This is a genomic window from Shewanella sp. SM29 (genome assembly GCF_025654245.1).
In the GTDB taxonomy this organism is placed as follows: Bacteria; Pseudomonadota; Gammaproteobacteria; order Enterobacterales; family Shewanellaceae; genus Shewanella; species Shewanella oncorhynchi.
Map to the genome: position 1 here is coordinate 57,672 of NZ_JAKKRN010000008.1, position 57,671 is coordinate 115,342.

General features: G+C 46.6%; 53 protein-coding genes, 1 tRNA gene and 3 pseudogenes (2 of these 57 cut by a window edge). 22 read left to right on the plus strand and 35 right to left on the minus strand.

The features are described 5' to 3' along the window. A protein-coding gene (locus L5L77_RS07495; protein WP_263222495.1) for an EAL domain-containing protein crosses the window boundary here: on the plus strand, positions 1-2,640 show its 3' portion. 585 nt of this gene lie to the left of the window's left edge; the window shows 2,640 of its 3,225 coding nt (coding positions 586-3,225); its start codon lies beyond the left edge, outside the window; the stop codon is at positions 2,638-2,640. Positions 2,641-2,712: 72 nt separating this feature from the next. Here L5L77_RS07495 and ftnA read toward each other — a convergent pair whose 3' ends face one another. After that, a complete protein-coding gene (gene ftnA / locus L5L77_RS07500; protein WP_105250975.1) occupies positions 2,713-3,249 on the minus strand; it encodes a non-heme ferritin in 537 nt (178 codons plus the stop codon). Between the two features lie 349 nt (positions 3,250-3,598). On the opposite strand from ftnA, the gene glp reads away from it, so the two are divergent. The 4 genes from glp (at position 3,599) to L5L77_RS07520 (ending at position 6,687) form a co-directional block, all read left to right on the plus strand. Continuing rightward, positions 3,599-4,852 (plus strand): gephyrin-like molybdotransferase Glp, encoded by a 1,254-nt coding sequence (gene glp / locus L5L77_RS07505; protein WP_263222496.1) that lies wholly within the window; start codon positions 3,599-3,601, stop codon positions 4,850-4,852. A gap of 10 nt (positions 4,853-4,862) precedes the next feature. Further along, a complete protein-coding gene (gene moeB, locus L5L77_RS07510) occupies positions 4,863-5,633 on the plus strand; it encodes a molybdopterin-synthase adenylyltransferase MoeB (RefSeq protein WP_263222498.1) in 771 nt (256 codons plus the stop codon). Positions 5,634-5,761: 128 nt separating this feature from the next. After that, positions 5,762-6,424: a Bax inhibitor-1 family protein gene (locus L5L77_RS07515; RefSeq protein ID WP_168826929.1), complete on the plus strand. Its 663-nt coding sequence runs from the start codon at positions 5,762-5,764 to the stop codon at positions 6,422-6,424. Between the two features lie 17 nt (positions 6,425-6,441). After that, positions 6,442-6,687 (plus strand): DUF333 domain-containing protein, encoded by a 246-nt coding sequence (locus L5L77_RS07520; protein ID WP_105250971.1) that lies wholly within the window; start codon positions 6,442-6,444, stop codon positions 6,685-6,687. Between the two features lie 86 nt (positions 6,688-6,773). On the opposite strand, the gene rlmF is transcribed toward L5L77_RS07520, so the two are convergent. Both rlmF and L5L77_RS07530 read right to left on the minus strand, forming a co-directional pair. Next, entirely contained in the window at positions 6,774-7,874 is a 1,101-nt protein-coding gene (gene rlmF, locus L5L77_RS07525; RefSeq protein WP_263185034.1) for a 23S rRNA (adenine(1618)-N(6))-methyltransferase RlmF, read from the minus strand. 58 nt (positions 7,875-7,932) lie between these two features. Continuing rightward, on the minus strand, positions 7,933-8,361 hold the full coding sequence (locus L5L77_RS07530; RefSeq protein ID WP_105250969.1) for a flagellar basal body-associated protein FliL: 429 nt from the start codon (positions 8,359-8,361) through the stop codon (positions 7,933-7,935). Between the two features lie 115 nt (positions 8,362-8,476). On the opposite strand from L5L77_RS07530, the gene L5L77_RS07535 reads away from it, so the two are divergent. Beyond that, on the plus strand, positions 8,477-9,040 hold the full coding sequence (locus L5L77_RS07535) for a chorismate--pyruvate lyase family protein (RefSeq protein ID WP_263185035.1): 564 nt from the start codon (positions 8,477-8,479) through the stop codon (positions 9,038-9,040). Between the two features lie 101 nt (positions 9,041-9,141). On the opposite strand, the gene L5L77_RS07540 is transcribed toward L5L77_RS07535, so the two are convergent. Together L5L77_RS07540 and L5L77_RS07545 are read right to left on the minus strand one after the other, a co-directional pair. Beyond that, positions 9,142-11,733, minus strand: coding sequence for an immune inhibitor A domain-containing protein (locus L5L77_RS07540; RefSeq protein WP_263185036.1), 2,592 nt, complete (start codon positions 11,731-11,733; stop codon positions 9,142-9,144). Between the two features lie 327 nt (positions 11,734-12,060). Further along, positions 12,061-12,654 carry a YhgN family NAAT transporter gene (locus tag L5L77_RS07545; RefSeq protein ID WP_011848195.1) on the minus strand — a complete coding sequence of 198 codons (594 nt, stop codon included), beginning with the start codon at positions 12,652-12,654 and terminating at the stop codon, positions 12,061-12,063. 483 nt (positions 12,655-13,137) lie between these two features. On the opposite strand from L5L77_RS07545, the gene L5L77_RS07550 reads away from it, so the two are divergent. Beyond that, entirely contained in the window at positions 13,138-14,790 is a 1,653-nt protein-coding gene (locus tag L5L77_RS07550; RefSeq protein ID WP_173497909.1) for a metal transporter, read from the plus strand. Positions 14,791-14,851: 61 nt separating this feature from the next. Further along, a complete protein-coding gene (locus tag L5L77_RS07555; protein WP_263185037.1) occupies positions 14,852-15,655 on the plus strand; it encodes an NRDE family protein in 804 nt (267 codons plus the stop codon). Between the two features lie 39 nt (positions 15,656-15,694). Here the strand turns inward: L5L77_RS07555 and L5L77_RS07560 are convergent, their stop codons facing one another. Further along, positions 15,695-16,147, minus strand: coding sequence for a YybH family protein (locus L5L77_RS07560; RefSeq protein ID WP_105250965.1), 453 nt, complete (start codon positions 16,145-16,147; stop codon positions 15,695-15,697). A 133-nt stretch (positions 16,148-16,280) separates the two neighbouring features. Between L5L77_RS07560 and L5L77_RS07565 the strand changes: the two genes are divergently transcribed. Both L5L77_RS07565 and L5L77_RS07570 read left to right on the plus strand, forming a co-directional pair. Further along, positions 16,281-16,844 carry a lysophospholipid acyltransferase family protein gene (locus L5L77_RS07565; RefSeq protein WP_113941259.1) on the plus strand — a complete coding sequence of 188 codons (564 nt, stop codon included), beginning with the start codon at positions 16,281-16,283 and terminating at the stop codon, positions 16,842-16,844. Between the two features lie 26 nt (positions 16,845-16,870). Next, positions 16,871-17,494 (plus strand): LysE family translocator, encoded by a 624-nt coding sequence (locus tag L5L77_RS07570; protein WP_263185038.1) that lies wholly within the window; start codon positions 16,871-16,873, stop codon positions 17,492-17,494. Here the strand turns inward: L5L77_RS07570 and L5L77_RS07575 are convergent. Beyond that, positions 17,491-18,759 (minus strand): mechanosensitive ion channel family protein, encoded by a 1,269-nt coding sequence (locus L5L77_RS07575; protein ID WP_263185039.1) that lies wholly within the window; start codon positions 18,757-18,759, stop codon positions 17,491-17,493. The genes L5L77_RS07570 and L5L77_RS07575 overlap by 4 nt on opposite strands. A gap of 209 nt (positions 18,760-18,968) precedes the next feature. Here L5L77_RS07575 and L5L77_RS07580 point away from each other — a divergent pair, with 209 nt between their 5' ends. Beyond that, the gene (locus tag L5L77_RS07580) at positions 18,969-19,547 is read left to right on the plus strand and encodes a porin family protein (RefSeq protein ID WP_219235484.1); all 579 of its coding nucleotides are present in this window, start codon (positions 18,969-18,971) and stop codon (positions 19,545-19,547) included. Between the two features lie 26 nt (positions 19,548-19,573). Here the strand turns inward: L5L77_RS07580 and L5L77_RS07585 are convergent, their stop codons facing one another. Next, positions 19,574-19,966: a DUF1090 domain-containing protein gene (locus L5L77_RS07585; RefSeq protein ID WP_105250960.1), complete on the minus strand. Its 393-nt coding sequence runs from the start codon at positions 19,964-19,966 to the stop codon at positions 19,574-19,576. A gap of 215 nt (positions 19,967-20,181) precedes the next feature. Here L5L77_RS07585 and L5L77_RS07590 point away from each other — a divergent pair, with 215 nt between their 5' ends. Both L5L77_RS07590 and L5L77_RS07595 read left to right on the plus strand, forming a co-directional pair. Further along, positions 20,182-20,805, plus strand: coding sequence for a DUF3157 family protein (locus L5L77_RS07590; RefSeq protein WP_263185040.1), 624 nt, complete (start codon positions 20,182-20,184; stop codon positions 20,803-20,805). A gap of 138 nt (positions 20,806-20,943) precedes the next feature. Further along, positions 20,944-21,939 carry a DUF481 domain-containing protein gene (locus tag L5L77_RS07595; RefSeq protein ID WP_263185041.1) on the plus strand — a complete coding sequence of 332 codons (996 nt, stop codon included), beginning with the start codon at positions 20,944-20,946 and terminating at the stop codon, positions 21,937-21,939. On the opposite strand, the pseudogene L5L77_RS07600 reads toward L5L77_RS07595, so the two are convergent. The 4 genes and pseudogenes from L5L77_RS07600 to L5L77_RS07615 form a co-directional block, all read right to left on the minus strand. Then, positions 21,922-22,133: pseudogene (locus L5L77_RS07600) on the minus strand (VOC family protein); the annotation flags it as partial. The gene L5L77_RS07595 and the pseudogene L5L77_RS07600 overlap by 18 nt on opposite strands. Positions 22,134-22,239: 106 nt before the next feature. Beyond that, entirely contained in the window at positions 22,240-23,538 is a 1,299-nt protein-coding gene (locus tag L5L77_RS07605; RefSeq protein WP_263185042.1) for a M23 family metallopeptidase, read from the minus strand. A 484-nt stretch (positions 23,539-24,022) separates the two neighbouring features. Then, positions 24,023-24,445 (minus strand): VOC family protein, encoded by a 423-nt coding sequence (locus L5L77_RS07610; RefSeq protein WP_263185043.1) that lies wholly within the window; start codon positions 24,443-24,445, stop codon positions 24,023-24,025. Between the two features lie 18 nt (positions 24,446-24,463). Beyond that, positions 24,464-25,102, minus strand: a pseudogene (locus L5L77_RS07615) (MliC family protein). Positions 25,103-25,553: 451 nt separating this feature from the next. On the opposite strand from L5L77_RS07615, the gene L5L77_RS07620 reads away from it, so the two are divergent. Beyond that, on the plus strand, positions 25,554-26,882 hold the full coding sequence (locus tag L5L77_RS07620; protein ID WP_168826895.1) for a M48 family metallopeptidase: 1,329 nt from the start codon (positions 25,554-25,556) through the stop codon (positions 26,880-26,882). A gap of 128 nt (positions 26,883-27,010) precedes the next feature. On the opposite strand, the gene yedF is transcribed toward L5L77_RS07620, so the two are convergent. From yedF to fdhD, 3 genes are all read right to left on the minus strand, one after another. Beyond that, positions 27,011-27,244 carry a sulfurtransferase-like selenium metabolism protein YedF gene (yedF, locus tag L5L77_RS07625; protein WP_263169343.1) on the minus strand — a complete coding sequence of 78 codons (234 nt, stop codon included), beginning with the start codon at positions 27,242-27,244 and terminating at the stop codon, positions 27,011-27,013. Next, positions 27,244-28,458, minus strand: a complete 1,215-nt coding sequence (gene yedE, locus L5L77_RS07630; RefSeq protein ID WP_107946195.1) for a selenium metabolism membrane protein YedE/FdhT — start codon at positions 28,456-28,458, stop codon at positions 27,244-27,246. The genes yedF and yedE overlap by 1 nt, the downstream gene beginning before the upstream one ends. 110 nt (positions 28,459-28,568) lie before the next feature. Then, positions 28,569-29,405, minus strand: a complete 837-nt coding sequence (gene fdhD / locus L5L77_RS07635) for a formate dehydrogenase accessory sulfurtransferase FdhD (RefSeq protein ID WP_219254663.1) — start codon at positions 29,403-29,405, stop codon at positions 28,569-28,571. 141 nt (positions 29,406-29,546) lie between these two features. Here fdhD and L5L77_RS07640 point away from each other — a divergent pair. Next, positions 29,547-29,641: transfer RNA gene (locus tag L5L77_RS07640), tRNA-Sec, on the plus strand. Positions 29,642-29,710: 69 nt separating this feature from the next. Here L5L77_RS07640 and selB read toward each other — a convergent pair. From selB to hutC, 9 genes and pseudogenes are all read right to left on the minus strand, one after another. Continuing rightward, a pseudogene (selB, locus tag L5L77_RS22780) lies at positions 29,711-31,558 on the minus strand (selenocysteine-specific translation elongation factor); the annotation flags it as partial. Next, on the minus strand, positions 31,555-32,976 hold the full coding sequence (gene selA, locus L5L77_RS07645) for an L-seryl-tRNA(Sec) selenium transferase (protein WP_263185065.1): 1,422 nt from the start codon (positions 32,974-32,976) through the stop codon (positions 31,555-31,557). The gene selA and the pseudogene selB, both read right to left, overlap by 4 nt. Before the next feature lie 96 nt (positions 32,977-33,072). Next, the gene (gene fdhE, locus L5L77_RS07650; protein ID WP_219254664.1) at positions 33,073-33,978 is read right to left on the minus strand and encodes a formate dehydrogenase accessory protein FdhE; all 906 of its coding nucleotides are present in this window, start codon (positions 33,976-33,978) and stop codon (positions 33,073-33,075) included. Then, on the minus strand, positions 33,978-34,619 hold the full coding sequence (locus tag L5L77_RS07655; protein ID WP_105250947.1) for a formate dehydrogenase subunit gamma: 642 nt from the start codon (positions 34,617-34,619) through the stop codon (positions 33,978-33,980). Before L5L77_RS07655 ends, fdhE begins: the two co-directional genes overlap by 1 nt. Then, the gene (gene fdxH, locus L5L77_RS07660; protein ID WP_317629705.1) at positions 34,616-35,527 is read right to left on the minus strand and encodes a formate dehydrogenase subunit beta; all 912 of its coding nucleotides are present in this window, start codon (positions 35,525-35,527) and stop codon (positions 34,616-34,618) included. The genes L5L77_RS07655 and fdxH overlap by 4 nt, the downstream gene beginning before the upstream one ends. A 2-nt stretch (positions 35,528-35,529) precedes the next feature. Further along, positions 35,530-38,544 (minus strand): formate dehydrogenase-N subunit alpha, encoded by a 3,015-nt coding sequence (fdnG, locus tag L5L77_RS07665; RefSeq protein ID WP_173496974.1) that lies wholly within the window; start codon positions 38,542-38,544, stop codon positions 35,530-35,532. Between the two features lie 675 nt (positions 38,545-39,219). Continuing rightward, entirely contained in the window at positions 39,220-40,761 is a 1,542-nt protein-coding gene (gene hutH / locus L5L77_RS07670; protein WP_212600828.1) for a histidine ammonia-lyase, read from the minus strand. A gap of 54 nt (positions 40,762-40,815) precedes the next feature. Continuing rightward, positions 40,816-42,483 (minus strand): urocanate hydratase, encoded by a 1,668-nt coding sequence (gene hutU / locus L5L77_RS07675; protein ID WP_263183228.1) that lies wholly within the window; start codon positions 42,481-42,483, stop codon positions 40,816-40,818. A 147-nt stretch (positions 42,484-42,630) separates the two neighbouring features. Continuing rightward, positions 42,631-43,338 carry a histidine utilization repressor gene (hutC, locus tag L5L77_RS07680; protein ID WP_263185046.1) on the minus strand — a complete coding sequence of 236 codons (708 nt, stop codon included), beginning with the start codon at positions 43,336-43,338 and terminating at the stop codon, positions 42,631-42,633. A gap of 173 nt (positions 43,339-43,511) precedes the next feature. Here hutC and hutI point away from each other — a divergent pair, with 173 nt between their 5' ends. Beyond that, entirely contained in the window at positions 43,512-44,738 is a 1,227-nt protein-coding gene (gene hutI / locus L5L77_RS07685) for an imidazolonepropionase (protein WP_263185047.1), read from the plus strand. Between the two features lie 96 nt (positions 44,739-44,834). Here hutI and L5L77_RS07690 read toward each other — a convergent pair whose 3' ends face one another. The 4 genes from L5L77_RS07690 to L5L77_RS07705 all read right to left on the minus strand — a co-directional run bounded on the left by L5L77_RS07690 (position 44,835) and on the right by L5L77_RS07705 (position 47,609). Continuing rightward, entirely contained in the window at positions 44,835-45,587 is a 753-nt protein-coding gene (locus tag L5L77_RS07690) for a siderophore-interacting protein (protein WP_263185048.1), read from the minus strand. Further along, positions 45,580-46,140 (minus strand): MarR family winged helix-turn-helix transcriptional regulator, encoded by a 561-nt coding sequence (locus L5L77_RS07695; RefSeq protein WP_263183235.1) that lies wholly within the window; start codon positions 46,138-46,140, stop codon positions 45,580-45,582. The genes L5L77_RS07690 and L5L77_RS07695 overlap by 8 nt, the downstream gene beginning before the upstream one ends. 434 nt (positions 46,141-46,574) lie before the next feature. Next, positions 46,575-47,027, minus strand: a complete 453-nt coding sequence (locus L5L77_RS07700) for a hypothetical protein (protein WP_212600832.1) — start codon at positions 47,025-47,027, stop codon at positions 46,575-46,577. A 132-nt stretch (positions 47,028-47,159) separates the two neighbouring features. Beyond that, entirely contained in the window at positions 47,160-47,609 is a 450-nt protein-coding gene (locus L5L77_RS07705; RefSeq protein ID WP_212600833.1) for a hypothetical protein, read from the minus strand. A gap of 680 nt (positions 47,610-48,289) precedes the next feature. Between L5L77_RS07705 and L5L77_RS07710 the strand changes: the two genes are divergently transcribed. After that, complete coding sequence (locus tag L5L77_RS07710) at positions 48,290-48,907, plus strand: FMN-binding negative transcriptional regulator (protein ID WP_263183237.1); 618 nt, start codon at positions 48,290-48,292, stop codon at positions 48,905-48,907. Between the two features lie 172 nt (positions 48,908-49,079). Further along, on the plus strand, positions 49,080-50,903 hold the full coding sequence (locus tag L5L77_RS07715; protein WP_263185049.1) for a glycerophosphodiester phosphodiesterase: 1,824 nt from the start codon (positions 49,080-49,082) through the stop codon (positions 50,901-50,903). 7 nt (positions 50,904-50,910) lie between these two features. Here the strand turns inward: L5L77_RS07715 and L5L77_RS07720 are convergent, their stop codons facing one another. Beyond that, positions 50,911-51,342: a hypothetical protein gene (locus tag L5L77_RS07720; RefSeq protein WP_113941233.1), complete on the minus strand. Its 432-nt coding sequence runs from the start codon at positions 51,340-51,342 to the stop codon at positions 50,911-50,913. A gap of 380 nt (positions 51,343-51,722) precedes the next feature. Here L5L77_RS07720 and mtnC point away from each other — a divergent pair, with 380 nt between their 5' ends. After that, a complete protein-coding gene (gene mtnC, locus L5L77_RS07725; protein ID WP_105253037.1) occupies positions 51,723-52,403 on the plus strand; it encodes an acireductone synthase in 681 nt (226 codons plus the stop codon). 114 nt (positions 52,404-52,517) lie between these two features. Here mtnC and L5L77_RS07730 read toward each other — a convergent pair whose 3' ends face one another. From L5L77_RS07730 to L5L77_RS07755, 6 genes are all read right to left on the minus strand, one after another. Then, positions 52,518-53,609, minus strand: coding sequence for a hypothetical protein (locus L5L77_RS07730; RefSeq protein WP_212601144.1), 1,092 nt, complete (start codon positions 53,607-53,609; stop codon positions 52,518-52,520). Positions 53,610-53,878: 269 nt separating this feature from the next. Further along, positions 53,879-54,265: a carboxymuconolactone decarboxylase family protein gene (locus L5L77_RS07735; RefSeq protein ID WP_263185050.1), complete on the minus strand. Its 387-nt coding sequence runs from the start codon at positions 54,263-54,265 to the stop codon at positions 53,879-53,881. Between the two features lie 212 nt (positions 54,266-54,477). Then, positions 54,478-54,828: a MerR family transcriptional regulator gene (locus L5L77_RS07740; RefSeq protein ID WP_105250933.1), complete on the minus strand. Its 351-nt coding sequence runs from the start codon at positions 54,826-54,828 to the stop codon at positions 54,478-54,480. Positions 54,829-54,831: 3 nt separating this feature from the next. Next, positions 54,832-55,227 carry a GFA family protein gene (locus L5L77_RS07745; RefSeq protein ID WP_105250932.1) on the minus strand — a complete coding sequence of 132 codons (396 nt, stop codon included), beginning with the start codon at positions 55,225-55,227 and terminating at the stop codon, positions 54,832-54,834. 25 nt (positions 55,228-55,252) lie between these two features. After that, positions 55,253-55,831 (minus strand): NAD(P)H-dependent oxidoreductase, encoded by a 579-nt coding sequence (locus L5L77_RS07750; protein ID WP_105250931.1) that lies wholly within the window; start codon positions 55,829-55,831, stop codon positions 55,253-55,255. A gap of 67 nt (positions 55,832-55,898) precedes the next feature. Continuing rightward, positions 55,899-56,258 carry a MerR family transcriptional regulator gene (locus L5L77_RS07755; RefSeq protein ID WP_263185051.1) on the minus strand — a complete coding sequence of 120 codons (360 nt, stop codon included), beginning with the start codon at positions 56,256-56,258 and terminating at the stop codon, positions 55,899-55,901. Positions 56,259-56,455: 197 nt separating this feature from the next. Here L5L77_RS07755 and L5L77_RS07760 point away from each other — a divergent pair, with 197 nt between their 5' ends. From L5L77_RS07760 to L5L77_RS07770, 3 genes are all read left to right on the plus strand, one after another. Beyond that, the gene (locus L5L77_RS07760; protein ID WP_263179454.1) at positions 56,456-56,884 is read left to right on the plus strand and encodes an acyl-CoA thioesterase; all 429 of its coding nucleotides are present in this window, start codon (positions 56,456-56,458) and stop codon (positions 56,882-56,884) included. Positions 56,885-56,945: 61 nt separating this feature from the next. Beyond that, positions 56,946-57,212 (plus strand): GNAT family N-acetyltransferase, encoded by a 267-nt coding sequence (locus L5L77_RS07765; RefSeq protein WP_006084845.1) that lies wholly within the window; start codon positions 56,946-56,948, stop codon positions 57,210-57,212. A 45-nt stretch (positions 57,213-57,257) separates the two neighbouring features. Continuing rightward, a protein-coding gene (locus tag L5L77_RS07770) for a hypothetical protein (RefSeq protein ID WP_263147194.1) crosses the window boundary here: on the plus strand, positions 57,258-57,671 show its 5' portion. 279 nt of this gene lie beyond the right edge of the window; 414 of the gene's 693 nt are visible here — the first part of the coding sequence; it begins with the start codon at positions 57,258-57,260; its stop codon lies beyond the right edge, outside the window.

The window sequence follows — 57,671 nt, forward strand, 5'->3', positions numbered from 1 at the left end:
GCCATCAATCAATTACTGCTCAGCAAGTCACTCAATATTAATGATTACCGCACCATAATCTCCTTTATGTATGAATATGAGCGAGCCGTGATGCACGCGAGTAATGCATCAATTTCCAATAGAAGGTCCTTACTGCAAAACCTACAAGATTCGCCAGAAAATCAACGCATTCTGCAAATCAGCAAGCAAATTGAACAACAAACTCGCATTAGCGCTCTGGCACAAAATATTAATGCCTACTTAGGTTACGGTGGCTTAATGGGCAGTTTTCAGGACTATTTGCTTAAGGGCGATGAGATTTCACTGCAAAAATTTAATGCAGCACTTGCGACGATTCAGCTTAATTTGGATGAACTCAGTCACGAGACTCGTTCTCTACCCGAATTTAAGGCAGCGCTGAAAACCATTGAGGACAGCATAAATCAATACCAATTCAGCATGGTCAAGTTGCAGCAACTGCAGCAGCAAGGTTTGCCGATGACGGAGATCAAAGCCATCGCGCAAGTCCCTGCCAGCGAGGACAAATTAAGCCAAGCGATGAGCCAACTATTAATGCCGCCACATCCAATTGATAGCCAGGAGTGGTGGGATCTCACCACTCAGCGTATCAATCAACTACATTTGCTAGCGCAAAATATCACCAAGAACATGGCGCAGCAGAGCGAATATCAACAAAACCACACCTTAATCTTACTCGGCTTATACTTGTTCTCGGCTTTGTTCACCGCGACCATCACACTTTGGCTTGGACAAAAGATCATCCGCAATTTTATGGATAAGATCACTAAGATTGCCAATGACATGCAGCAAATGGCAGCAGATCCACAGCTCAATATTAATATCCAAGTCTCAGGCACAGATGAACTCGCTCGCATGGCCCGTGCCATGAACCGTATGATTAGCGAACGGCAAAAAGCAAACCATGCCCTAAGCCGTGCCGCAGCTGTGTTTGACTATTCTGCCGAAGGCATAGTGGTGACAGATGCCGACAACCATATTGAACTGGTCAACCCCGCTTTTTGCCACATTACGGGCTATTCATTGGAAGAAGTGAAAGGCCGCAGTCCCTCCCTACTCAGCTCTAGCCGTCATCCTAAGCACTTTTACACCGCCATGTGGGAGTCACTACAAAAAGAAGGGAAATGGGAGGGTGAAGTTTGGAATAAACGCAAAGATGGCCAAGTGTATCCCGAGTATCTAGCGATTACTGTGGTGCGAAATGAGCAAGGTAAAATAATCCAACATATTGGTTTATTTATGGATATCAGTAAGCGTAAGCAATATGAGCAGGATCTTTGGTATCAGGCCAACTTCGATGGGTTAACTGGGCTGCCTAATCGTAAGCTGTTCAATGAACGACTACAGCACGAAATCCATGTGGCGCAGCATGACTCTCGCAAGCTGGCTATCTTGCTGATTGATTTGGATCAATTCAAATATATCAACGATGTACAAGGCCATGCCACTGGCGACTTATTACTTAAAGATGTCGCAAAGCGCTTAGAAGGCATTGCGGGGAAAACCGATTTTATCGCACGTATCGGTGGCGACGAGTTTGTGCTTATCTTGCCACGGCTGACTAACGAACTCGCCATCGAACACATGGCAACCCGAATCATTGAAACCTTAGGTATGCCATTTAACTTAAATGACCGCGAGATCCAGATTTCGGCCAGCTTTGGTATTGGCGTCTATCCCGAAGATGGGTTAGATACAGGCTCACTCACCCGCAATACCGAAACCGCCATGTATCAAGCCAAAGACGCAGGGCGGAACAATTTTAAATACTTCACCGCGGGTATGAATCAAGCCATGTTCGCCCGGATGGAGTTAGAACAACGCCTACGCCGTGCCGTGGCACAAAATGAATTTGCCCTGCATTATCAACCTATCGTGGATATGCAAACCGGAAGTGTCTGCAGCGTCGAGGCCCTTATCCGCTGGCAAGATCCCGAGCTTGGGTTGATCCCGCCGGATCAATTTATCCCATTAGCCGAAGAAACCGGGCTGATAGAGCCTATGGGCGAATGGGTGCTCAACCAAGCCATGCATGATCTGAGGCAATGGCAGAAAAGTGGCTTAAATATCAATGTCGCGATTAATGTTTCCAGCCGCCAATGTATCAATACACGCGGTATGGGATTCGACCAAGTGTTGCAGGAGTGCTTCAACCGCCACCACGTCAACCCACGAAATGTGCATATTGAGATCACTGAAAGCATGCTGATGGGCGATGCCAGCCATTGCTTGAGCACGCTCGAGTCTATTCGTCATTTAGGCTCGCAAATCTATATCGATGACTTTGGTACGGGTTATTCTTCCCTGAGTTATCTGAAAAAATTCCCGATTTCAGTGATTAAAATCGACCGCAGCTTTGTGGAAAATGCCCTCGAAAATAACTCGAACGCCAACTTAGTCAAAGCGATTGTCATGATGGGGCAAAGCCTAGAAATGGAGTTAGTTGCTGAAGGCATAGAAACCGAAGCACAGTGGCACTTCCTACGAGATTTAGGTTGTCACTTCGCTCAAGGGTATTTGATCTCCAAACCGCTCCCCTTTAACGAGATCACTCCCTTGCTACGCATCAAGCACACAGCGCTGTTGAATGATGGCTATCAAGATAAATGCGTGAATATCTAAGCTTATAAAAAATAAAACAATAAAGAGCAAAAAAGCAGCCTAGGCTGCTTTTTTGTGGCAAATAAAACGAACTTAAGCCTGTGGTTGGCCTTGACCGTTCATTATGCTTTCGCCACCCTTAGAGGCTAGCTTAGCTAAATCTTTATCAATAAAGAACAGTGCCTTACCATCTTCGCCCACTAAACGTATCTTATCGACAATCGACTTAAACAGCTTTTCTTCTTCATGCTGCTCAGCGACATACCATTGTAAGAAGTTAAAGGTTGAGTAATCTTGATTCGAAAATGCGGCATGGGCCAAGGCATTGATCTGACGGGTAATCAGCTGCTCATGCTCATAGGTTAATTCAAACAACGCCAGTAAAGAATCAAACTGTGACTGTGGCGCCGCAATCGCACCTAACAAAGGTAAGCCACCGGTTTCACTCACATACGTGAACAGACGACGCATATGGCCCATTTCTTCATCCGCGTGCTCACGCATAAACTTAGCTGCGCCTTCAAATCCCTGATCTTCACACCACGCACTCATTTGCAGGTATAAATTTGAGGAGAAGAACTCCATATTAATTTGTTCATTCAACTTTTCGATCATAGTTGCAGACAGCATAGTAAATCCTCTTTTGCATTCGAACTGAATCATGGGGGACATTGTCATCAAGGGGGTCGACAAAAGCAACAAAATTTACCTTTGGATTTCTTGCTAAGTTAATGATTCATTGATAAAAATGATTTTCATTTGTTCATCGACTCGCGTTCAACCCTCGAATTAGCGCAGTAAATTGTGTGACTTCTAGCGAGGTTATCGCCCAAAGTGGCAGAAAAAACTGACTGGCCTATCACAGAAACTCACATGCAAATCATAGCCATCCCAGATCACCGTGGCATAATAGCCAGTCATAATCAGGTGGAAATTCATTCAGCGTCATTACGACCCATTGCATATAAGGCAGACCCTAATGTCCGTAACAGCCGATCCTTGTTCGCAACCTAGCTTAATGCATCCAGATCAAGCTATTCCCCTTTTGCTCGAGCAAGTTAGCCCAGTGTCAGACACCGAAGTCGTATTGCTTCCCCATGCCCTTGGCCGCGTCCTAGCAGAAGATTTAGCTTCCTGCATCGACCTGCCGCCCTTTAACAACTCCTCTATGGACGGCTACGCCTTTCGTTTTGTCGACTTAAATACGCAAACCAATCAGACCGCATTGCGCCTTATCGGCAGTTCCTTCGCCGGCCATGGTTTTAAAGGTGAAGCCAAACCTAATACCTGCGTGCGGATCATGACAGGCGCGCCTGTGCCTACAGGTTATGACACAGTGCAAATGCAGGAAGAAGCCGAGGTTGAAGGTGAGATTATTCATATCCGCCATCCTAGGGCGCAAGGCGCCAATGTGCGTTGCCGCGGTGAAGAACTCACCCAAGGCACTAAAGTACTCAGTGCAGGCATTCAAATTGGTGCTGCCGAACTCGGGGTGTTGGCCACGATTGGTGTTAGCCAAGTGCGAGTTTATCGTCAGCTTAAAGTGGCCTTTTTCTCCACAGGCGATGAACTGCGTCCCGTTGGCAGCGAATTAGCCCTAGGACAAATTTACGATTCAAACCGTTACTCGATCCAAGGCTTACTCAGCCGCGCTAACGTGGAATGGCTCGATTTAGGCGTAATAGCCGATGATCCTGAAGCCATACGTCAGGCATTTCACCATGCTGCCAGCCAAGCCGACATGGTATTAACCTCGGGTGGCGTGTCGGTCGGTGAAGCGGATTTCACTAAACAAATTCTTGATGAGGAAGGCAAAATTACCTTCTGGAAACTCGCCATCAAACCAGGCAAGCCCTTCGCCATGGGCCGTATCGGCAAAGCGATATTCTGTGGTTTACCGGGGAATCCCGTGTCTTCTATGGTGACGTTTTACAAACTCGTTTGGCCAATACTGAACAAGATGCAGGGCTTAACCCCAGTTGCACCTTTGATGTTAGACGCTGCGCTCACCACGCCTGTGCGTAAACAACCGGGCCGCGTCGAATATCAACGGGGCGTCTTAAGCCGTAATGCACAAGGTAAACTTGAAGTTGCCATTACAGGTAGCCAAGGTTCCGGCATGTTGACTTCGATGAGCTTAGCAAACTGTTTCGTTTTATTGGAGCAATTCCAAGGTGATACTCCCGCTGGCACCCAAGTGACTGTCGAGCCATTTAACAGCGTGCTTTGCTAGGAAAATCCCAATGAATGTGCCAAAAGATATTCTCAGCGACAGCGAACTCTTAAGATACAGCCGCCAAATATCCATCAAGGCTATGGATATCGACGGTCAAGAACGCTTAAAACAGGCCAAAGTGCTGATGATAGGTGCTGGCGGTTTAGGCTGTGCCGCCAGCCAGTACCTGACAGTTGCGGGTATTGGTGAGCTGACACTGGTCGATTTTGATACAGTTGAATTATCCAACCTGCAGCGCCAAGTGCTGCATCAAGATGCCAATGTCGGCCAGCCTAAAGTCGAATCAGCTAAACAGAGCCTCATGCAGCTCAATCCCTTTATTAAGATCAACATTATCAATGCAGTATTAGATGATCATGAGATTGACGCCCTAGTCGCCGATCACGGACTAGTGCTCGACTGTACCGATAATGTCAGTGTGCGCGAGCAACTTAATCTCAGCTGTTTTAAGTATAAAGTGCCCTTAGTGTCTGCCGCGGCAATTCGGATGGAAGGCATGGTCACTGTGTTCGATTATCACAACGAAACGCCTTGTTATCATTGCTTTAGCGCCCTATTTGGCGAGCAACAACTGAGCTGCGTTGAATCGGGCATCCTAGCCCCCGTGGTCGGTATGATAGGTTGTTTGCAGGCGGTTGAAGCCATCAAAGTGATTACTGGCATGGGTAAAACCTTAGCAGGACGCATTTTGATGATCGATGCAATGACGATGGAGTTTCGCGAGATGAAGTTACCGAAACAAGCCCGCTGCAATGTTTGTGGCACTGAAGAGGCTTAGGTTGTTCTCGCTTGAAAAACGGCTTTATTTACACTAGCTTAATTGCCACCGCTTAATTTGCCGTCATATAGCTCAACACTGATGACGCTTAATGGCCCGTTAAAATAAGGAAATCACAAGGAAAACATATGGATTCGGAAAACAGTGTATTTGACCGCATGACCACAGACGACCCCATAGTTGGCGCAGGTATTTACAACCTCGTTATCGGCCTCACGCTGATTTGGGGTTTTGCCGTTAACTATTGGATGGTCACCAATATCGACCCAGAGGCGATTGCCAGTGTTAATCCTTGGATTTTCTTTATCGGCTATTTTGCCTCCTGTTTCTTTGGGATTTATCTGTTCCAAAAATCGACTAATCCCGTTGTCAGTTTTATTGGCTACAACTTTGTAGTCGTGCCCTTCGGCTTAATTATCAATATGGTGGTCAGTCAATACGATCCCGAATTGGTGACCGAAGCCATTCGTATCACAGGGCTAGTGACCATAGCCATGATGTGTTTAGGCACACTCTTCCCCGCCTTTTTCCAAAAAATTTCCGGCGCCCTCACGATTGCTTTATTGCTCGTTATCGTCGTAGAACTGATTGAAGTGTTTATCTTTAATACTCACCACGGCATTTTAGATTGGATCGTCGTGCTGATTTTCTGCGGTTATATTGGTTATGACTGGGGACGGGCGAATCAAATCCCTAAAACCATAGATAATGCCATCGATAGCGCCGCCGCTTTGTATATGGATATCATCAACTTGTTCCTACGGATCCTGCGGATTTTAGGGCGAAAATAACTCACCAAGGAGTGTCTATGAAAATCCAATTCCTGCTTGTTACTGCTCCACTTCTGGCGAGTCTGGTATTAGTCGGATGCAGTGATACTGAACAAGTAAAAATAGCCAATCCCGCCTCTGAGTATTGTGTCTCCATTGGTGGCAAATTAACAATTGAGAAAACCGCCGAAGGTGAACATGGGATCTGCACCTTACCCAGCGGTGAAGCAATTGAAGAGTGGGCGTTATTCCGTCGCGATCATAAGGAAGAAAAGCCGCAGTAACAGTGGCTATTTTTACTTTTAATAAAAACAGGCGCCGTTAGCGCCTGTTTTGTTAGCAGTACTTAATTGGGTCATACTCAAAAGTCTTAACGGGCTAAGTGTTCACCGCGCCAGATTTTGCGCTTAGCTGCTGACTGGAAGCTCCACGCTAAAACCCGCGTAATTTTATTACCCTGCTGCATCTCAATCGTTTTCACAGTATCGACTTTCAACTGCGCTAAGGCTTGATAACAAGGTTTCAGGTTTTCCTTCTTCGACACTAGACTGCTAAACCATAAGCATTGATCTGCAAATATTTGGCTCTCACGGATCATAGTCGCTAAAAACTGTCGTTCACCGCCTTGGCACCAAAGTTCAGCTCCTTGACCACCGAAATTCAGCTTAGGCGCAGCCTTTACCAAGCCACCCCGATTGAGCTGCAGATTATTCACCTTACGCTTTGTACCTTCGCTCGCCTCAGCCATAGAGGCATGAAATGGCGGATTGCACAGGGTTAACGCAAAACGTTCTCCGGCTTGAATGATTCCCTTGAAGACCGCCTTATCATTTGGCTGTAATCGTAAACTTATCTGCCCTTGCAGCACTGGGTTTTGCTCAATAATACTCTGCACATTACTGAGTGAACCGGCATTAATATCCGAGGCGACAAATTGCCAACCGTATACTTGGCAACCCAATATGGGATAAATACCGTTCGCGCCAGTACCGATATCTAATACCCTAGTCTTATCCAAAGCAAATACATCATCGCCTTCGGCTAGAAGGTCTGCTAAATAATGTAAATAATCGACTCGACCGGGAATAGGAGGACATAACGCTCCATCAGGAATATCCCAAGATTCAATCCCATAATGATGTTTCAGTAGCGCCGCATTAAGGATTTTAACCGCTAACGGATCGGCAAAATCGACCGATAAAGCCCCATAAGGCGTGGGTCGAACAAAGGCTTTTAGCTTAGGGAATGAACTCATCAGCGCCGGAAAATCATAGCCGTTCAAGTGTACATTTCGAGGATGCAAAGCTTTTTTGATCTCAGCACTAGGCCTGTTTTTGACCGACTTGGCTTTGCCTTTCACCTCCGTTCTAGCCTGCTTTGGTGCTTTAGTTTTTGCATGACCAATGTTGGCTGTACTCGTTAGGCGTTTCGCAGTCACTAATTGGACGGGTTTCACGGCAGGTTTTGACATAATAGCTCTTGTAACGCAATGGGCCGACCTGAGTCAGCCCATGGAATGGGGCAGTAAATTAATCGTACAGATAAGAGGTAAACAATAAGTTTACGATCAAGGGTTTGCCAGCTTCTTTGGTGATCAAGTTGTTGACCATTTCAAAGCACTCACGACGAATCTCTTCACGACCCGTGAGCGACTTAATCTTCTCTTCCGATTGATTGCCTAACACTTCAACAATTGCGGCTCGCAATAATGGATTATGGAGCTCAATTGTCACTAGATCATCTGGACTCTTTACCATTAACTCAACGCTAATCTTCACAAAACCCAATTTCTTGCGATTAGAAATGTAGTTAGTGACAATTTCGGGTTCGAAACCATAGTAGGCATACTCACCCGTAGGTGGGGTTGCTGCTGCAGGTGCAGCTTCTTTTTCATCGGCCGCATAAACACTGAAAACACTTGTAAACAGGATAAGACAGACTGAGAGTAATTTTTTCATAGCGACTTACGGCTCCCTAAAACAATAATGGTAATGGAAGAAACTTCCCAATCTATCTGCTCGCGTCGCGACATGCTAGACTGCCGACGTTTGTTTATATTGTAACGAGTATTTAATGAATGTGACTAGCTTAAGCTTTCCCTATGGTGAATCTATTCAGTGGTTTTCAGCCGATCTAGCCGACAAACTCCCTAAATCGCCCTTGAAAGAATGGTTGCTTGCCACTGGCAGCCTAACGCAAAAACTCAAAACTTGCTGTGCTCAATTTGAAGTAAAGATACTAGGCGAAGGACTGCATGCTCCCTTAGAGGGCGAATATCCCCAGCAAGGTGCTGTATGGATCCGTGAAGTCTTGCTTTGCCTCGACTCGATACCTTGGGTATTTGCCAGAACCTTGATCCCTGAAAAATTAATGGCCGAGCGCAAAATGGATTTCCTTAGTTTGGGTACTCGCCCCTTAGGTGAATTACTGTTTAGCCAAGATAACTTCATCCCCGGTAGAATCGAAGTTGCCAGTTTCGAAACCTGTAGTCGCCTTGCCCACTTAGCTGAAAGTTTAGATCAAAATGTCGAACATGCACTCTGGGGACGCCGCCGCTATTTCCATCACGGTGAGCATGAAATGATCGTCAGCGAAATCTTTCTGCCAGCGGCCGAGCAAGCTATCAGTCAGTTGTAAACTTTAGATTTCACCCAAAGCTTAGTCAGAATTTAGCCTCAAGACAGATAAAAAATGCCTCTAGATCTGAGGCATTTTTGTTCGGATTTCAAACAATCAACTTAGTGCACATTTAACTGGCGGCGCCAAGTCAATAAGCTAAGGAAGGCAAGGCTTAACCAACCTAAGCTGCCGCCACCTGAACTCTCACTGGCCGGCGGAGTTACTGGAGGCGTAACAGGTGCAACAACCGTTACCGTCGAACTGCTAATCGCCTTAGTATTTTGCGCATCTGTCACTGTAAGCTTCACAGTATAAGTGCCCGCCTTCGCATAGGTATGGGTTGGCGCCGTGACAGTGCTTGTCGTGCCATCACCAAAATCCCAAGCGTAGGTTAATGCCCCCATGCCGCCATCAACATTACTGGTGAAGTTCACCGCTAATTGACTAACTGTCTTACCAAAACTGACAGTTAACGGCGCTATAGCATCAGAGTTCGCATTCGCAAGACGAATAACCGCAGTACTATTGTTGCTGGCTTGAGATAGTACCTGCATTGTCAACCCTAGCTGCTGCAACACCATACCTGACTGTGGCTGTAGTGGCGCGCTGTAATCTAAGCTGTCATCGAACAGGCTGACAGCATCGCGATGATTGTCCTCCAAATAGAAGGTTTGATTTACTGTACTAAAGGCCGCATCACGAATTTGCACGTCGGTAGAGCGAGTGCCAATCATATTTTGGTCAGCATCAATCACGCCAATCAAGCCATGGCCAGCATGGTCTGAAACGTTATTGTCACTGTAGCTAAAATTTTCTAACCAGAGTAAAACTCCGGGATCAAAGCTTTTTGCTTTCAAACCCGCATCGACACCATTATGGCTACGCAGCTGGATAATATAACGAGACTGAGATTTGGGATCCGGACGAGAATCCTTAATCCGGCTATAGCCGTAAAACGTCATTTTATCCGCGACTTCAGCGTTATCACTATATAACTCAGTGGTATTTTGTTTAACGCTGATGTTATCAATAGCGATCCCTGACTTAGAGGTTAAATCATCGGTGACATAGTTGATCTCAACAGCAACAGATTTTCCAGAATATGCTGATAAATCATATTCTAATGTTACCCAAGCATCACGACCTTCCGCCTGAGCAAGCGCAGACGATTCACCAGTGATGATATGACGAGCGCTATTTATCCCATTGTTCGACTTAGTGTAATTACCCGCAATGGCCGCACCATCCACTTTCACCTGCATGTAGTCAAAGTCAAGTTCAATACTCCAACTGGCCTTCATACTCAGAATCAGTTTATCTGTGGTTACGGCAGGTAATTTAACATTAAAAATCATGCTGTTATTCAGCATATTTCCTTGGCCAGAATAGTACTGATAACTGCCCTGATAAGGTGTTTTAAAAGGAATTAGCGTTGGAGGAAGTGGAATAGAGATCTGATTAACCGCCTGATGATTAACCGCCTCATTCAACGTCACTTCCATGCCTGATTTGGGAATGCTATCTAAGGTGATTTCACGTTCATTCAACCACTTACCTTTGTATCTTTTCTGTAGATAAGATCGAGCATAAGGGCTAAAACCACTCGGCTGAGCGCCAGGAATAGCACCAGCCCAACTACCACCAGACATTAAAGACCATAGCCCCACAGGCGAGCCGTCTTTCTTATCATTTTCAGAGGTATCGTACTCATCAGGCAGACCTAGATCATGGCCAAACTCGTGGGTACACACGCCCGTTGCCGCATCAATAGGCTGGATTGTATAACCGAATACTTTTTTGTTCGTACCAGGAAGCGCATAACCATTGGTTGCTTGGTCGACATAATATCGATGCGACCATATCGCACTCGATCCTAGTTTTCCGCCGCCGACCTCTTCGCCTACGCTAGAGTGGAAAATCATCACATGGTCGATAATGCCATCGGGCTCATCGTAAATACCGTTATTGTTCAAATCATTCTGATCTTCAATATCATAGCTAGCCAGCTCTGCTTCAGACATATTTGCAACAGCTTGAGATACGGCTTCTTTTACCAATTGTTCGACCTGTGAATCACTACGGGTATCTGGATCATTAACACCATAGTATTCAGCATTTTGCGAGGCGGTATACCAGCCCTTCACATCCCCAGTAAAGGAGAAGGTTTGCCCAGAAACCGCTTGATAATATTGATACCCCGAATCTAACGTCTGCCCCTGTGGACCTTTGAAGCCCGTAGGCGAAAAGAGTAATTCCTTGTAGTGGGACGCAGGATAACTCGGGTAATACATGTCTGTATCCCCCGCTTTTAAGCCATTGTCATCATGTTTTAGATCAGCAAAATCCACTAATACTGTGAGCACTTTAACGGTTTTCTTTACATCCGCATCGGCCTGTAAACGCTGTGCAGGTGAGCGCATCATTTGCGATGACTTAGCTCTTTGTAGACGCGCATGTTCAGCTTCAACTTCGATGCGCGGCGCTTTGGGTTGTGCCAAAGTGGCGCGATGAATATAAGCTTCTATCGCCTCCTGCTTTACGCTATCACTGGCATCGGCGGCCACTTCGCCACGCTTAATCAACCAATATAAAATTCGATCTTTATTAATCACACCCGCATCTGCAGGCGTATGATTCGGAGCGGCAATACTCGCGCCGCTAATCAATGCCAACATCAGTCCAAACGCTGTTACGCCTTTTGTACTTCGCATTTTTAACATCCTTCTGTAACAGCTAACGCCGTTTACGCCATTCTATTTATTGAGACTAGTGTCTCTTTGTATTAAGACAAATTGCCTTTAATTAGTAACCTACTCGGGGTTTATCCGTCTTCAAGTGATAGAGACAGAGTTTTCGACATTAGCAGCACTGCACCTCAGTAACAACTTGATACACCTGTTCGCAGGTAAGATTTGCACTTTTGTCAGCAAATATTCAGCAAACCTCTGTGCTGACTCAATTCCAAGCCAAATCTCAGCCATAAAAAAAACCGCATTAACAACGTTAATACGGTTTCGTTTTGATCAAACTAGATAAAGTTAGCCAGCGGTTTTCAGATAGTTTGAAATACCGTCGAGGAACATTTGCACTGAGATCATGACCAGCACCATACCCATCAAACGCTCGACTGCTGTGAGCCCCTTTTCCCCCAGCACACGGGTGAAAAGTTTATAAAACATTAAGATCACCGCACTCGCCCCCCAAGCTGACACTAACGCTATGGTCCAATCGCCCATACGTGAGCTATCGGTATGCGCCAGTAAAATCAAGGCTGCAAGAATCGATGGGCCAGCCATCAAGGGAATAGCCATAGGCACGATAAAAGGCTCTTCTCCCGCGGCTAATCCAACGACACCACCGGGTTGGGGGAAGATCATCTTAATCGCGATCAAAAACAGAATAATACCGCCTGCAATACTCACAGATTCGGAACGAAGATTTAAGAAACTTAAAATGGCTTCACCCGCATAAAGAAAAGACAGCATGATCACTAAGGCGAAAAGTAACTCTCGGATCAGTACCTTACGACGTTTCTTGGGATCGATATGTCGCAGAATCGATGCGAAAATCGGCAAATTCCCCAAAGGGTCCATGATCAGAAACAACATTACCGCAGCAGAAAATATATCCATTTAACGTATCAACACCCAAGCCAACATAAGCCCATATTATATACCCAAACAACCTAAAGATGCAGGATTCAGCGGGAATGTAACGCACTTTAGGCAAGGCGGTTATTTGCGGACCTAGTGGGCTAAGTTAAAAATAACCAACACGGCATAAAGTACGTTACAACCCGCCGGAACGGAGCGCCTAGGGAGCTCCACTTCCGTGTTGCAACAATTCAAAAGGTGGCCGACATTCTGTCATTGATGCGCCTTGAATTGAAGCACCCTAGGCGCTCTGAAACTCGTATCTTCAGGTAGCTTGGGTATAGTACCTTTTCTCGAGTTAGATCCGAAAATTTCTCCGCAGAATGGTCAAAGTGAATAAAATTCTCCCCTTCAAAACACAGTATAAAATGTCAGTTGAGTAAATTGCCTGCAAGTCACTGCTCACTTTGCTTTACAGCTGGTATACTATGGCGTTTTTTCAGCAAATTTTCCGTGGAATCCATGCTCTATCTTCTTGCTAGCTGTATCGCACTCTTAATTGGCCCTCTGTTTTATCGCTACTTCTCATCGAGTAGTGGCTTACAAAAGGGGCTCGATGGTTTTATATTCGTCTCATTAGGCGGATTAGTGCTGATCCACATCTTGCCAGAATTACTCGAGCATGGTGGTATGCTTGCGATCGTCTTTGTACTCCTCGGCATCTGGGGGCCTACCGCCAGCGAACGCCTATTTCACCGTTATTCAGAAGTCACCCATAATTTTACGCTTTTCTTGGGTATTGGTGGCTTATTACTGCATACCATCACCGATGGCACCGCTATGGTTTTGGCGCAGCAAGACGATAACTCCATTCTGCTAGCTCTTGGTGTCATACTCCACCAATTACCCGTCGGTTTTGCAGTATGGTGGATACTTAAACCCCATCTCGGAACACGTTGGACACTTATGATCTTTGCAGCCCAGATGCTATTTACAGGCATAGGCTATTTCGCCGGTGAGCAACTACTTCCTTATTTAAATATCGATGACACTGTCTACTTACAAGCCTTTATTACAGGCACAATTCTGCATGTGGTACTACATCAACCCCATGGTCAGCATGAAAGTGATACGCAAGGCAAATATGAATACCAAGCTGGCATAGGTAGTTTGCTCGGCATCGGTTTACTCGTGATGCTGCTATTAATGGATTCAGGCGGCCACGAACATGCCCACCATGATCACAGCACAGAGCAATTAATAACTTGGCTATTAAAGCTCGCACCCGTGTTGCTGCTGAGCTATGGTGCGGCTGCGCTGCGCTTTAAATTAGGTTTGACGCCGCAGGATAGCAGTTTAGCCCGTCGCTGGTTCCAACGCTTAGCTGGGCCTGAAGCCTTAGTGATCACAGCTCTACTTCTTGGTCCTTGGTTAGCATTATTCCAATTGCTTGTAGTGTTTATTCTGAGTGCGTATTTAAGCCATGCTAACGTCACCATTACCGATCCACACACTAAATTACCCAGCAATTCACTGCGTTTCGGCTTTGCTCATTTAGTCGATCGCAGCGCACCTTGGATTTTACTTAGCCTAGTATTAGTGAATTTAATTGGCCACCCTTCAATGCCCTTAAGCAATCCATTGCTACAGGTTGTTGTGCTATTACTTGTATTTTTACCTATGCGTTTCTGCAACTTAGGCGCCGCCGTACTCGCTCTTGCACTGGCTTATAGTGGCTGGAGTCCTATTGCGATTATGATGCCGCTGATTGCAGCACCTGTACTCAACATAGCTCAGCTTAAGTTAATGACATGGACGCAAAGGGCAATATTACTGAGTATTATTGCGCTGAGCTTAGCCGCAGCATTACGCTTGCCACTATGGTTCTCCTTATTTACCTTGCCTGAAGTCGTGAACTTAATTGCTCTACTGATCCTCTCAGGGGTGTTTGCCGCCAGCTTACTGCGCTTAGGTCCACGTAAATTTTTACGCCGCTTAATGCTCAGCAAACCTGCAGTTCATGCGCATAGTCACGCCCATAGCCATTCCCACGAGAATACACATACTCACGAATCTAGCGCTTCGCACACAGACGAGCAGAAACCTGTTGTGACACCTAGTGCCGATAAACATGCACATGAACACACAAAAACAGATAAGCACTCGCACCACTAACGCTGTTCATTTGTGAGCAGACAGGCTAAGTTAATCTACCTTTGGATTAATTTAGCCTGCTATGTGCATACTCTTTGTCGCCATTAATGCCCATCCTAAGTATCCCTTAATCATCTGCGCCAACCGCGATGAGTTTCATCATAGACCAACTGCGCCAGCGCATTTTTGGCCGCCGGAAGAAAACATACTCGCGGGTAAAGATCTGCAGGCCGGTGGCACTTGGTTTGGCATCAATAAACAAGGACAAATCGCAGGCATAACCAATCTGCGCGTTCCGCAAAAGAACCCTGAAGCCATGCGTAGTCGTGGCGAGCTAATTACTATGACGCTCAACTCAGGGTCGCTCGTGTGCCCTAATTGGCTCGTTGAACATAGCGACAATTATCAGCCGTTCAATCTCATCTTCGGCCAAGGCACTGACTTATATTGTTTTAACAGTATCAATAAAGACACAGTAAAACTTGCCGATGGATTTCATGCCATTAGCAATGGTGCACTCGATGATATTTGGCCGAAAATGGCGAAGGGACAGCAGGCGTTAGAAGCGGCAATCAGCCAGTCCAGCAGTATAGAAGTGCAAGTACTGTTACAACTAATGAAAGACGATTCCCAGCCGCAAGATAATGAGCTGCCTAATACGGGAGTCGGGATCGAGTGGGAACGGCGTTTAGCTGCGATTTATATTCGTCACCCCGACTATGGCACCCGCTCCACCAGCATTCTGCTTGAAGATGCTGAGGGCGGTATGCATTTCACCGAAGTGAGATACGATGGCAAAGGTAGACAGCTTGGACAGCAGGATTTCCATTTAACTCTGCCCGCCGAGCCGCCCACCAAACCAGACTGTTTATTATCGCAAATCTAATTTGAACGGCAGTGCAGCACTGAGTGTAAAGGACACGGTTTAGTCTGAACTGTGGTCCATAGTGATCACCCAACGATCGTCGATTTTTTCAATCAACAGAGTAAACACGCCCGTTGGGGCATCTTTTATCCGCCGTAAATCCCAGCGCCCAACAACCATAGCGGCGTAATTACTGAGCATTTTTATTTCTTTGATAGTGAACTTCAGTTCACCAAGCGCTTCTTTATTTGGATAATTTTTCTTATAGGCAGCGAGAGTTTCTTCCCAGCCAAAACGAAACTTACCATTAGAGACAAAACGCAGTTGATCACTCTTCCAATAGCCTTGCATATAAGCATCGAGATCGCCGCGATTCCAGGCGTCTTCTTGGCCTTTAAGCATCTGCGTAATTTCATCCGTCGGCACCGCATTAACATGACAAGTCAGCAAGAGTAACAGCGCCGCAAAAACACGCTGCCAGATAACCTTGTTTAATAGTCCATTTTTCAACATAGTATCATTCCCCCACAATCAATCAGGTTAAACTGTACTATACCGAATTCAGTACAGACTATCTTGTTTAAGCCAGTTTAAAATCTAAAAAAGCTGATGATATTATTAATTTTTCGACTCTGGGCACCGAACTATGTTTACACCACTTTGCCGTTGGCTACTTAAAACTTCAGGCTGGCAGATAGAAGGCCAACTGCCCGACTGTGCTAAATACATCATCATAGTTGCGCCGCACACTAGTAACTGGGACTTCATTGTCGGCATTTTAGCCCGTGGCGCCCTAGGTATCCGCATTCACTTTCTCGGCAAACACCAACTCTTTATCCCGCCTTGGGGCTGGTTTTTCCGCGCCATTGGTGGCAGTCCGGTGGATAGACGCAAGAACAACAACTTAGTCGATGCCGCCGTGCAGTTGTTTGAGTCAAAATCCGATTACAAGTTAGCGTTAGCGCCTGAAGGCACCCGTGGCCCAGTGACGCGCTGGAAGTGCGGCTTTTATCATATCGCCAGCAAGGCCCAAGTACCCATTACACCCGTTGGCTTAGATTTTAGCCGCCGCACTGTCGTTATCCGCACGCCACTGCAACCCAGTGACGATATCGTGACCGACATGCAAGAGATTTTGAGCTTCTATCGCACCATTAAAGGCCGTCATCCTAAGGTGATCCCTGATTTTATAGCGAGTGCTAAACATTAACATTTATTCCATTTAGAGCAGCAAATATGCAACCCGAAACTTGGTTACTCTATCTCTTTGCCATTGTATTGATTGGGATTTCACCCGGCCCTATCGCTATGTTATCTATGTCCCATGGGATCCACTTCGGCAAGATGCGTAGCATAGCGACTGGTCTTGGCAGTGTTAGCGCCGCTTTAATCTTAATGATGGCGTCAGCGGCAGGACTGGGGGCGATTATTAGCGCCTCAGAATACGGTTTTACCCTGCTCAAATGGTGCGGTGCGGCCTATTTAGTATTTTTAGGTATTAAGCTGTTATTGACGAAAAACCAAGGTCAAGCCCTTGAAGTTAGCCCGTCAGAGGGCAAAGGTACGCCTTGGCTGCTTTATAAGCAGGCGTTTCTAGTGGGGATCAGTAATCCGAAGGATTTACTGTTTTTTGCCGCCTTGTTTCCGCAATTTATCAATCTTGCCGCGCCGCAATTACCGCAACTGACCATTCTTGCCGTCACTTGGGCCGTGGTGGATTTTAGCTTTGTGATGATTTACGCCAGCATGGCCAATGTGCTTGCGCCCGGCCTAAAGGCGAGCAACAAGCTGCATTGGTTTGACAGAACCAGCGGCGGTGTTTTTCTTACCTTAGCCGCGATTCTGATCAGTCGAGACTAACCCTCGACCTTCACCGATTTTAAACTACGAATGTCATTGCCGGTGGGCGCTTGGAACGCCTGCAGACCAAACTCAGGCAATATTGCAAAAACATGGTCGAAGATATCTGCTTGTATCGCCTCATAAAATGCCCAGCGAGTGTCGTTAGTGAATATATAAATCTCGATCGGTAACCCTTCAGTGGTCGGCGCTAATTGGCGTACCATTAAGGTCATATCCTTGTGGATTTTATCGTGACGCTGTAGGTATTCCTGCAGATAAGCGCGGAAAGTGCCGACGTTAGTCAAATGGCGGCCGTTCACTTTCATATCGAGATCCGACACTCTGGCATTCGACTCACGAATTTCGTTTATTTTTGCGGGGAAATATTCTTTTAAGCAATTGATCTTACTGAGACGTTCGCGCTCTTCCTCGGTCAAAAACTTTATGCTGTTGATATCGATATTGATCGCGCGTTTGATCCTGCGACCGCCCGACTCAGACATACCCCGCCAGTTGCGAAACGCATCCGACACTAAGGCATAAGCAGGGATCATAGTGATGGTTTTGTCCCAGTTACGCACTTTCACTGTGGTCAGCGAGACTTCTTCTACCGCACCGTCGGCGCCGTATTTGTCCATCTGGATCCAGTCGCCTTTACTCACCATACGGTTAGCCGCTAACTGAATGCCCGCCACAAAACCTAAGATAGTGTCGCGGAACACTAACATCACAAAACCCGTTGCCACACCTAAGCCGCTGAGGAAGTACACAGGTGATTGATCGGCCAAGATTGAGATAGAAACGATAATCCCAACAAAGAATAAAAATAGCTTAGTTAACTGTACGAAACTCTTAACAGGCAAGCGCCGACTCACCAGATTCACATCTGAAATTTCATCAACCGCATCCATACCTGCATACATAGCGCGGATAATCAGCACCACTAACCAAATACTCAGTAATCGGTCAACAAGCCCGCTTAGCAGTGGATGCTCAGTCAGCGCGATTGGCACCAATAGATTAAGTACGATAGCGGGCACAAGCATGGCCAGCTTTTCAAGCACCTTATAACGCATGAATACATCGTCCCACGTCGCCTTAGAGCGCAGGATCACCATATTCACCGCACGAATCACCACGCGTCGGACAATAAAATAAGCGATACTCGCTAACAGTAAGCAAGCAATGACCATAACTGTGGTCGATATTCCATCAGAGGGTTGGCTATCAATCCCAAAGCCCGCTAACCATGCCGAAATTTCGAGCCTTATTTCCTGATCCACAATTTCACTCCAACGTAGGTGCTAGCGCAACAAACCCATACAAAGGTAACTGCCGAGTTGACCTCGGTTAAATGTCACCCTAGAAAACACTCAAATCAAAACACAAAACATTTACAAATACTTATTTTAAAAGAGATTTTAGCATTTTGAATTGACCCCGCACACAGGAAAATGAACAATATTTCCCCTATCCCTAAGGAAACCATCCCATGTGTCGTCATTCATATACGCTAGCCTGTCTTAGCATTGGACTCCTGAGCCTATGCCAACCGCTTCAAGCGGCCGAATATAGCACTTCTAAGCAATTAGTTAGGCCAGATAAATCAGACGAAACTGCCAATGCACCTTATATCGCCCTTATGCTCGATTATATTCCCGCCACAGATAATCTCTATGGCATTACAATCGCCCCCTATCATTTCGATAACAATTACCAACAATGGGGTTATTACCTAGGCTATGCCCGCAGTCGTGAAACCGATATTATCGTGCCAGAACCCGCGCAGTCCTATCGCCAAGAAAGCCTCTTCCGCTTAGGCTTAAGCTACAGCTTAACGGCAGATTTAAGCTTTTATGCCGGCGGCAGTGGCTATATCAGCACAGTGTCTTACACGAATAACATTTCACCCAAAATTGTCGATGGCAAACCCACATGGGAAGAAGATAAAACAACCCGTTGGGGCGCAGAAGCTGGGCTAAGATATCGAATCACTGAGCACTTCATACTGAGTGCCGGTTATAACTCCAGCACAGAATCCACTATTTTAAGCATAGGTTACGCGGGCTAAGCTCCTAGCGATTGGGCTTGAGCTATTTATTGCGTTAGCTCGGCTCGCGCCTTAGCAAGATCAGCCTCGACTTCGGCGACTTTATTGCGTTTCTTGTTGATTTTATCCATAGAACGACCTTCTTCTATGGCTTTGGCCAATTCGTTTTGGCGCTCGGTGAGTTTTTCCTCTAAGGCCTCAACTTTAGCGACTCGCTCGGCGTATAAGCTATCATCGTCGCAATGGGTTGAAACTTCGTCATAGGCCTTTTCAAGTCCCGCGACTTTATGCTTATTACCTGCCGCTTTTGCTTGGGCAAGTTCGGCACTAATAGCATCTAATTTCGCCGCGCAGCCCACTTTCGGTGCTTCAGCAGCCAAAGTGACAGTGCTAAATGCCAATCCAATCACTAAGCCATAAATTCCATGTTTCATCTGCATCTTAATCTCCTGTTACTTTATTCATTGAGCATACCGCTCATGTACACCTATCTAATAGTGCCACAGTCAGCTAGCTCAATCTGTACTAGCGTTAAAATCTCGCCATTAATCCACTTTATTCATCAAAACACGACTTAGACAGTGACTAACATGCGGCAAATTGTTTATGTTAGGGCAGAATATTGACTCAGACGGATATCGGAGCCAGAAAATTAATGCACACTTCATTACGCCTTAGCGCACTTAGCTCATTGTTATTGCTAACATCATCGGTTATGGCGGCCGACGTAGCCAATATCACCCTAGAAAATGGCGCCCAAGTCAGACTCAAAGACGACTTTACCTGGGAATACGTGATCACTGAAACCAAAGCCGCGCCCAATGCCGCTGCAGCCGTAGCAAGTGCATCAAGCAATGTTGCCAGTGTCCCAAGTGCCGCAGTGACCACTCAAACTGTTGCTGCGCCAGTCACCACCTTGACCGCCACTGCGATTACCCAACCTGAGCTATTAGGCTCAACGGCAAAAGATGGGATCAAAGTCAGCTTTGCTGAAGGTCAATGGAAAGGCGACAAACTCGGACTCAGCTTCGATCTCGCCAGCACCAGCAATGAACACGTTACCTTAGTTGAAGTTGAAGCTAGCTTCTTCGCCGATAATGGTACTTTGCTCAAAACCGAAAAACTCGAAGTGTGGGAAGCCATTTTCCGCATGCCTGAGACCTATCTACGCAAAGGCGAACAGCGTAAAAGCAGCGTCATTTGGGTCGAAGGCATAGATAAATCCCAATGGCAGAAGCAGCTCATTAACCTCAAAATCACCGAAATTAACTCACGCTAACGGGCAAAGAAGTAAGGGATTGCGAACCCGTTTTCAATCCCTTATCAACACTTTTATCAAATGTTATTGCTTTGTAGAGCCTGTGTTCGAGTAGAATGACAACACTTACTCTCCCTTTATTTTGAGCCCACGAGCAAGATGCATAATCTGATATCCAATCCAGCATTGTACCTTGTTGCTACGCTCTGCAGTGTCAGCCCCTTGTGTTATGCCGACACAGTTTTTTTGCTCAATGGCGATAAAATTAGCGGTGAAATTAAAGAGTTTAACGATCAAAATCTCATCATCAACACCAGTTATGCCCCTAAAATTACCATTCAACGCAGTGCCATTCTCAGCCTCGAAGTCACAGATACTAGACCTTGGAGTGTCAGTCGTTCCATACAGGACATAAGAATTCAAGCCTCTAATGAACATGGCATGGTATTAATTAATAACCAGCACACTCCCGTGAGTGAGTTGAGATTTTCGCAGCACTATGCAAACTCAGATTGGAATTTTAACGGTAGTGTAGAAACCACACTTGATGTCACCAAAAACAAGAAAAATAGTCAGAAGCTACATATCAAAGGCGATATCACAGCGGAAACCTTGCAATGGCGACATAATCTCAAGACCGAAGTGCGCTATGAAACCGAAGATGACGTGACTAAGCGCAACACCCTCGAAGGACATTATTCATTAGACTATCTACTCAATGAGCATTGGCTGTTACGTCAGGAAGATTTTTATGAAGAAGATAAACTCGGCATCGATAGCCATAGCTATTATGCAGCGCTCGGTCCTGGTTATCGCTTTTGGGGTGCTGGGCGCGATAAATTAGACTTCGTCGTAACCTACAACCATTTTTGGCTTGAACAACAGTCCTTTAAACTAGAACTAAATGCTTGGGCGGCCTCACTTAACTATAAACAATATTGGTTTGGTGGCATTTTAGAGTCCTATGCCGATCTGCAAATTGCCTTCCCAGATATGCCTTCGATTGATTACATCTCAAACTCGACCCTAGGACTTAAATATCTGCTAACTCAGCGGATTTATTTGTCATTTAAATATGACTTCAATGACACTAAAACAGTGATAGGCAATACGAGAGATACCAGCTACACCTTAGGATTAGGGGTTAACTTCTAATCCTGGCTCCCGATACGCTAACCTGTGAGCCATAGGATGTTCATCATTCAATTGCAGTAAATCCCATAAGTTACCGTAGAGATCTTTAAACACAGCGACTGTGCCATAGTCTTGTTCTTGCGGCTCACGCGCAAACTCCACGCCATCGGCGACCATACGGCGATAATCACGCCAAAGTCATCGGTATTCAAGAAATAAAGTAGGGGGATATCCAAATAATTTGAGGGTCTAGCTAGCTTATCGATCAACGGTTTCCTCGCATTATATCAGCCCCTCGATTGAGGGGCTTTCTATCATGGATTAGAGACTTCCTGCATTATACAGCGGCGCCCAAGCGCACATTGTACGATTGTTACTTACATCAAACAGATTGAAACGACTACAGTTATTGTCATAGTTGTAACTACCAATGTTGATTATATATTGCCCCAAATGTACATCTTGCAACGACACATGACGGCCATCCTTTAATAATGAAAAATGCAAATGGGGCCCAGTTGAACTCCCACCTTCACACAAGGCTGCATTTTTATTATTTGCATAAATGCCCATCACGGTATTCTGGTTTACATATTGACCATTACGCACTGTAATTTGATCCATATGATAATAGTTAGTCGCCCAACCGTTAGCATTGGTCACCCGTACTTGGCAGCGAGACAACACATTGACAGTCCCATCATGTGCGGAAGCAACCGAATACGTCGGACTTCCCCATTGTGGCCAATCGTAGGATACATCGATTGATGATAGCGGATAGCCAGACCCAGTATGCGAATGAGCACCATTGGATTGCCATGAATATCCCTGTCGCCAAGGCATTTGCAACATGTTACTGGGTGGCAGACTACTCGCGGTAATATTCGCCAATGGGACGACTTGTTGCATCGACTGAGTTGAATCAGCTACAAGCGGATTTTTAGCAACGGAACTCATTAACAGCTCACGGTCAGTATTGCCAAATAATAATCTAAACTGCTCAATGAATGGGTCCAATCCCAAAGCGTGCTCACCCGTCATAACGGCATGTTGCTGTTGCTCTATCCTATGACCGTTTAACAAAGCCAATAATGCGAAACTCGATGCATTAACTGCGTCGGTACTTGGCGGGTATAGGCCTTTTAATTGAGACTCTTCATAGGCATAAAAACGTTGTGATAGCTGAGCCAATACATCTTGGAGTTGTTCCTCAAAACCCTGTTTATCCGATAATGTTCCCAAAGGTCGGTTAAGCGCTTCAGCTGTCGGAGACGAAATTAACTGAGATTGCATTTCCATCAAAGTCAGTATGACTTTGGGGTTAATACTATAATATCCAGCCCAATGCGTAATCGCCTCTTCTTTATCAATTAAGTCAGGAACATTGACGTAAATAAAGTCAGCTAAATCAAACTGCGACGCATCTACGCCATATAAAAATATCAGATTATTAAATGGCAGTAATACGCTAGGCATATCTACCATTTTTATTTCTTCTGCATCAATATGATACTGACTGGTTGGCATATCAGATGCCATCGATGGTAACGCTATTATCGCGGAGACACTTAACGCGCGGCCTATCCATAATGCCGTGCAACGTATTTTAAAAAAATTCATACTTATCATATTCCTTTAGTAAGTCACTCAGATTAAATATTATTTTCAAATGCCAGCTTGCTTTAGACGTAATGTTATTCACGACTAAATTTTTATAGCTAGAGAACATTAAAGAAGCTAAGTGACAATAATCGCCTATGCAAATAAGTGACGAATAAAACTGTCAACAAAAGCTGACGCTCATTAATTTAAATGTGAGTTAAATACTAAAGTACGAAAAAAGTGAATAGTTAATTATAAAAACCAAAGAATAATTTATTCGATAGATATTTAATTTTGAATAAAAACATAATGGCATTGACCAATCCATTATAAAATCTATCCGTTCCATAAGAATAGATTGAAATTTACAGTGAATGCCCAATAAAAATGATCAATAACTGAGAATTTTCGACGAACTTAACAGAGGTCAAACACAAAGAGTATTCCCAGTGTTTGACTCCATTAAATAGCTTACGCGGTAATTCATACGAAATACTGAATCTTAACTCATTCGCTTAGCCATGACATGATTCGGATTCAATTGCAGTAAATCCCATAAGTTACCGTAGAGATCTTTAAACACAGCGACTATGCCATAGTCTTGTTCTTGCGGCTCACGCGCAAACTCCACGCCATCGGCGACCATGCGGCGATAATCACGCCAAAAGTCATCGGTATTCAAGAATAAAAACACCCGCCCACCCGCCTGATTACCGATAAAATCAAACTGCTCAGGTTTAGACGCCCGCGCTAACAAGATAGACGCGCCCTTAGAACCCGGTGGGGCAACAACGACCCAGCGCTTATCTTGCTCGGCTTGATAAGTGTCTTCGACTAATTCGAATTTCAATTTATTCACATAAAAATCAATCGCCTCGTCGTAATCTCTTACGACTAAGGCGATATGCACTAGAGCTTGTTTCATGGCGACCTTAAATCAATCCTATTTGGTCACCAGTTTACAGGTCATTTCTGGTGCTTCGTAGCCCCAAACCACTTTAGCTTCGCCTTGATGTTCCCATAGGCTTTCATTGCGGCCTTGATACTTAGCGCCGCTGCCGCTGGGTTGCACAAACATTAATGAAGTACTATCACCATGTTCAGCAATCAGGGTGGCAGGTTCGGTTTTAAAATAAGTCACGACCACTTCGTTAGCAGGATTGCCGTCACAGGCATAAAACACTGGGCCGGTCATGTCGACTAAACGATATTGTGCCTGCAGTTCGGCAATGCGGGTTTGATAGCTAGATTCAATACACGCGTGCTTATCGTCGCTCTTTCAGCATTCATTACGGCCTTTCACCCAACCACGTTGCATCGCCTTTAAAGTAGGAGGTTGTTCATTCTTCGCTTTTTCAAGCGCTTGGCTATAAACCTTAGCTAACTGATTATCAAGTTGGTTCAGCCCTGCATCCTTACAGACCATGTCTTCAATACTGCCAGCATTCACTTTCGTGCAGTCAAAAGAAGGTGCGTTAGCCGCCATTGCTCCCACACTTAACGCGCTAACCATCATGCCTGCGGCACAGTACCATTTGAAACCCAATCGATTACTTATCATCTTATTTGTTAACTTAGCCATCTCAATTCCTTTATATTTCTGTGGTTTGTTTTAACGCTTGCCATAGCTAACCCTATATAGGCTTAACCGAGCCTGACTCAAAGCACTCTGCCTTGAAGAACCATGCCTTAAAGTGCACTCATAGTGATGTGATTTACTTTTATCTCGGTTCTAACTTAAGACTTAACCCTCAGCCGATATGCTGCGAAAACACCTAATTCTAGTGCGCTGCGAGGAAAATGCCCAGAGACTAAGAGCCACTTACCAACCTATGTCCGCCTGCATAATCGGACTCTCTAGCGCTAAAAAACCACAAAATCCTGATGAAATCGACCTACTCCAATTTGCGCATAGCTGATTAAACTAATGACAAAACGGTTAATTTTTTGCTTTGTACACGATAGTGGTTGAATTTTCGAGTAAAATTGACTACTTTCACGCCGTTTGTCTCTTCACAAGGAAAAGGATCAACATGGAACAAGTTATTACCGCAGGGAACGAGAATCCCATTCAAATGACAGATATTGTCTATTCGAAGGAAAAATCGCTGTTCACTCTGTTAGCTATTATTTCTGGGATCGTCTGGGCGGCATTGATCATAGGCACTTTTGGCATGGCGCTGCTCTATGTGTTGATGTTTTTCATTATTTATCTCTTTAGCCACTCCGCCTTTATCAGCTACTTAAAAGGCACGGCTGTCGAAATCAATGCAGAGCAATTTCCTGAATTACATAAACAATATTTAGCCTGTTGCGAACGTTTAGAAATGCGCGAGCCACCACGCGCTTACTTATTGGCCGCTGATGGCATGTTAAACGCACTGGCGACACGCTTCCTCGGTCGCAACTATATAGTGCTATTTTCATCGATTGTGGATGCGCTTGAGTCAGATAAAGATGCGCTCAACTTCTATATCGGCCACGAGTTAGGCCATATTCGCCGCAATCATATAGGTAAAGCGCCCTTCTTAGTCTTCGCCACTTGGTTACCTTTAGTGGGTGCGGCTTATTCTCGCGCCTGTGAATATACCTGCGATCTCCACGGATTACGTTGCTGCAACAGCTTACGTTCAGCCACAAATGCCGTTGCTGTGTTAGCCGCTGGTGTCGAGCAATGGAAACGTATGAATGTGGATCAATATATCCGCCAAGCCAGTGAGTCGAGTGGTTTTTGGATGTCGCTGCACGAGCTTAATGGCAGCTATCCTTGGTTGACCAAGCGCATGGCGAGAGTCCAAGCCAAAGCACAAGGAGTGGAATATGCACCGCCATCACGCAGTGCATGGGCCTATGTACTCAGCTTCTTTATGCCACGTTTAGGCACAGCGGGCGGTGGATTGATAATCTTCGCTGCGATTATTGGTATTGCTGCAGCTGTCGCGTTGCCAGCGTATAAGGACTATCAAGAGAAGATGGGTGCCACCACGAGTTATGAGGCACCAACCACGACCGAAGCCACACCAGCAGCATTGAATGTACCCGATGCGGCACTGGCCATTGCCAGTATCGACCAGCAACATCAAGCACTGGCACCGATCACTGACATCTTAGTCGGCTACTATCAAACCAACAAAGCTTGGCCAACCGAATTGGATGTGCTTGGACTCACGGACGAGCAGATTGCGACATTTAATCTGTACACAGATGGCATAGTCGGTTTTATAGGAAGCGAAGCACTCGGGGATTATCAAGGCTATGAAGTCTATTTATCGCCTCAAGTTGATGAGCAAAATAATATCACTTGGGTTTGCAGCAGCAACGGTATTCCGGATGAATATCTGCCAGTAGATTGCCAAGGCTAATCCTGAATTTGCCCAATTAGCTGAAAGAAACTTTTACTGAGGAAGCTAATTGTATTTCCTGAGGAAATAGTAAAAAGCACAAACATAAGTTTGTGCTTTTTTGTTTTCATAATCGCGAAGGTCAGTGATTAACGCTGGATAAGATAACGAATAGTCGGACCATTCTGCTCAATTTCCAGCACTTTATAACCATGATTTCTAGCGTCGAGGGGAATGTTGTTAATAGACTGCGGGCAGTCACTAATCACCTCGAGAATTTCACCGGGCTTTAACTTTGGCATAGCCTCAAGGGTAGCCACTGCGGGATAAGGGCAAGGTTCACCCACCATATCGAGTTGATAATCTGGAATATATTGAGCCATTACGCCGCCTCCGCTAGCAATTGTTCATCACGCTTCGCCTTACGAGCAAAGAAACGTTTTTCCCACAGCAACATAGCGCCAAAGGAGAGCCCCAGCAGCACATAGGTCAGCAATAATCCGCCTTTATCGCCAAAGCTGGTCAGTAAATTAACTTTGTCCCAGTTCGTTGCTAATGGCTGAGCGATATCATCCCAGTAATACGCCAGTAAGGTTGAACCCAACACGTTACCTAAGCCCACCCACCAGAAATGCACTTGGCCTTCGACTGCACGATACATCCAACCCGTTTCACAACCACCAGCCAGTACAATACCAAAACCAAACAGTAAGCCGCCGATCACCGCATTAGGGCCAGCCCACATGATCTTAGGTGGCACACCCAGTTGCACATAGCTGTAAATGCCTATCGCACTGACCGCCATGCCTAAGATAATCGCCTTCGCCATGTGAGTACGACCAGTGATCCACATATCGCGGAACGCTGAGGTAAAGCAGATTTGCGCCCGTTCGATTAATAAACCAAAACCAACACCACAGAGCATAGCAATGCCTAGTTTAGGCGCATTGAACATAGTCAATAACCCCCAACCGACGATGCCTACAAACACCAGCATACCGATACGGAAACGACGTCTAGCTTGGTTTTCGTCCTGCTTGATTGAAGTCGCTTTATTTACCTTTTTCAGTTTTATCGGAATACGGAACATCGGCAGTAAGGTAAATCTTGCACCAAAGTAAGAGCCTGCCGCAGTCGCCAAAGCAAAGAACCAAGCATGTAAAGAGAACTGAGGAATACCCGTGAAGAAGGCGGCAAGGTTACAACCCATAGCTAAACGGGCACCAAAGCCAGCAATAATGCCGCCGATCAGTGCCTGAGCAATACGGATACGGCTCTGTGGCATACGCAGTTTGACGTTATTGGCCCAAAGCGCAGCGGCAATACAACCACCAAACATACCGATAATCATCATGCCGTCGATACGATCTAGAGGAGAGCCCTGCAGACCTATCACTTTGAAATAACCCCAGGTTTCAGGCTCTGCACCTAAAAACTGCAGTAAATGACCACCCCAACGAGTGAATTCCCCAGTAACAGCCCAGAAGGTTCCGGTCAAACCAAAATAGTAAGTAGAAAGGATACCCGCAGCGATAACCGCTGGCATAGGTGCCCAAAAACGGACTAAATATTCTTGTTTAAATTGTTGCCATGTCATGTCATTACCCTAATGAACGAGACTATAAAAAATAAGCGCAATGCGCTTATAACCTGTGTGCCAGAGTGATTGAAGTCGTTCGACAACTTCAATCTCAAGTGGCCTCACGCTTAAATGGCTTTAGCTAAGCTGACACACTGCTGCCCCAACAGGCGATAACCGTGGGTGTAAAGCGTTGCCCTGCCATTACGGCAAAATCCGATAAGCGTGATATTGCTTTTCTCTGCTAATTCCAACGCCAGTGAAGTCACGGCGGACATAGCAAACAGAATTTGGATATTGGCACTAGCGGCCTTTTGCACCATCTCAAAACTCGCGCGACTGGTGAGCAATACGGCCACTGGACGTTCCACATTGTGAGCGGAAAAGGCGCCAATTAGCTTGTCTAGTGCGATATGCCTGCCGATATCCTCATAGGCGGCGATGATCTGTCCTTGATGGTTAAGCCCCATGGCCGCATGAGTGGCGCCCGTCAGCTTAAAATGTTGTTGATTATCTTGAATTTGCCCAAGTGCGACCTGTAAGTGTTCGATATCGAATCTGGCATCTGAGTCCACCCGCATCACAGGCTTGACGGCCTCTTCGAGCTGGGCGACGCCGCACAATCCACAACCTGTGCGCCCCGCCATATTGCGCCTTTGTTGCTTGAGTTCCATAAAGCATCGTTGGTTGATTTCCACTTGGATCAACACGCCTTCACTGGTGAACTCGAGCTCCACCCCTTTGATATCATTGATATGGGAAACGATACGTTCAGATAACGTAAAACCAATAGCGAAGGCTTCTAAATCTTGAGGACTCGCCAACATCACGGTATGCGCTATGCCGTTATAGACCAGTGCGACTCGCACTTCATTAGCTAAGTAGTCAGTCAGCTCAGATGCGTGCCCATGTTCTAACAAGACTACGTTTCTTTCTGTCACCACTTCATGTGAATGATATTCCATAGCGCCCCTTTAAAACTATAAAACCAAATAAAAACAATTAGTTTGATGACAATTTAAGACTTGTATCACAAACCCATAAACTAAATAAGAATCGCCTTGAATCATCCTTACGCATTTTCTACTATCCCTAAGTCTTCTATTGGAAGAACGTCGTCTCCGGTGAGGCGTCCGGATTTCAAATCCGGGTAGGGCTGCCAGCAGTCCTGGGTAGGTTCGACTCCTATGTTCTTCCGCCAATTCTCATGGGAAAAAAACAACTCCGCATCCCGAACTTCTCGGCTATTACTTCGATACTTCCTACGGGTAAAACCACTTCTGTCAAAGAACTCAAGCAGTTGAATACTCACCTTACGCCCAAGCCCAACCATGTCTTTAAATTCTGCCGTTTCGAGCTTGCCGTGTTCTGCAATATGAGTACGCACTAAGCTGGCGTAGTAACAGATTTGTTCGCTGAGCAAATACCTGTCTTTCACCACTGCAGTAATAAACCCCTGCTGCACCAGCTGGAAACACAACAACCTTAATTTGGCAGGTTCTAGCGCAAGGTATTCGCCCATTTCGGTGACCCATACGGGGGCGGTTTGCTCGGCAAGCCAAGGCGCAAGCGCCTGCCAACAATGCTGAGCCTCAGCGTCTAGTACTATTTTGTGTTCAGCGAGCTGCAACAAGGCACCACGCAGCACCATGCGACCTTCTTGGCAAAGCGTGTCGAGCACTTTATTGGCTAATTCGGGCGGCAAAGCGCTATGGCTCATGCGCTGCAGGCGATTACGCCCAAGCCCAAGTTGGTCGGGATGCTGTTGATGGAACTCGCTAAGTAAAGTAATAAACTGTTGTTTTTCTTGCTCAAGCAAACTTGTCGCTATAGCAAATGCCCCAAAACGGACTAAACCCGCTTGGGCTAACAGCATTGCAAGCCCTTCGTCGGTTAATTGCCAACGCCACGCGATTTCATCAAGCTCTAGCGCCTGAGTTTGGCCGAGTAAAGCCACCACATGGGCAGGATTATCCAAGCGTGCTAATTGCAGTAATCTCGCGACTCGTTCAGGCGTACGTTTCTTACGATTAGGGACTTTCAACGCCAACACTCGCCCCGCACCTAAAGTCTGTTTACCCCCAATGTGTCGCAGGACAATTCGATCGTCCTGACATAGGAGTAGTGGCTTTTCGAGTACTAACTCCGCCAGACAGAAGCCTTCTTCATCAGCTTCATTTAACAGGGAAACTCGACCTAAAGTATGATCGGCGCCATGGTGACAGTGGACATTTTGCCAATGCACTAATGACTCACAGCCTAAAAAATCGAAGGCTCGAATGTGCACAACGGGGCGGCTACAGAGCTCTGCTTGAGGCAAACTGCTCAGCCAATCGCCACGCTCTGGCTCCCTATGGTTATCGACACCCGTTAAATTGAGTGCTACGCGTGTACCAGTGACAGCCCTTTGGGCTTCTTGTCCCTGACAATGTATGCCTCGCACTCTGAGTTTGGCCTTTTGCCCTGAGCTAAAAAGACTATCCCCCACACATACGCTGCCGCTGATCACTGTGCCCGTCACGACACAACCCGCACCTTTAACACTAAAGGCGCGATCGAGCGTCATCCTAAAGCTGCTGGCATCCTCCGCCCGCTTTGACTCTTGCTCACCTAAATCAAGAATATGCGCCTTCAGCGCCGCCACGCCATGAGATGCTAAGTCGGCGGTGCCATTCGCCGACACTTCAAAAACACCACTGGCCTCAATGCCATACTCGGCGAGCAAAGTAAGTCCATCGGCGACAAGCTGTGCCGCCGTACCACTATCAACTAAATCCCGCTTAGTTAGCACTAAGGTCAAACTGTGCAAAGGTAAGAGCGCAAGAATTTGCAGATGCTCACGGGTTTGCGGCATTACGCCATCGTCACAGGCCATCACCAACAGGGCGTGTCGAGCATGACTCACGCCCACCAGCATGTTGTTGATAAATTTTTCGTGGCCGGGCACATCAATAAAAGCAAGGCGCGAACCATCTCGAAGTGGCATAAACGCATAGCCAAGATCGATCGTCATACCACGGCGTTTTTCCTCCGGCAGACGATCGGTATTCATCCCAGTCAAAGCACGAATAAGCGTGCTCTTGCCATGATCGACATGACCCGCAGTCACAATGATCACAACTGCACACCTAAAGTGCTCAACTCGGCGAGGAGTTCGGCTTCACTATCAAGACCGCGCAGATCTAACCTGAGTTGGTCCTGACTCATGCGGCCTATGATAGGCCGTGCCGCCTGCTTAAAATGTTGCTCTAATAGGCTTAAACTGCCGCCATTGAGTGCGGTAAAACACAGCGCCACTGAGGGTAAAAAAGTATCTGGCTGCGAGCCACTGCCGACCTGTGTTTGGCACTCGACTAACTCAATGCGATAACAAGGTTCAAAATGTGGAACCAAAGCTTGCTGTAAGCGACGACCAATCTGCCATAACGTCTCTTGGCTACGGGCAAATTTCGCCATAATAGGCAGCTCAATGTCTAAGGTTTCAGGGTTAAGATAGTGGATCAATGTCGCTTCTAACGCCGCCAAAATCAGCTTATCGCAACGCAGGGCGCGCTTTAGTGGATGACTCTGTAACTGCTTAATCAGCGACTGTTTGCCAACGATCAAACCAGACTGAGGGCCACCCAATAGTTTATCGCCGGAAAAACTGACTAGATCGACTCCATCGGCTAGCATGGCTTGGGGCGTAGGTTCTTGCTTTAGACCAAAGCGGCGCAGATCAGTAAGTGAACCGCTGCCAAGATCTGAAATGAGTGATATGCCACGCTCACGGCATAACTGACCCAGCCTTGCCTCCTCCACTGCGGCAGTAAAACCACTGATATGATAATTACTGGTGTGGACCTTCATTATCGCAGCGGTATTTTCAGTAATGGCCTGCTCATAATCCTTAAGGTGAGTCCGATTGGTGCTGCCGACCTCGACTAAGGTGCAACCCGCTTGGCGCATAATGTCAGGGATGCGAAATGCGCCGCCAATTTCCACCAACTCACCACGGGAGACGATGACTTCTTTCCCCGCAGCCACCGCTGACAGCATCAACAACACAGCTGCGGCATTGTTATTCACGACACAACAAGCCTCGGCACCCGTTAAGCGCTGGATTAAAGCACTGATCGCATTATCCCTGTGACCACGTTCACCTGCCGCAAGCTCAAACTCCAGCGGTGTGGGGTAGCGCATAACAGAAGTCACGGCTCGAATTGCCGCTTCTGACTGCTGCGCTCGGCCAAGGTTGGTATGCAATATGGTGCCAGTGAGATTCCACACGGGTTTTAAGCTGTGGCTGTAATCGTTAGACAGTTGATCAACCAAACATCTGTGCAATTGCGCAAGCTCGCCACACCATGTCGGCAAACGGTGCTCACGGCCAATTAAGCTGCGCGCCGCCTTTAACTGGGTATCCAGTGCGGACTTTACTGCCGCTTTGCCGTAGGACTGCTGCAATACCACAAAACTAGGCTCTGCAAGTAGGCTATCCATTGAAGGCAAAGCTCGGTACAGAACTTGTAGTGTTTCAGGTGCTTGGGTCATCATCTGTGTCATTTTGTTTATATTATTGCCATTGGTTTATAAAAAGCAGGAAGGGATCAGCAACCCGACTCCCTCCCGCATTTGTTTAAGCTATGTGGCTTACGTGGTTTCGTGGGCCAGTAGCAGTGGGTTCAGTGTTGTTGCACCAAAGCCCTTAGCATTTAGCTCACTGTCTAACATCAAGGTTGCGAGATCGTCTGCCGCCACATCCATAGACGGCGAGTTTTCGACGAACATCATCTTGGTATAGCCATGACATTCATCGCAGCTTTCGATCCGCACTTGAGCCTTGGCATCATCTAGCGACCAAATCGTCATCTCTTTGTCCTGACCGCAACTGGTGCAATGGGCGCGAATGTAATGCCATTCGCTCTCGCACAGACTGCAATGCAGGTAGCGCAAACCAGCTCGAGGCTGATCGACAATCACACTCGCCACCGGATGACATCCACACACGGGACACATACTCTGCTGCGCCACCTTGCACGGATCCATCCGCTTGATGACCATAGGTGCCCAATGCGACCAATAAACGCCCATCGCCGCCCAGATGAATAAGCTAAAACGGGCAGGCACTTCACTGACATGCCCTTGGCGTAGTGAACGCCCCCAAGAACTCAGTTGCTCGGGCGATTGCTGCATCAGCAAACGCACTACCCGAGCTATGGATTCATCCACCTGCGGCAACAAATCACTTAACAGTTGCTGTAGCAGTCCTTGCCAATAGCTATCTGCCTCTGAGCCCAACAGGGAAAGCGGAGTCGCCTCATCTTTCCCCCAAGCGAGAAGCTTACCGAAGTCAGCCTCCTGCGCTAACCTGGCCTGTATAGAGACCAAACGGCGACATAGCTCAAAGTAATCAGCCAGCGGCGAGTCCTTGGCCAATGACAGCAAACGTTGCGCCCTTCTGTGATACACAGCTTGGGGATCTGCCGCTTTTAACGGTTTAAGTTCCAGCGGCGATTCGCTGCCTTGGGCCAGAGGTATCTCGGCTGTATGACTCATTAATGTTTCTCCACGTCCGAATGTTCATCCAACATCACAGGGTGATGTTTGCGGCACCAAGCCTTAGAGACTTTGCCGTAAAGCATGCCCTTAACCGACCCTTCCACCCATGTCGCCATCCAGAAATGCACCATCACAAAAATCAACATGATGAGCGCACAAATGGCGTGCAACAGAATGGCCCAACCCACCACAGTGGCGGAGAAATAGGGCGCAAAGTAAGGCTGCCACATGATGATTCCCGTCACCGTTAAAGTGATAGATGTCAGCACGAAGGCGCGAAACAATACCTTTTGCCCAGGGTTGTAATGGCCGATAGGCGGGATTTTCTCCTCGTTCTCGAACATCACATCCTTAATGGCGAGCATCCAAGCGAGGTCGTGCTTTTCCCATTTGTTGTGTTTGTAGTAACGCACCAACATCAACATCAGAGGTAAGCACATCATCAAGCCCGCAATGGGATGAATAAACTTCGCCAATTGCGGTGTGCCCGCTATCGCCCCCAGCCATTGAAACGACGGATAGAAGAAGGAGAAGCCAGTGAGAAATGTCACTAGGCCAACCGCCACAATGAACCAATGACAGATGCGATCGAACAGCTTGTGACGCACTATCATTTCTTGCTTATCATGCTTGCTCATTTGTCGGCCCCCTCTTCCTGCTTAGCCTCTTTCTCTGGCGGTTGATAACCCGGTTGGTCTTCTTCGACTATATTGCGACCGACGGTGATCTTATGCAGACAAGCGACGGCGGCAGTGGCAAGAATGCCCATAGTGCCTAAAGGTTTGACCCAGTCCTGCCACAGAGTGAGTGACAGTGGGATCTGCGGGTTATCGGGCATGTTGTAGCTTTCTGGCTGATTGATATCGTGCAATATCATCATCATACCCGTGCCACCTACACCCTCAGGGTTATAAAGTCCTGCCTTAGCAAAGCCCTTTTCCTTCAGTTCTTCGACCCGTTTTTGCGAGTAGAACAACATGTCCTCACGGGTGCCAAAACGCAGCGCCCCTGTGGTACAGGACTTAACGCAGGAAGGTTCCAATCCCACAGCCAAGCGGTCAGAGCACATAGTGCACTTGTAGGCCTTGTTATCCTTAGGATCGATTTTGGGCACATCAAAGGGACAAGCACTGGCGCAATAACCGCAGCCGATACATTTGTCCGAATCGAAGTCCACCACACCATTGGCGTGCTGGATAATCGCGCCCGAGGTCGAACAGGCCGTTAAGCAGGCAGGGTCGGCACAGTGCATACAGGCCGAGTGGGTAAATTGCCAACGCAGCTTGTTGCTTTCCATCACCTCATGGAACTCCATCAGGGTCCAACATTGGCCCGATAGCGACATAGGGTTTTGGTAACTGCCTTGGAAAGTACCTACCTCTTCCCGTAAATCATTCCACTCAGAACACGCCACTTGGCAGGCTTTACAGCCATTACACTTAGTGGCGTCGAACAGCTTGGCGACCTTTTCTGACGAATTACGCCCCTTTGCCGCAGGCGTCACCGCTGAAGTACCGGAGCGGCGGATAATGTCTTGTGATGCCATAATCAGATCCCCTCCGCTTTAGTGATGTTAACCAAAAATGCTTTGAACTCAGGCACCTGTGTATTTGCATCCCCCACTTCCGTGGTGAGTACGTTACAGGAGTAACTCTTACGAGTGAGTGCATTATGGCTGCCGTGACGGGGTAACCCGACGGTATGGACTAACTGGCCATTTACCTTTAACGGCTGTAGCCGTTTAGTCACTAAAGCTTTGGTTTCAATGCTGCCGCGTTTAGAGCTGACAGTGACCCAATCCCCATTGGCGATACCTTTTTCTGCCGCTAACATTTCATCGATTTCGACGAAGGTTTCAGGCATAGAAATCGCAGCTAAACGAGCATGCGTAGACCAGAAGTTAAAGTGTTCAGTTACACAGTAAGTAGTTGCCACATAAGGGAAGTCCTTATGGGAACCTAAGGTTTCCTTCACACCCGGTAACATACGTACCGCAGGGTTACTGGTGACCTTGTGTAACGGGTTCAACCCAATAGGCGACTCCATCGGCTCGTAGTGCTCAGGGAACGGACCTTCGGCCAATAGTTTAAGGGCGAAGAAACGACCCACACCTTCGGGTTGCATGATGAAGGGGCCAGCGGATTCCTGTGGTGTTAACTTCATATTGAAGTCGCCCACATCGATACCGTGCCACTTACCGTCAACCCACTCGACGATAGTGCGTTTTGGATCCCAAGGTTTGCCGTTGATATCGCAAGAAGCGCGGTTATACAGCACACGACGGTTTGCTGGCCAAGCAAATGCCCAACCCGGAGTAACACCTTTACCGGAAGGATCATGGTTGTCACGGCGAGCCATCAAGTTGCCTTCTTCGGTCCAAGAACCCGCATAAATCCAACAGGCGCTGGCGGTACTACCATCAGCTTTCAGTTCAGCAAAACTACTGAGCTGACGTTGAGTCACGAGATCCTTACCGTTAAGCTCGCGAGCGATTTCTTCAGCGTGCGGTGAGTGAGGATTGTGGTAATTCCAGCTCATCGCGTGCACTGGCTCAGGCAGCTTACCGCCCTCTTGTTTGTACAGTTCACGCATTGCCATTAAGACGCCAGAGAGAATCTCAGCATCTGGCTTGGCTTCACCCGGCGGGTTAGCTCCCTTCCAATGCCACTGCATCCAACGGCCAGAGTTGACGATGGAACCTTCTTCCTCGGCAAAACACGTCGTAGGTAAACGGAACACTTCCGTCATGATTTCAGCGGGATTGACTTCATTGAAGCCATCGGCATTTTGCCAGAAGGTTGCAGTTTCCGTTGCCAAGGCATCCAACACCACCATGTATTTAAGATTACTCAAGGCTTTGAGTACCTTATTACGGTTTGGCATAGAGTTAATGGCGTTAACACCTTGGATAATGTAGCCATTCACTTCGCCGTGGAAAGCCATATCTAAGTGTTTAGTAAAGTCGTACTGCTTGTCCCATTTCGGCAACCAGTCATAACCAAAGTCATTTTCAACCGTAGCGTTATCGCCCCAAAAGCTCTTCATTTGCGAAACAAAGAATTTAGGGTAATTTTGCCAATAGTTGGTTTGACCCGGACGCAGAGCGACAGGGGTATAGTTGTGGAGATAGGTTTTAAGATTAATGTCTTTTTCGTTCGGTAACTTGAGGTAACCGGGCAAGCTTTGACACAATAAACCCATATCGGTCGCGCCTTGCACGTTCGAGTGTCCACGCAGAGCGTTAACACCACCGCCCAACACCCCAATGTTACCCAGCAGCAACTGCACCATGGCCATAGAGCGAATGTTCTGCGCCCCTTTACTGTGGTGAGTCCAACCTAAGGCATACATAAAGGTCGCGGCTCTATCGTGGGTATGAGTGCTACCAATTTGTTGGCAAACGATCTCATAGTCCGCAATCGGCGTACCGGTAATATTGCTTACTGTTTCAAAGTCATAGCGTTCTACATGTTGCTTCATTAAGTTCCACACACAGCGTGGATGTTCGAAGCTAGGATCGATTTTCGCGTAACCCTGTTCGTCTAACTCGTAGTACCAAGACTCTTTATTGTAGCTATCTGTTTCTTCATCGAAACCGCTGAACAGACCTTCACTAAAAGAGAAGTCTTCGCGCACTATGTAACTGGCATTGGTATAAGCCTTCACATAGTCGTAGTTCACTTGTTTAGTTTCAATAAGATAGCGGATCACCCCGAGCAGGAAGGCGATATCTGTGCCCGAGCGGATCGGCGCATAGTAATCGGCCACAGCGGCGCTACGGGTGAAGCGAGGATCGACCACCAAAAGTTTAGCGTTGTTATGTTGCATAGCTTCTGTAACCCAGCCGAATCCGACAGGGTGAGCCTCTGCAGCATTACCGCCCATAATAATGATCAAATTAGAGTTTTTAATATCGATCCAGTGGTTGGTCATGGCACCACGTCCAAATGTCGGAGCAAGACTTGCTACCGTTGGAGAGTGTCAGTTACGCGCAATAGTATCGATTGCAACTAGGCCCAGTGCCCGTGCAAATTTCTGGGTGATATAGCCGCCTTCATTCGGCATCGCCGACGAGGTCATCATCCCAGTGCTAAGCCAACGGTTAACCGTCATCCCAGCAGAATTCTTTTCAATCAAGTTAGCATCACGGTCATTCTTCATCAGACGGGCGATGCGTTGGTAAGCTTCAGTCCAGCTGATACGAGTCCATTCATTACTGCCTGGCGCACGGTACTCAGGATATTTAAGACGATTAGGGCTGTTCACATAATCCACTAGACCAGCACCCTTAGGACACAAGGCCCCGCGGTTGACTGGATGGTCTGCATCCCCTTCGATATGGAAAATACTTTGTTCGGCGTTTTTGCCGTTACTTCCTTTGCTGTACATCAGCAATCCGCAACCCACTGAGCAATAGCAGCAGTTATTGCGGGTTTCTTTCGCGCTAATGAGTTTGAATTCTCGAACGGCCGCATAGGCCTTTTCGGACATCAATCCCAACGCTGAAATTGCTGAGGTGGCAGCTCCGGCAGCACACAGTCTAAAAAACTGGCGTCTGTTCATTGCGTCCTCTCACACTCTTGTCGTTATGAGTCTAGTGGTTGCTGTGGTAAAAATGGCAACCGATTGAGTGAGTCCTACTAAAGACCACACTTAATTTAAGATTATCCCCAAAGAAGAAATAGATAACAAATAATGACATGAGATCAAGATCCCAAATAAACAACCACAGAACTTAACTCCAAAAAACATTTCAAATAAAGCACCAAAAACCAACAAATGATAATAAAAGCACAATTTAAGGAATTAAAAACCAATAAACCACAAAAGACAATTTGTCCAACATGACAACCCCATATTGTCCCACACCATAGGGTTATGGTTATTAAAAATTATTATATGCATTCAAATATGCATAATGATGGCGGATAAAAACACAAAGGTAACGGTTTATAGAGGGATAGACAGCCACAAAAACTGACAATGTAAAGATTAGGGCAAAAAGTGCAGAGTCTGCGGTGTTAAACACACCAAAATGGCAAAGACAAAGATCGAGGAAAAGCAGATAAAAACCAAAGAAAAAGGCACAAGCAATCTGCCTGCACCTTAAATTTTGCCTTTTAACGCTTATTTTTAGCACATTGAGGCGCAAAATCTGGGCGCGATAACAAAAGCGCCTCAGTGCAGCCTATTCCCGCGGAGTAAACACCTGTTCAGCCATTAAACTAAAACAAACGCCTAAAAGCTGGCTAGCGTTCCTGCTGGCAGATAAGTGTTAAAGCTCGCTGTATACAACAAATCTGTCGCGGCTTCGATATCTGGCGCGAAGTATCTGTCTTTATCGTAATAAGCGACGACTTCACGTAATTCGGCTTTAGCCTTAGCCACTGCAGCACTTGGGGCTAAAGGCGCGCGGAAATCTAAACCCTGCGCCGCCGCTAACAATTCAATTGCCAGTACACCACGGGTATTTTCGCTCATATCGCGCAAGCGGCGGGCCGCAAAGGTCGCCATAGAAACATGGTCTTCTTGGTTTGCCGATGTTGGCAAGCTGTCAACTGATGCCGGATGAGCGTAGGTTTTGTTCTCAGACGCCAATGCCGCCGCCGTCACTTGGGCGATCATAAAGCCCGAGTTCACCCCGCCATTTTTCACAAGGAAAGGGGGCAATTTCGACAGGCTAGAATCGATTAGCAGTGCAATACGACGCTCGGCAATGGAGCCCAGTTCGGCAATCGCAATCGCCAAATTATCCGCCGCCATAGCCACGGGTTCGGCGTGGAAGTTACCGCCCGAAATGATATCGCCGGTGTCTTGGAACACCAGTGGATTATCAGTTACGCCATTGGCCTCAGTGCCTAACACCTCGGCCGCGTGACGAATTTGGGTCAAACAAGCCCCCAGCACCTGTGGCTGACAGCGCAGTGAGTAAGGATCTTGCACCTTTTCACAGTTAGCATGACTTAAGCTTATCTCAGACTCTTCACCCAGTAGATGACGGAAGACCATGGCCGAATCGATTTGACCTTTCTGACCACGCGCCGCATGGATGCGAGGATCAAACGGGCTACGGCTGCCCATAGCAGCTTCGACGCTCATGGCACCGATCACTGAACTTGCTGCGAACAAGTCTTCGGCGTGGAACAACCCTTCCAGCGCCAGCGCAGTCGACGCTTGAGTGCCGTTCAACAGGGCCAGCCCTTCTTTGGCCGCTAAATCGATTGGCTTGAGACCAGCGATTTCTAAACCTTCGGCGGCAGAAATTAACTCGCCTCGATAGCTCATTTCGCCTTCACCCAGCATAGGCAAACACATGTGCGCCAGTGGCGCTAAGTCACCCGAGGCGCCAACAGAGCCTTTTTCTGGCACGCAGGGATACACTTCGGCGTTCACTAAACTGATTAAGAAGTTAATCACTTCTAAACGAATGCCCGAGAAGCCACGGCTTAATGAATTGATTTTTAACACCATCATCAAACGTACTGTGGCGTCTTGCATGTATTGGCCCGTACCTGCGGCGTGCGACAACACGATTGAGCGTTGCAGCAATTGCAGATCTTCGGGCGCTATCTTGGTATTGGCCAACAAGCCAAAACCCGTGTTGATGCCGTAAACGGTACGGCCTTCATCCAGCACTTTTTGCACGATTTGCGCACTGGTGTTGATGTCGGTAATGGCCTCTGGCGCGAGTTCGAGTGTCAGCTTATGGCGGCTGATTTCGCGTAATTGCGCTAGGCTCAAGCTACCCGGCGTTAACACTAAGTGATTCACAGATTTCATATTTTTAGCTCCAAGCTTTTAGTTATTATTGTTATTTTAAGAAGTTAGCATCGGCTACTCTTGCATAGGTAAGTCGAGGCCTTGCTCTTTGGCGCAGTTTTTCGCAATCTCGTAGCCCGCATCGGCATGGCGCATCACGCCTGTCGCTGGGTCATTCCACAGCACACGGCCAACACGTTTGGCCGCCGCATCTGTGCCGTCACACACAATCACCACACCCGAATGTTGGCTAAAGCCCATGCCGACACCACCACCGTGGTGCAAAGACACCCAAGTTGCGCCGCTAGCGGTGTTGAGTAATGCATTCAATAATGGCCAATCGGATACCGCATCTGAGCCGTCCAGCATAGATTCGGTTTCGCGGTTCGGGCTGGCAACAGAGCCAGAATCTAAGTGATCGCGGCCAATCACCACGGGCGCCGACAACTCGCCATTTTTGACCATTTCATTAAAGGCTAACGCTAAACGGGCGCGATCTTTTAAGCCGACCCAGCAGATACGCGCAGGCAAACCTTGGAAGGCGATGCGCTCGCGTGCCATGTCTAACCAATTGTGCAGATGTGGATTATCCGGAATAAGCTCTTTCACTTTAGCGTCGGTTTTATAGATATCTTCTGGATCGCCAGACAGTGCTACCCAGCGGAACGGGCCAATGCCTTCACAGAACAGCGGACGAATGTATGCAGGCACAAAGCCTGGGAAATCAAAGGCGTTTTCAACGCCCACTTCAAACGCCATTTGGCGAATGTTGTTGCCGTAATCGAGCGTTGCTGCGCCGGCAGTTTGCAAATCGAGCATGGCTTGTACTTGCACCGCCATCGAGGCTTTTGCCGCCTTAACCACAGCAGCTTCGTCGGTTTTACGCATAGCTGCGGCCTCTGCCATAGTCCAACCCTGCGGCAGATAACCGTTTAATGGATCGTGGGCCGAGGTTTGGTCGGTTACGACATCAGGAGTAACGCCGCGCTTAACCAGTTCGGCAAACACATCGGCGGCATTTGCCAGTAAGCCAACGGATACTGGCTTGCCAGCTTGGTTTGCCGCTTCAATCATCGCCAATGCTTCATCGAGCGAAGTGGCTTTCTTGTCGACATAGCGGGTGCGCAAACGGAAATCGATGCGGGTCTCGTCGACTTCACAGGCTAACACCGAGAAGCCCGCCATAGTGCCCGCCAGCGTTTGCGCGCCGCCCATGCCACCTAGCCCGCCAGTGAGGATCCATTTGCCTTTGGAGATACCCTCAAAGTGCTGTTTCGCTACAGAAACGAAAGTCTCGTAGGTGCCTTGAACTATGCCTTGAGTACCAATGTAGATCCACGAACCTGCGGTCATCTGGCCGTACATGGCCAAACCTAGCTTATCTAACTCGTTGAAATGTTCCCAGTTAGCCCAATGTGGCACTAGGTTTGAGTTAGCAATCAGCACGCGCGGTGCATCAGCATGGGTGCGAAATACGCCCACAGGTTTGCCCGATTGCACTAATAAGGTTTCGTCGTCTTCGAGGCGTTGTAAGACTTCGATGATTTTGTCATAACAATCCCAGTCGCGGGCGGCGCGGCCAATACCGCCGTAGACGACTAAGTCTTCTGGGCGCTCGGCGACATCGGGATGTAAGTTGTTCATTAACATACGCATTGGCGCTTCGGTGAGCCAACTCTTACAGCTTAATTGTGTGCCATGCGGTGCAATAATACGGCGGCTTGGGTCGTGGCGCTTATCCATTGAATTTTCCTCTTTCAACCTGTGGTACTAACTCGAACTCGCTAATACGGGTTAGCACTATTATTTTTATTGTGTTTTTATCTTTTAACTTATAAGGGTGCAGCTATTTAAGTTACTGATTTACATCTGTTGATCACGCCACTGGCGTTACTTACTAAAGGTTAAGTGGCCGCCGAGTTTAAAGCGGCTACCTGGGTGAACTAATTTTGCGAAACTCACGACGCCTTGGCGTGACCAAGTGCGGCGTAAAATCTGTAAACAGGGCTCAGTGGCGGGGATTTCGAGCCTTTGCTGTAATTCTTCACTGGCGATAATCGCTTCAATCGTGTGATGCGCCTCGGTCAGCGGTGCCACTTGGGACAAATATTCGTGGGGTGTCTGCTGGGTAAAATCCTGCAATAAATAATCGGGCGCCAACTCGGGATTCACATAACGCTCTTCGACTTGCAACGGTAAGCCCTGCTCGCAATGCACTAAGATCGAATGGAATACTGTCGCACCGTGCTCAAGTCCAAGGGAAATTGCGATACTCGTACTCGCCGCGACTTGCTCTAACGCCCATTGCTGTACGCTATAGCCGTGGCCGCGGTCTTTTATCTCATCGGCAATATTGCGGATCGCCAACATAGACGACTGGGATTTACACCCTGCGACAAAGGTGCCTAGCCCTTGAGAACGCTCAAGCACACCGCTATCCGTCAGCTCGGTTAGCGCACGTCGCGCCGTCATTCGGCTGCAGGTAAACAAATCGGCAAGCTGATTCTCAGAAGGCACGCGAGCATGCTCTTCCCACTCACCCGACTCGATAGAGGAGATAATGTATTGCTTAATTTCTGCAAACTTAGGTGTAGCCAAAACATTTCCTCAATATAAAGCGCTAGAATCTAGGTGCTATTCACTCTTTCAAACGTTCAAAATTGCGGCTACAATCCTAGCTTGTATATACAAGTAAATACAAGCCAGCTCACATAAATTTAATAAACCGTTAATCACTTGGTTAACATCTGCCAGCACAGCAAGGGGAATACATGTCTTGGGATCAGGTTTGGATAGACGTTAACTTAGCCACAATGGACCCTTCCGTATCAGCACCTTATGGTTCGATCACCAACGCGGCCATCGCAGTAAAAGATGGCAAAATTGCTTGGCTTGGCCCCCGCAGCGAACTGCCCGCCTTCGATGTGTTGTCAATTCCCGTTTACAGGGGCAAAGGCGGTTGGATCACCCCAGGATTAATTGACGCCCACACCCACTTAATCTTTGCCGGTAATCGCGCCAATGAATTTGAGTTACGCCTACAGGGCGCCAGTTACGAAGAAATTGCTCGTGCAGGTGGAGGTATTATTTCAACCGTTAAAGCTTGCCGCGAAGCGGATGAAGCAGAATTATTTGAACTCGGCCGTCAGCGTTTAAACGCGCTGGCCAAAGAAGGGGTGACTACGGTTGAGATCAAATCGGGTTACGGCTTAGATACTGAAACTGAATTGAAAATCCTGCGTGTCGCCCGCGAGCTCGGCAAGCATCACCATGTAGATGTGAAGACCACATTCCTTGGCGCCCATGCGATTCCGCCAGAATATAAAGACAATAGCGACGGCTACGTCGACTTAATTATCAATAAGATGCTGCCCGCAGTGATCGCCGAAAACCTCGCCGATGCGGTAGATGTGTTCTGCGAGAATATCGCCTTTAACCTTGAGCAAACCGAACGGGTACTCAGCGCAGCCAAAGCGGCGGGCTTAGAGATTAAGCTCCATGCCGAGCAGTTAACTAATATGGGTGGCAGTGCACTGGCCGCACGTCTTGGTGCTAAGTCTGTAGATCATATCGAATATTTAGATGAGACAGGCGTAAAAGCCTTAAGTGAAAGCGGCACCTGCGCCGTACTACTGCCGGGCGCCTTTTACTTTTTGCGGGAAACCCAAAAACCACCTATCGATTTATTGCGCCAATACGGCGTACCTATGGTACTCGCCAGCGATTTTAACCCAGGTTCATCCCCCATTTGCTCAACCCTGTTGATGCTGAATATGGGCTGCACCTTGTTCCGTTTAACACCAGAAGAAGCCCTAACAGGACTCACCTTAAATGCCGCCAAAGCACTCGGAATTGAAGACACTGTTGGCAGTTTAGTCGTTGGCAAACAAGCCGATTTTTGTCTGTGGGATATCGCCACGCCTGCACAGTTGGCCTACAGCTACGGCGTCAATCCCTGCAAAGATGTAGTGAAGAATGGCAAGCTAGTTCACCAGTAGCATAGATCCATCAATAATAGGTGCATCAGCAGCATAAACGGCATAAGCGAAGGTTAGATAAGGTCGCTCAATCAAACTTGGCGACCTTATCTGAATTTAAACACTGGCCCCATTTTCTAACAGCTCATCTTCTTGCTTTACCAGCTTATGCTCACCTTCGTTACAGCCTATTTTCCAATAGCTCGAGGTATAAAAATGACTCTTAGGCAATGCATGCGCTTGCTTAAAGTGTCTTCTTAACGCGCGCATACTATTAAATTCACAGGCAATCCATACGGCAGGCTCGCCAGCAAGCCAAGGTAATTGGGCTATTCGCTCAACCAAAGGGCGACCTTCGGGATCGGCCTCAGGATTGATCACCCAATGCAGCTCGACGCGTTCAGGATGCACTAAAGGTTGAATATCTGCTTCACTTAGCACTTCTACCACAGCGTAACCTACTGCATTGTTTGGCAATTTTTCCAGATTCACGCTAATGGCGGGTAAGGCTGTCATATCACCTGCGAGTAAAAACCAATCCGCCTCAAAGTTGATCAGTTTTTTAAGTCCGGGTCCGCCAATTTGAATGAGTTCGCCCACCTGCACCGTTTTCGCCCAACTCGATGCGGGGCCGTCAGTATCGTGCAGCACAAAATCCACATCGATTTCATCATCGCGTTGCTGGCGGATAGTGTAAGTTCGCATTAATGGACGCTCACCCGCTTGTGGGAATAACAACTTGATATAGGCACTCTCTTGATCGACAGGAAATCCAGCCAATCCCGCACCGCCTAAGGTGATGCGTAACATATGCGGAGTGATATAAGTCGCGCGGATCACTTCTAGCTCACGTGGTGCAGGTTTATTCATTATGATTTTCTCCTATGGCGTGTTCTCCCGTTAAGCGCAACTCAATGGCTCCGTTTCCAGCCGTATCTTTTGGCTTACTAGATGGTCTTTTTTGAGTAAGGCAATCAGTTTCACTTTTGGCGGCAGCGGCATCATCCACACTTTTACTGATCCTATTGGCAAGTTTAATAAAAGTATCAACTTCGTCTGAACTGAGCGCCTGCGTCATGCGCGCCACGGTTTTACGTTCTGAGGCATTGATCTGAGTCATGATCTTTTCCCCCTCAGCCGTGGGTCGCAGTAACTGGCTGCGGCCATCCTTAGGGTTATCGATTTTAGTGATCAACCCGCTCTGCTGTAGCTCATTAAGAACACGGGTAATTTGTGCTTTATCCCGCTGCATACGCAGGGCGATAGACTGGGCTGTCGATTCAGGATTGCGACACACGCCCTTCAAGGCTCGGATATGAGTGACAGGTAAATCAATCTCTTGTGCAGCAATATCACTACGCAATTGCTTTTTGTAGGCATGCACTAATCTGTGCAAAGTTTCACTGAGTGACAATGACGACATAGAAGGCTCTCGATATAGCTGACTGTATCAACAATATCGAGATTAGTTGATTGTGTCAACTAAGTAACCCTGTACTGAGTGTGCGGCAATGTGCAAATAATCAGAAAATGATTAAGCACTGGCTTTCCAGTGACGCGCCATAAACTCATCCTTGAGGGCTCGACCGTGACATCCCTGTCACGAACGGTCCCTTACATGCCAGTGCTTAATCTCATCAACTCCCGCGCATATAAACGATCTAATTTAGCCATTAGCCTTATGCAATTTACGTTACAGGAAACTGCGCCACCATCACAAACTCGTTATGTTGATAATGTGCCGTCATGAAGTGAGCTTGAATCAGTTCTTAAGAGATTTGATTCATTTTAGGGTAAAAAAATGCCCTCCAATACCCGATAACAGGGCTTAAGGGCATGTTTTAGCGGAGTGATGAATCAGTCTGGGGTAGAGTGATTCACTGGCTCATTTTTGGAGCCAAATACATCGTATGCTGTTATTGCCGCAGCACCGACAGCTACTACTACCGCGAATATTGAAGCTATAAGCGTGTGTTTATAGCGTTGATGTTCAGCTTTTAGATTGGCTACGGCTGACGCCAAAACAGGAAACTGTATACAATGACGTTGTTTATCTACTTCAAACTCAAACAACTTAACCTCAACACCTTTGGATTGTTGATATTTGTATACATTAGCTAAGTGATAATACAATCGACCAAATACTAATTCTGGGTCGGCATGCAACTTCCCTGCAATGAACTTGCAGTCTATAGGCACATATACTTTCCCAGCTCTAATTGTTTTATCTGAATCATACAATGCGAACTCTGATTTATAGTGGTTATAAATACATTCAAGCAACTCTAAATCAGTTGGATTTTTATACACTTACAACTCTCCTCAAAAAACATAACGCCTTGCTCACAGGCGAGTAAGTTGGTGCTGTTTTTGCTGCCTTTTCTTTTAGCAAAAACCACGACAACTGTATCGAGTCCGCGTGCAGCAACTTGTTATACGCTTTTAAGTATTCAAAAAAAATTCCATTTTTTGGCTTAGTTCTTTAATTGCAGGACCAAACCAATTTGCAGCTTCCGTGGCATCTTTAGCTAACAAATCCATTACTTCGATATTATCTACCAAATCATCACGGTTCTTTTTTACTGCATTTATTTTAAATGATTTTTCATGCATCTCATCTAATAATGAATATATTGATGGTTCCGTTGAAAAAAGAAACTTTGCAGCTTCCTTTTTTTCAATGAACTCTCTTACAAGCTCCTTTGATGCACCAGAGCCTGTTAGTTCTTGGTAAAACGTCAAAGAAACTGAATAGACTTCAAATCTTTTATTGTATAAATCCAGCTTTAATTTATTTCTATTTGTTTCCAATTGCTGGTATGCAATATAAGCCAGAAATCCTGCCATTAATGTCGATATCACAAAGTCTTTGATTAAAATTAGTTCATCCATAGTGTCCCCCTTAAAGTTAGCGACAAAGTTCAATTAGCGTATAACGTCTTAGTATTTATGCGCTGCGCTGTTTACCTCATTAGACCAGTAAAAACGCGTATTGTTAACTAATTGTATTATAAATAAATTATCATATTTCTATCCAATAGACCATCTGGAAAAATGCGCAAACAAATGAGCTTAAAAACACTCAAAAGCATCTACATTTAAATACAACTGTACCCATACATTGTTAGTCGATCTCTGGTAAGGCCAAACATAGGCAAATAGATAAGAATTTGTATGGCAGCAGGAGTGGGAATTTTCGGTTGAGCTAACGAGCCGAAACACGGAATGGGGCACCCGAAGCCAGCGCAAAATGGCTGTGTTTTCGCGTGTGAACCAGACTAGGCAAGTCTGATTCACGGATTTTAACGAGGCTAGATGTATACGCAGGTCTTAACTAGATTAAGCACTCGCATGGATGTGACCGTCCGTGGCATGGATGCCACGTTCGAGCATACACGGATGTACTTGCTGCGAGTCACAGTAATGCGAGTGTTTAATCTCCGAGTCCGAGTTTAAGCCCCTACGATTTTGATTTTAATAAGCCACAAACTAACACTCTAAATCCCCTATCGACTCCCGACTTTTTCCTTGTAATATAATGCTTTCACTCATGTTGAAACCCAAGGATGACAATGTATACCCCTAAGAATATGGCGATGACAGATCTGCAGGCCATTACAGGTTTTATCACACAAAACAGCTTTGGTTTACTGGTTTCGTGTTCACTGAATGCAACTCATATTCCCTTTGTACTCGATGCAACAGCGGGAGAGAAAGGCGTGTTGTACGGCCATGTTTCGCGAGCGAACCCACATTGGCAAGAGCTTGAAAAACAGCGGGTATTAGTGGTTTTCAGTGGTGCACACGCTTACATTTCCCCAACTTGGTATGACGCTAAACCTGCAGTGCCTACATGGAATTATGCGGCGGTGCATTGTTATGGTGTCGCAAGCCTGCTGAGTGATGCCGAAACCCAAGATATGTTGGACACATTAGTGGCGAAGTACGAGCCCAAGCTATTACAAGATAAACAAATTATGCCAGATGAGTATCAGCAAAAGCTGCACCAAGCCATAGTCGGCTTTAAGATTGTGATTGATGAGATTCAAGCAAAGGAAAAGCTCGGTCAGCATAGATCTATGAGCGATCAACAGGGCGTGTTCAGCGGCTTAAGTGCCAGCCCCCATGCCGATGCGACACAATTAGCCCACTATATGAATCAACGAGATATTGGCAAAGGCAATGGCTGAGCCCATGCAGCTAAACCAATACTTTGATTAGTCACTTATACGTCTTCTGTAAAATCATTGAGAAGTAGACTTTAACGGCTTGCCCATATCTAAAACATTGCACGAATGACTAACCGTCAACCTGAAACGCTGCTAAATTACAGTCCTCAACTCGCACGATTAAGGAAGCTGCATGCTCAATCCTGAACACAGTTACTGGCATGACACGCTTAAAGCCATTCGTCGCTGCGGTAGAAAACTCATTGAATTTGAACTGTTATTCACCTTAGTGTCGGCGGGTATTATCGTCCCGTCTTTTGGCTGGCTACTGCGCCATCTGATTGCCAAAACGGGCAATGTCACCATCACCAATTACGACTTAATCGCCTTTGCCATGTCTCCCTATGGCTTACTGTTTATGGTCATTACTCTATTCAGCAGCTTTACCGTGTTTTTTACCCAACGTGCTGGAGTCACGATTCTCGCAGCATCTGGCTTATACGATATTCCCATTGGCCCAGTGCGGGCGCTGATTTTCGCGACTGCGCGCTTACCCGTATTTATTCGCCTTGGTAGCATTTATGCGGCTTGCTTGTTGCTGCTCAGCGTACCTTTTATCGGGCTAGGATATCTGATTTTCAGCGTGTTTCTACAGGGACACGATATTAATTACTACTTGTATTTCAAGCCTATAGACTGGTATCTCGCCTTAACGAGTATGGCCTTCTTAGCGATAATCTATGTCCTTGTTGCCTTATATCTGTGGGCCAAAGCGGCCTTTTCACTGACGATTATTGTGAGTGAAACGACCGATGCTTTGACGGCACTCAAACGCAGCTGGCAATTAAGCGCAGGCAATGAACGCCCGATTATGTGGCACGCTGCGGGTTGGTGGTTGAGGATAGGTGCTTTGGTGTATCCCTTAATACTGCTGATCTCTTGGGGAACCGATACTTTACTTGATAGGGTTACGCTGACACTTTCGGCAGAATTAGCCATATTGGCCCTGGTTTCTGCACTGATTTTTATGCTCAGTGCGGCATGGTCCTTACTCGGAATGTTTGGCGAAGCCTTTATCATATTGCTGTTATACCGCCAGCTGGGAGAAAAACCCGCAGGGTTAGAACGCCTTGGGCGACAAACGGTAAAAAGAACGTCTGAACTGTCGCTTTATACAATAAGCGGGGTGTTAATCGGCACTTTTTTAATCATGTTGGGATTAGGGGTATATGCCCTCAATAGTGAACCACAAAGGGATGACATCCTGATTACTGCCCACCGTGCTGGCGCTGCTAGGGCACCAGAAAATACCCTTGCTGCTTTGCGTTTAGCGATTGCAGAAAAGGCGGATTATGCCGAAATCGATGTGCAAACGGCATCCGATGGCACCTTAATGGTATTGCACGATGCTGATTTGATGCGCATAGCGGGCGATCCCAGGCGAGTTGCCAACCTCAGTGCGAGCGAAATGCAACAGCTTGATGCGGGGAGCTGGCACAGTGCTGCCTTTGCAGGGGAATCCGTACCAACACTACTAGAGATGCTTAATGAGGCACGCAACAAAATCGGTTTGAACATTGAGCTTAAATATAATCAAGCCGATCCCAGCTTAGCGCAGGCCGTTGTCGCCTTATTGCAACAAGAGAAAATGACACAACAAGTGGTGATTACATCACTCGAAGCAAGAGCCATTGAAGAAGTGCAACGACTCGACCCTTCCATTCACACTGGCCTTATCGTCACTCAATCCATTGGCGATCCCATTAAGGCGAATACACAATTCTTAGCGGTCAATCAATCGATTACTAACGAAAAATTTATCGCCAGAGCACACAAAGGAGGTAAGCAAGTGCATGTATGGACAGTAAATAATCCACGGCAAATGCTGCGCATGTTGGCGCTGGGAGCCGATGTGCTCATTACCGACTATCCGCAGGAAGCCGTGGAAATCCGAGAACAGTGGCTCGCGTTATCCCCTGTTGAACAAACGGCACTGCGCCTACGCTATGTTCTGTAAATTCTGCTTATTTACTCAACCTCGCCTCGAAACGCTTAGCTCTGCGTTGAAGCAACCAAAAGAGGCTTAACACCCCAAATGAAGCGGCTAAAGTGGTCAGCGTGAGTGCAAAACCTTTGAATGAAAACAGGTTTAAAGTAAAACCATCTAACACCAGTACCGCCAAGCCAAGGGGCATTTGGATAAGCACAGCGGTAAACCAATCGAAGGGAAGTTTAGGAAAGATCCTGTGGTAAGCATAAAGCACTAAACCTGCAAGCAATATCAGCAAACTCGCATCGTGAGCCGCCAACAAAAGATACTCCACACTGTTATGCGAGATGTGAGGCACCGCACTCAACATGTCCAACATATAACCTGCGCTGGCGACCAATGAGAAGCTGATAAAACTCAATAAGGCTAATAGGATACCAAAGCCAAGTGCGGGTAAATATTTCATGTAAGGTCTCTCTATTCGCAGGTGAAATAGCTGTCTCGTCTCCCGAAAACCACAGCATGCAAGGTATAAAGGAGTAAAGAGACTTTAACTACAATAGCAGCCTAAATTTCCCTTAGCTATTAAGACCATAGTCTTATGTCTACCACAAACTTGTGCGCAATAAACGAGATGAAATCCAGTATCAAGTTAGTGTTTTCTCGGATAATCAGTGGATAAGCTTTTAAAATTACTAGATTAATCAAATTTCAATCTTATCGCTTAGTGATATCACCCACAATTTGCCCATGTGTTTGGGTGAAATAGACTAGCCAATTTCACCAATAACGCTTAGGATCGGAGTTGCATTTTTTAGCCAACATATTGTGGAGTATCAAAACATTATGGGTATCAGAGCCATAGTCGTAGACACAGCAGGCACCACGACAGACCTAAACTTTATCCAAGATGTACTATTCCCCTATTCTGTCAAAGCCTTGCCAGACTTTTTAGAACAGAACCAACACAATGTATTGGTTGAAAACTGTATTTGTGACACTAAAGATATCGCCCTAGAGCCTGAGGCTGACTTAGCGCGTGTAACTGAGATCCTGCAACAGTGGGTCAACGAAGACCGTAAAGCCACGCCACTTAAAACCTTACAAGGGTTAATTTGGAAACAAGGCTATGCCCATGGCGAATTTAAGGGCCATATCTTCCCGGACTTTATTGAAGCGGTGAAACGTTTTAGCGCACAAAATCTGCGTATTTACAGTTTTTCATCCGGCTCTGTCGACGCGCAAAAACTGTTGTTCGGCCACAGTGACGGCGGCGATTTAACTGAAATGTTTAACGGCCATTTCGACACCCGCACGGGCAACAAATTAGATAAGCAGGCTTACTGCAATATCCTCAACACCATCAGCTTAAGCCCCAAACAAGTGCTATTTGTGTCTGATGTCATTGAAGAATTAAAGGCTGCCGACGCTGCGGGTATGATGACCTGCCAAATGGTTCGCGACAGCAAGCAACGCACTGGCGAGTTCCGCAAAATCAGCAGCTTCGATGAGCTACTGATTGAATAATGCAATTATTGAATAACGTGATGGTTGAATAACACGATAGTCGACTCAGTCAGCTCAAGCTGATTTAGCCTATAAAACGAAAGCGACCTTGTGGTCGCTTTTTTATTAATTGACTCAATTGCCCTTCACCGCTAGCGGAAACGCGGCCGAGATACATTTTTCCACCTCAAAACGATAACCATAATCCGCATTCTTATCGGGTGTGATCAACAAAATCTCGTAATCATTTAATTCAATCACATTCGACTCGGCAGGCTTTTTACAACGCGAGCGGCCATTGGCTTCAAGTGAAAATGCGAACGTAGCTAGCCATTGCCGCACTAAGTACTGATATTGAGTTCGCACCGAGGCGTAGGCCTTTTTGCGATCTTCCTCTTCCAGCTCGCTGTCATCATTACTATTCTCAGCCTTGCTCGATTTATCGCTTTCAGAGTCAAGAGCAGTCTGAGTTAGCTCTACAATCGGTACCGTCAGCACATCGGTCGCATCCGGCAACCGTCCCGATTTAGGCTCGCGAGGCGCATGCTTAGCGGCTTCTTGGGGAGAGGTAATAAAGTTGCCAAACGAGGTTTCAATGCGAGTCTCTAAATCAATTAACAGACTCAAGTGATACAAAACCACAGTCGCTAGCACGATACGGATCAAAAAAGTCGTTTTACGGAATGAAGTATGCGAGGTAAGCCGTAACGATTTGACACCTAAAGGTTTAAGCAAAAAGATCAATATTAAATAGATAGGAATAATCAACTGTAATGCCAGCAGCACAATCGCGCTTACCATCAAAAACCAAGCGGGCATATAGAGTAAAATCGCTAAGTTATGGGTATAATTGAGATCGCTTGCTGAGACCCCAACCACTTCGTTAACTATCGCGCCAGACCAGCCCAAAGCAAAGTTGGCAATCATCGCATAAAACAGCAACAACACAGCTTTGCCCGCCAAACTGTGCCAAACCCGCTCGAACACAGGCCAAAACTCGATGGCCATAGCGATTACGGCAATCACAGCGACCAACCCCATTAACTCGCTACTAAAAGCCAATATCAAAGCAATAAGATACAGCTTTTGCGCAAAGGATAACTTAGCCACCCCTTGGATAAGACAGCGCCAAAATTTGCCCAAACCTAAACGGATTTCACTCAGTGATGGTAAGCTGAGCTTTCGCAAGTATTGGCGAGCTGACCCAATGTAACCGATTAAATTCATTATTATTTTACATTCCATTGAAATAGTAAGACGGGCAACATTTGCCACTGTAATGTGCAAAGCACAGTGTTGGCAACTGTGCCACTCAATCTCGGTACATTGGTCACTTTGGCTATCTCTAGCCAAAGTCGAACGTTCTGTTTAGAGTCGAATGAAAGCTCTGCAACACCCCATCGCCCGTTTAAATCCAACTAAAATGAACTTGAGAGAGGAAATCAAAGCGGCCTTATGGTCACTTTTGCAAATCGATAAACCTGACTCAGGACTAACTAAACGACGCTTAACTCCCGCTCAGAAAATACGGTTTTAGCGACAAACATGCCATTAAGTGCAGTAGGAAAGCCAGCATAAACCGACATTTGCAATATCACCTCAACAATTTCCTGCGGCGTACAACCCACATTCAATGCGCCATTAATATGTACGTTTAACTGTGGCTGGCAATGCCCTAGCGCCGTGAGTGCGGCAACTGTCACTAGCTCCCGCGTCTTAAGGTCGAGCCCTTCACGCTGATAAATATCCCCAAAAGGATATTCAATAATGTACTTGCCTAAGTCAGGGCAAATATCGGCAAGACTGCGGATGACTTTCTCCCCCGCCTCACCGTCGATTTCAGTCAGTTTAGCGAGGCCCTGCACATATCTTTGATTACTCATTTTTAGCTCCTGTTGGATTAAATCACAGCAAGCAGCCTAAACCTTAGAGTTAACTCTAAGTCAATGGTTCATTGATGGATGACACAGGCAATGCGGATCAGTAAAACTAACCCTCTGTTTAACTCGCCGACTAGAGGCGCAAGCAAATAGAAAAGTAAATAATATTAGCTTTTTAGCATTTAACCACAAATGTTAGCGACTGAGCTTAGCCACTAAAAATGAGTTTGGTAATAGTGAATTTTTTGCTTAAGGGCAGCCAAATGCTCCTGCTCTTGGCGAATACGCTCAGCCAATTGTGTTGCATGTTGCTCGAGCAACTGCTGTCGCTGGCCAGCGGTTGCATCGCCTTGGACACGCAGCTCGGCATAGGTCAATATCTGCTTTAACGGCATGCCCGTTTCTTTTAAGCGATTGATAAACCCAATCCATTCCGCTTCTTTCGCAGCATAATCACGATGCCCGCTGCCATTTCGAACGACAGACTGCAGTAGGCCAATTTTCTCGTAATATCTGAGCGTATGCGCCGACAGTCCTGTGAGTACAGCAAACTGACCTATATTCATAATCTAACGATCCGCAGGATGGTTAACGCCATCATTCGTGGGCACATTTTCGAGATCGAATGGGTTAACCCCTTCGAGGCAACCAATGTTGTAACCATACTCATGGGGATTGGAACGTCGCTGGTGATGGGTGTAAATACCGCAGATAGAGCAGAAGTAGTGTTTGGCAGTTTTGGTATTGAATTCATAGAGTTTCAGCGCATCCTCACCCTTGAGGATCTTAATCCCCGCCAGCGGCACAGAGCCAACCATTGCGCCCTTACGGCGACAGATAGAGCAATCGCAACGGCGTGGATTTTCGATGCCATTCGGCAATGACAACTCCAATACCACGGCACCACAATGGCAGGACGCTCTGTGTTTTGGCTGAATAAGAGTATTGCCCACTTGTTTAATCACACCCCACTCCTTGTTTCGCTAGATTCTATAAACCTAAATTCCCCAGCCGCTGCACCAACGCTCGCCATTGTTGCAATTGCGGCTCCTTAGCACTCATCACTGGCCCCAACATATTGGACTTAGCCCGCTTAAAACCACTAAAAACTAAGGTGGCGGTATCAAGCTGTTTCAGCGCGGGAGCGCCTTGAAACCACTTGTAATACCAAGGCGGCGTGTCCATAGTCATGATAATTCGCGAGGTTTTATGGCGCAGCAACTTAGCGGGTATCAATTTACCTTTCTCATATTGAAATGCAAATCCAGATAAAAATGTCCTATCGATTAAGCCTTTAAACTTAGCAGGAATACCGCCCCACCAAATCGGTGTGATAATCACCACATGCTCCGCCCACTGGATATTCGCTTGAAACGCTAGCAAATCGGCTTCGAGTGGCTGAGGTTGACGATAACCATAGGTCAGATTCGGGTCAAAATTCAGCTCAGCTAGTTTGACGATTCTCACTGAGTGTTTATCTGCCGCCGCTTGGACATAGGTTTGAGCCAGATGCTCACAAAAACTCTGCGCCTTAGGATTACCACAGATCACTAAAATCTTTTTTGCCACGATGAAACGCCATAACAGTCAATGTGGCAAATAGCATAAACTCTGCCCCTAAGGGGAGAGTCAAGACCTAAGGTAACAGCTGCGACTCACAGGAGGTGAGCCCATCAATACAAGCATCTAACTGAGTGACTTTATGTTCTAATTCACTTATCTGGCGTAAAAAATCCGCTCTAATACCCAACAAAAAAACCTGCACTGTGGCTAACTGAGCATGCTTATCGCCTTGTTCGAGTAAATCTTTTAGTTGGACAAGCTTAATACCGAGGGCTTTGGCCTCTTTGATCAGCAACAACAGCCTAATATCCGCCGCACTATAAATACGATAACGCCCCTGACGTGCGGGAGTGTCGATAAGCCCCCACTCCTCATACAAGCGAATCGCTTTTATCGACAGCCCTGTTTGCTTTGCCGCTTGTCCAATATACATAGCTCAACCTAACCCTTTAAAGACATTACTCATATCTGCATTGCTTGCCATTATCAGCCACAGTATCAGCTTAGGCCAAGACTTGTCGCAGCAATCTTATGCTGCTAGTCTGGCCGCTTAAACGAGCGTTTTAACTTGGGATTTTTATCATGGGATTTACACAAGAACAGCTGCAAGAAGGTGTACAAGAGCAGGCAATGGAAAAGTTTCTCGCACAGCATCCTATAGTCACCGAAATCCCCGTTGCATGGGGTGAAATGGATGCCCTACAACACGTAAATAATGTGGTGTATTTCCGCTATTTTGAAACGGCACGTATCGACTTTTTCAATCGCCTCTTCCCGCTAGATACCCTGTATAAATCAGGTATTGGCCCCGTAATCAGCGAAAATCAGGCTCGCTATAAACGCCCAGTGACTTTCCCCGATACTTTATTGGTGAGTGTCAGTATTAGCGATATTCACAGCGATAGATTTACCATGCATTATCAGGCTTTTAGTAAACAGCAGCAGGCAGTAACGACGTTAGGTACTTCAGTCGCGGTGATGTTTAACTTTAAAACGGGCAAAAAAGCTGAGTTACCAGCAGAACTGCTGACAATTCTCAAACAACACGAAATCGCTTAAGCTATTCAAATCAATAACGAATTGCCAGCACACTTTAGGCCATACCTTGAGGGAAGCATGTATGTCAGATAACGAGAATATCGAGATAGCCATTGAACATCAACAGGATAGACAGCGTTTTATTATCCCTGTCGATGGCTATGAAGCCGTGTTGGAATACCAATTATCAGGCAAGGATATCGATTTTAGCCGCACCTTTGTCCCCAACGAACTGCGCGGTAAAGGCCTTGCCGAACGCTTAGTTCGTCATGGCCTAAAGTGGGCAAAAAACCAGGATTTTGAGATAGAAGCCAGTTGCTGGTATGTACAGAAATTTTTGAAAAACTAGACTTAAAACATAAGCAAACACATCGCAGCAAAGGAGTGCCGCTAAATGACAGTCGCCCTATGTCGTAAAAGTTTACTGCTTGTAAGCTTACTTATCTTGTCCGCCTGCCAACAACGCCAAGCCATTCTGATTACCCAAGGCATTGAACCCGTTAAGGTAAAAGCCATTGAAACCGCCTTAATCCAATCTGGCTGGCAAGTAAGTCAGAGTACCATCGCCATTCCGGCAGAATTCCCTAATACGGCCATTGCCACCAATCCCGCTTATCGCGATTCCCAAGCCATCACTGAGATTGAAGATCTCCTCAAAGGCCAAGGTTTTGCCGAACCGACAGAGTATAAATTTGCCGAAGGTAAGCACTTTTTCAGTATGAATAATATCGGTATTTACTTACGTAACAGTGAACAGGTTTTGCAACTTTTACCACCAGACTTTATCAGAACAGATCATTGTGCTGCG

Bases quoted from the DNA above. Each gene is read 5' to 3' on its own strand.
- L5L77_RS07555 (WP_263185037.1), top strand. From the start codon at position 14,852: ATGTGCATACTCTTTGTCGCCATTAATGCCCATCCTAAGTATCCCTTA.
- L5L77_RS07765 (WP_006084845.1), top strand. From the start codon at position 56,946: ATGTCAGATAACGAGAATATCGAGATAGCCATTGAACATCAACAGGAT.
- L5L77_RS07710 (WP_263183237.1), top strand. From the start codon at position 48,290: ATGTATACCCCTAAGAATATGGCGATGACAGATCTGCAGGCCATTACA.
- hutI (WP_263185047.1), top strand. From the start codon at position 43,512: ATGTCTTGGGATCAGGTTTGGATAGACGTTAACTTAGCCACAATGGAC.
- L5L77_RS07585 (WP_105250960.1), bottom strand. From the start codon at position 19,966: ATGCAGATGAAACATGGAATTTATGGCTTAGTGATTGGATTGGCATTT.
- L5L77_RS07550 (WP_173497909.1), top strand. From the start codon at position 13,138: ATGCTCTATCTTCTTGCTAGCTGTATCGCACTCTTAATTGGCCCTCTG.
- L5L77_RS07610 (WP_263185043.1), bottom strand. From the start codon at position 24,445: ATGAAACAAGCTCTAGTGCATATCGCCTTAGTCGTAAGAGATTACGAC.
- L5L77_RS07705 (WP_212600833.1), bottom strand. From the start codon at position 47,609: ATGGATGAACTAATTTTAATCAAAGACTTTGTGATATCGACATTAATG.
- L5L77_RS07545 (WP_011848195.1), bottom strand. From the start codon at position 12,654: ATGGATATATTTTCTGCTGCGGTAATGTTGTTTCTGATCATGGACCCT.
- L5L77_RS07740 (WP_105250933.1), bottom strand. From the start codon at position 54,828: ATGAATATAGGTCAGTTTGCTGTACTCACAGGACTGTCGGCGCATACG.
- L5L77_RS07560 (WP_105250965.1), bottom strand. From the start codon at position 16,147: ATGTTGAAAAATGGACTATTAAACAAGGTTATCTGGCAGCGTGTTTTT.
- rlmF (WP_263185034.1), bottom strand. From the start codon at position 7,874: ATGTCAAAACCTGCCGTGAAACCCGTCCAATTAGTGACTGCGAAACGC.
- L5L77_RS07565 (WP_113941259.1), top strand. From the start codon at position 16,281: ATGTTTACACCACTTTGCCGTTGGCTACTTAAAACTTCAGGCTGGCAG.
- L5L77_RS07570 (WP_263185038.1), top strand. From the start codon at position 16,871: ATGCAACCCGAAACTTGGTTACTCTATCTCTTTGCCATTGTATTGATT.
- L5L77_RS07730 (WP_212601144.1), bottom strand. From the start codon at position 53,609: ATGAATTTAATCGGTTACATTGGGTCAGCTCGCCAATACTTGCGAAAG.
- ftnA (WP_105250975.1), bottom strand. From the start codon at position 3,249: ATGCTGTCTGCAACTATGATCGAAAAGTTGAATGAACAAATTAATATG.
- fdhD (WP_219254663.1), bottom strand. From the start codon at position 29,405: ATGGAATATCATTCACATGAAGTGGTGACAGAAAGAAACGTAGTCTTG.
- L5L77_RS07695 (WP_263183235.1), bottom strand. From the start codon at position 46,140: ATGTCGTCATTGTCACTCAGTGAAACTTTGCACAGATTAGTGCATGCC.
- yedF (WP_263169343.1), bottom strand. From the start codon at position 27,244: ATGGCTCAATATATTCCAGATTATCAACTCGATATGGTGGGTGAACCT.
- L5L77_RS07715 (WP_263185049.1), top strand. From the start codon at position 49,080: ATGCTCAATCCTGAACACAGTTACTGGCATGACACGCTTAAAGCCATT.
- fdxH (WP_317629705.1), bottom strand. From the start codon at position 35,527: ATGGCATCACAAGACATTATCCGCCGCTCCGGTACTTCAGCGGTGACG.
- L5L77_RS07605 (WP_263185042.1), bottom strand. From the start codon at position 23,538: ATGAATTTTTTTAAAATACGTTGCACGGCATTATGGATAGGCCGCGCG.
- L5L77_RS07755 (WP_263185051.1), bottom strand. From the start codon at position 56,258: ATGTATATTGGACAAGCGGCAAAGCAAACAGGGCTGTCGATAAAAGCG.
- yedE (WP_107946195.1), bottom strand. From the start codon at position 28,458: ATGACATGGCAACAATTTAAACAAGAATATTTAGTCCGTTTTTGGGCA.
- L5L77_RS07515 (WP_168826929.1), top strand. From the start codon at position 5,762: ATGGATTCGGAAAACAGTGTATTTGACCGCATGACCACAGACGACCCC.
- L5L77_RS07595 (WP_263185041.1), top strand. From the start codon at position 20,944: ATGCATAATCTGATATCCAATCCAGCATTGTACCTTGTTGCTACGCTC.
- L5L77_RS07590 (WP_263185040.1), top strand. From the start codon at position 20,182: ATGCACACTTCATTACGCCTTAGCGCACTTAGCTCATTGTTATTGCTA.
- hutU (WP_263183228.1), bottom strand. From the start codon at position 42,483: ATGGATAAGCGCCACGACCCAAGCCGCCGTATTATTGCACCGCATGGC.
- L5L77_RS07530 (WP_105250969.1), bottom strand. From the start codon at position 8,361: ATGAAAAAATTACTCTCAGTCTGTCTTATCCTGTTTACAAGTGTTTTC.
- selA (WP_263185065.1), bottom strand. From the start codon at position 32,976: ATGATGACCCAAGCACCTGAAACACTACAAGTTCTGTACCGAGCTTTG.
- L5L77_RS07580 (WP_219235484.1), top strand. From the start codon at position 18,969: ATGTGTCGTCATTCATATACGCTAGCCTGTCTTAGCATTGGACTCCTG.
- L5L77_RS07620 (WP_168826895.1), top strand. From the start codon at position 25,554: ATGGAACAAGTTATTACCGCAGGGAACGAGAATCCCATTCAAATGACA.
- L5L77_RS07655 (WP_105250947.1), bottom strand. From the start codon at position 34,619: ATGAGCAAGCATGATAAGCAAGAAATGATAGTGCGTCACAAGCTGTTC.
- L5L77_RS07760 (WP_263179454.1), top strand. From the start codon at position 56,456: ATGGAAAAGTTTCTCGCACAGCATCCTATAGTCACCGAAATCCCCGTT.
- L5L77_RS07520 (WP_105250971.1), top strand. From the start codon at position 6,442: ATGAAAATCCAATTCCTGCTTGTTACTGCTCCACTTCTGGCGAGTCTG.
- fdhE (WP_219254664.1), bottom strand. From the start codon at position 33,978: ATGAGTCATACAGCCGAGATACCTCTGGCCCAAGGCAGCGAATCGCCG.
- mtnC (WP_105253037.1), top strand. From the start codon at position 51,723: ATGGGTATCAGAGCCATAGTCGTAGACACAGCAGGCACCACGACAGAC.
- glp (WP_263222496.1), top strand. From the start codon at position 3,599: ATGTCCGTAACAGCCGATCCTTGTTCGCAACCTAGCTTAATGCATCCA.
- L5L77_RS07690 (WP_263185048.1), bottom strand. From the start codon at position 45,587: ATGAATAAACCTGCACCACGTGAGCTAGAAGTGATCCGCGCGACTTAT.
- L5L77_RS07720 (WP_113941233.1), bottom strand. From the start codon at position 51,342: ATGAAATATTTACCCGCACTTGGCTTTGGTATCCTATTAGCCTTATTG.
- L5L77_RS07540 (WP_263185036.1), bottom strand. From the start codon at position 11,733: ATGCGAAGTACAAAAGGCGTAACAGCGTTTGGACTGATGTTGGCATTG.
- hutH (WP_212600828.1), bottom strand. From the start codon at position 40,761: ATGAAATCTGTGAATCACTTAGTGTTAACGCCGGGTAGCTTGAGCCTA.
- L5L77_RS07535 (WP_263185035.1), top strand. From the start codon at position 8,477: ATGAATGTGACTAGCTTAAGCTTTCCCTATGGTGAATCTATTCAGTGG.
- moeB (WP_263222498.1), top strand. From the start codon at position 4,863: ATGAATGTGCCAAAAGATATTCTCAGCGACAGCGAACTCTTAAGATAC.
- L5L77_RS07735 (WP_263185050.1), bottom strand. From the start codon at position 54,265: ATGAGTAATCAAAGATATGTGCAGGGCCTCGCTAAACTGACTGAAATC.